The 56,285-nt window shown below is 59.6% G+C and carries 54 protein-coding genes and 3 pseudogenes (1 of these 57 running past the window's edge); 35 read left to right on the top strand and 22 right to left on the bottom strand.

Annotated elements, in window-relative coordinates; translation table 11 throughout:
- Positions 1-195: the 3' portion of a MarR family winged helix-turn-helix transcriptional regulator gene (locus HMPREF2604_RS09550; RefSeq protein ID WP_070530955.1), read on the top strand. It extends 252 nt beyond the left edge of the window; 195 of the gene's 447 nt are visible here — the last part of the coding sequence; its start codon lies off the left edge, out of view; the stop codon is at positions 193-195.
- Here the strand turns inward: HMPREF2604_RS09550 and HMPREF2604_RS09545 are convergent.
- Both HMPREF2604_RS09545 and HMPREF2604_RS09540 read right to left on the bottom strand, forming a co-directional pair.
- Positions 192-1,427 (bottom strand): M20 family metallo-hydrolase, encoded by a 1,236-nt coding sequence (locus tag HMPREF2604_RS09545; RefSeq protein WP_070565188.1) that lies wholly within the window; start codon positions 1,425-1,427, stop codon positions 192-194. The two genes, HMPREF2604_RS09550 and HMPREF2604_RS09545, sit on opposite strands and share 4 nt — an antisense overlap.
- Positions 1,428-1,436: 9 nt before the next feature.
- Positions 1,437-3,029: an amidohydrolase gene (locus HMPREF2604_RS09540; RefSeq protein WP_070565185.1), complete on the bottom strand. Its 1,593-nt coding sequence runs from the start codon at positions 3,027-3,029 to the stop codon at positions 1,437-1,439.
- A 141-nt stretch (positions 3,030-3,170) separates the two neighbouring features.
- On the opposite strand from HMPREF2604_RS09540, the gene HMPREF2604_RS09535 reads away from it, so the two are divergent.
- The 5 genes from HMPREF2604_RS09535 to HMPREF2604_RS09515 all read left to right on the top strand — a co-directional run bounded on the left by HMPREF2604_RS09535 (position 3,171) and on the right by HMPREF2604_RS09515 (position 9,584).
- A complete protein-coding gene (locus tag HMPREF2604_RS09535; protein WP_070565255.1) occupies positions 3,171-4,310 on the top strand; it encodes a helix-turn-helix domain-containing protein in 1,140 nt (379 codons plus the stop codon).
- Between the two features lie 55 nt (positions 4,311-4,365).
- Entirely contained in the window at positions 4,366-4,974 is a 609-nt protein-coding gene (locus tag HMPREF2604_RS09530; RefSeq protein WP_070565182.1) for a cation efflux transmembrane domain-containing protein, read from the top strand.
- 408 nt (positions 4,975-5,382) lie between these two features.
- Complete coding sequence (locus tag HMPREF2604_RS09525) at positions 5,383-6,765, top strand: hypothetical protein (RefSeq protein WP_070565179.1); 1,383 nt, start codon at positions 5,383-5,385, stop codon at positions 6,763-6,765.
- A gap of 219 nt (positions 6,766-6,984) precedes the next feature.
- Positions 6,985-8,139: an alpha/beta hydrolase gene (locus tag HMPREF2604_RS09520; RefSeq protein WP_070565176.1), complete on the top strand. Its 1,155-nt coding sequence runs from the start codon at positions 6,985-6,987 to the stop codon at positions 8,137-8,139.
- A gap of 50 nt (positions 8,140-8,189) precedes the next feature.
- Positions 8,190-9,584, top strand: coding sequence for a GntP family permease (locus HMPREF2604_RS09515; protein ID WP_070565253.1), 1,395 nt, complete (start codon positions 8,190-8,192; stop codon positions 9,582-9,584).
- Here HMPREF2604_RS09515 and HMPREF2604_RS09510 read toward each other — a convergent pair.
- The 3 genes from HMPREF2604_RS09510 to mmuM form a co-directional block, all read right to left on the bottom strand.
- Positions 9,581-10,072: a gluconokinase gene (locus HMPREF2604_RS09510; protein ID WP_070523424.1), complete on the bottom strand. Its 492-nt coding sequence runs from the start codon at positions 10,070-10,072 to the stop codon at positions 9,581-9,583. The two genes, HMPREF2604_RS09515 and HMPREF2604_RS09510, sit on opposite strands and share 4 nt — an antisense overlap.
- Positions 10,073-10,140: 68 nt before the next feature.
- Positions 10,141-10,527, bottom strand: coding sequence for a hypothetical protein (locus HMPREF2604_RS09505; RefSeq protein WP_070523427.1), 387 nt, complete (start codon positions 10,525-10,527; stop codon positions 10,141-10,143).
- 43 nt (positions 10,528-10,570) lie between these two features.
- Positions 10,571-11,461: a homocysteine S-methyltransferase gene (gene mmuM / locus HMPREF2604_RS09500; protein WP_070565172.1), complete on the bottom strand. Its 891-nt coding sequence runs from the start codon at positions 11,459-11,461 to the stop codon at positions 10,571-10,573.
- A gap of 555 nt (positions 11,462-12,016) precedes the next feature.
- Here mmuM and HMPREF2604_RS09495 point away from each other — a divergent pair.
- From HMPREF2604_RS09495 to HMPREF2604_RS09485, 3 genes are all read left to right on the top strand, one after another.
- On the top strand, positions 12,017-12,571 hold the full coding sequence (locus tag HMPREF2604_RS09495) for a CAP domain-containing protein (RefSeq protein WP_070565169.1): 555 nt from the start codon (positions 12,017-12,019) through the stop codon (positions 12,569-12,571).
- A gap of 92 nt (positions 12,572-12,663) precedes the next feature.
- Positions 12,664-13,233 carry an AAA family ATPase gene (locus tag HMPREF2604_RS09490; protein WP_070565166.1) on the top strand — a complete coding sequence of 190 codons (570 nt, stop codon included), beginning with the start codon at positions 12,664-12,666 and terminating at the stop codon, positions 13,231-13,233.
- A 134-nt stretch (positions 13,234-13,367) separates the two neighbouring features.
- Positions 13,368-14,003, top strand: a complete 636-nt coding sequence (locus HMPREF2604_RS09485) for an AAA family ATPase (protein ID WP_168162999.1) — start codon at positions 13,368-13,370, stop codon at positions 14,001-14,003.
- A gap of 158 nt (positions 14,004-14,161) precedes the next feature.
- On the opposite strand, the gene HMPREF2604_RS09480 is transcribed toward HMPREF2604_RS09485, so the two are convergent.
- On the bottom strand, positions 14,162-15,676 hold the full coding sequence (locus HMPREF2604_RS09480; protein WP_070565160.1) for a sodium:solute symporter family protein: 1,515 nt from the start codon (positions 15,674-15,676) through the stop codon (positions 14,162-14,164).
- Between the two features lie 240 nt (positions 15,677-15,916).
- On the opposite strand from HMPREF2604_RS09480, the gene HMPREF2604_RS09475 reads away from it, so the two are divergent.
- A complete protein-coding gene (locus HMPREF2604_RS09475; RefSeq protein ID WP_070565157.1) occupies positions 15,917-16,633 on the top strand; it encodes a FadR/GntR family transcriptional regulator in 717 nt (238 codons plus the stop codon).
- A 9-nt stretch (positions 16,634-16,642) separates the two neighbouring features.
- Here the strand turns inward: HMPREF2604_RS09475 and HMPREF2604_RS09470 are convergent, their stop codons facing one another.
- From HMPREF2604_RS09470 to HMPREF2604_RS09455, 4 genes are all read right to left on the bottom strand, one after another.
- Positions 16,643-17,353 (bottom strand): N-acetylmannosamine-6-phosphate 2-epimerase, encoded by a 711-nt coding sequence (locus HMPREF2604_RS09470; RefSeq protein ID WP_070565154.1) that lies wholly within the window; start codon positions 17,351-17,353, stop codon positions 16,643-16,645.
- Positions 17,354-17,394: 41 nt separating this feature from the next.
- Complete coding sequence (locus tag HMPREF2604_RS09465; RefSeq protein WP_246818407.1) at positions 17,395-18,282, bottom strand: ROK family protein; 888 nt, start codon at positions 18,280-18,282, stop codon at positions 17,395-17,397.
- Between the two features lie 85 nt (positions 18,283-18,367).
- A complete protein-coding gene (locus HMPREF2604_RS09460) occupies positions 18,368-19,312 on the bottom strand; it encodes a dihydrodipicolinate synthase family protein (protein ID WP_070565148.1) in 945 nt (314 codons plus the stop codon).
- Between the two features lie 115 nt (positions 19,313-19,427).
- Positions 19,428-20,048, bottom strand: coding sequence for a 3'-5' exonuclease (locus HMPREF2604_RS09455; protein WP_083299232.1), 621 nt, complete (start codon positions 20,046-20,048; stop codon positions 19,428-19,430).
- A 297-nt stretch (positions 20,049-20,345) separates the two neighbouring features.
- On the opposite strand from HMPREF2604_RS09455, the gene HMPREF2604_RS09450 reads away from it, so the two are divergent.
- Positions 20,346-22,208, top strand: coding sequence for a GmrSD restriction endonuclease domain-containing protein (locus HMPREF2604_RS09450; RefSeq protein WP_070565142.1), 1,863 nt, complete (start codon positions 20,346-20,348; stop codon positions 22,206-22,208).
- A gap of 120 nt (positions 22,209-22,328) precedes the next feature.
- The gene (locus HMPREF2604_RS09445; RefSeq protein WP_070530979.1) at positions 22,329-22,835 is read left to right on the top strand and encodes a GNAT family N-acetyltransferase; all 507 of its coding nucleotides are present in this window, start codon (positions 22,329-22,331) and stop codon (positions 22,833-22,835) included.
- Positions 22,836-22,912: 77 nt separating this feature from the next.
- On the opposite strand, the gene HMPREF2604_RS09440 is transcribed toward HMPREF2604_RS09445, so the two are convergent.
- Positions 22,913-24,625: a bifunctional metallophosphatase/5'-nucleotidase gene (locus tag HMPREF2604_RS09440; protein WP_070565139.1), complete on the bottom strand. Its 1,713-nt coding sequence runs from the start codon at positions 24,623-24,625 to the stop codon at positions 22,913-22,915.
- Between the two features lie 128 nt (positions 24,626-24,753).
- Positions 24,754-25,215, bottom strand: coding sequence for an ASCH domain-containing protein (locus HMPREF2604_RS09435; RefSeq protein WP_070565136.1), 462 nt, complete (start codon positions 25,213-25,215; stop codon positions 24,754-24,756).
- A gap of 319 nt (positions 25,216-25,534) precedes the next feature.
- Between HMPREF2604_RS09435 and HMPREF2604_RS09430 the strand changes: the two are divergent.
- Positions 25,535-26,729: pseudogene (locus HMPREF2604_RS09430) on the top strand (ATP-binding protein).
- Between the two features lie 92 nt (positions 26,730-26,821).
- On the opposite strand, the gene HMPREF2604_RS14125 reads toward HMPREF2604_RS09430, so the two are convergent.
- Positions 26,822-26,968: a hypothetical protein gene (locus HMPREF2604_RS14125; protein ID WP_158011579.1), complete on the bottom strand. Its 147-nt coding sequence runs from the start codon at positions 26,966-26,968 to the stop codon at positions 26,822-26,824.
- A gap of 170 nt (positions 26,969-27,138) precedes the next feature.
- Here HMPREF2604_RS14125 and HMPREF2604_RS09425 point away from each other — a divergent pair, with 170 nt between their 5' ends.
- The 5 genes from HMPREF2604_RS09425 to HMPREF2604_RS09405 all read left to right on the top strand — a co-directional run bounded on the left by HMPREF2604_RS09425 (position 27,139) and on the right by HMPREF2604_RS09405 (position 31,656).
- Positions 27,139-28,386, top strand: coding sequence for an arginine deiminase (locus HMPREF2604_RS09425; protein ID WP_070565133.1), 1,248 nt, complete (start codon positions 27,139-27,141; stop codon positions 28,384-28,386).
- A 269-nt stretch (positions 28,387-28,655) separates the two neighbouring features.
- Complete coding sequence (locus HMPREF2604_RS09420) at positions 28,656-29,930, top strand: hypothetical protein (RefSeq protein WP_070523479.1); 1,275 nt, start codon at positions 28,656-28,658, stop codon at positions 29,928-29,930.
- A gap of 30 nt (positions 29,931-29,960) precedes the next feature.
- On the top strand, positions 29,961-30,533 hold the full coding sequence (locus HMPREF2604_RS09415) for a hypothetical protein (protein WP_070523482.1): 573 nt from the start codon (positions 29,961-29,963) through the stop codon (positions 30,531-30,533).
- A 3-nt stretch (positions 30,534-30,536) separates the two neighbouring features.
- Positions 30,537-31,118 (top strand): hypothetical protein, encoded by a 582-nt coding sequence (locus tag HMPREF2604_RS09410; protein ID WP_070565130.1) that lies wholly within the window; start codon positions 30,537-30,539, stop codon positions 31,116-31,118.
- A 190-nt stretch (positions 31,119-31,308) separates the two neighbouring features.
- A complete protein-coding gene (locus HMPREF2604_RS09405) occupies positions 31,309-31,656 on the top strand; it encodes a DUF2200 domain-containing protein (protein WP_070565127.1) in 348 nt (115 codons plus the stop codon).
- Between the two features lie 34 nt (positions 31,657-31,690).
- Here HMPREF2604_RS09405 and HMPREF2604_RS09400 read toward each other — a convergent pair whose 3' ends face one another.
- Together HMPREF2604_RS09400 and HMPREF2604_RS09395 are read right to left on the bottom strand one after the other, a co-directional pair.
- Positions 31,691-31,873, bottom strand: coding sequence for a hypothetical protein (locus HMPREF2604_RS09400; protein ID WP_246818406.1), 183 nt, complete (start codon positions 31,871-31,873; stop codon positions 31,691-31,693).
- A 52-nt stretch (positions 31,874-31,925) separates the two neighbouring features.
- Positions 31,926-32,765, bottom strand: coding sequence for a nucleotidyltransferase family protein (locus tag HMPREF2604_RS09395; protein ID WP_070565124.1), 840 nt, complete (start codon positions 32,763-32,765; stop codon positions 31,926-31,928).
- Between the two features lie 201 nt (positions 32,766-32,966).
- On the opposite strand from HMPREF2604_RS09395, the gene HMPREF2604_RS09390 reads away from it, so the two are divergent.
- The 8 genes from HMPREF2604_RS09390 (at position 32,967) to HMPREF2604_RS09350 (ending at position 41,872) form a co-directional block, all read left to right on the top strand.
- Complete coding sequence (locus HMPREF2604_RS09390) at positions 32,967-33,929, top strand: DUF2891 family protein (protein WP_070565122.1); 963 nt, start codon at positions 32,967-32,969, stop codon at positions 33,927-33,929.
- Positions 33,930-34,079: 150 nt separating this feature from the next.
- Complete coding sequence (locus HMPREF2604_RS14360; protein WP_246818405.1) at positions 34,080-35,093, top strand: sortase family protein; 1,014 nt, start codon at positions 34,080-34,082, stop codon at positions 35,091-35,093.
- A gap of 296 nt (positions 35,094-35,389) precedes the next feature.
- A complete protein-coding gene (locus HMPREF2604_RS09375; protein ID WP_070565116.1) occupies positions 35,390-36,133 on the top strand; it encodes a hypothetical protein in 744 nt (247 codons plus the stop codon).
- Between the two features lie 419 nt (positions 36,134-36,552).
- Positions 36,553-36,918, top strand: a complete 366-nt coding sequence (locus HMPREF2604_RS09370) for a hypothetical protein (RefSeq protein ID WP_070565112.1) — start codon at positions 36,553-36,555, stop codon at positions 36,916-36,918.
- Between the two features lie 223 nt (positions 36,919-37,141).
- Positions 37,142-37,903 carry a LamB/YcsF family protein gene (locus tag HMPREF2604_RS09365; protein ID WP_070565109.1) on the top strand — a complete coding sequence of 254 codons (762 nt, stop codon included), beginning with the start codon at positions 37,142-37,144 and terminating at the stop codon, positions 37,901-37,903.
- Positions 37,903-39,450, top strand: a complete 1,548-nt coding sequence (locus HMPREF2604_RS09360) for a 5-oxoprolinase subunit B/C family protein (RefSeq protein WP_070565106.1) — start codon at positions 37,903-37,905, stop codon at positions 39,448-39,450. The genes HMPREF2604_RS09365 and HMPREF2604_RS09360 overlap by 1 nt, the downstream gene beginning before the upstream one ends.
- A gap of 24 nt (positions 39,451-39,474) precedes the next feature.
- Positions 39,475-41,250 carry an acetyl/propionyl/methylcrotonyl-CoA carboxylase subunit alpha gene (locus tag HMPREF2604_RS09355; RefSeq protein ID WP_070565103.1) on the top strand — a complete coding sequence of 592 codons (1,776 nt, stop codon included), beginning with the start codon at positions 39,475-39,477 and terminating at the stop codon, positions 41,248-41,250.
- 22 nt (positions 41,251-41,272) lie between these two features.
- Positions 41,273-41,872, top strand: coding sequence for a GntR family transcriptional regulator (locus tag HMPREF2604_RS09350; protein ID WP_070523521.1), 600 nt, complete (start codon positions 41,273-41,275; stop codon positions 41,870-41,872).
- Between the two features lie 254 nt (positions 41,873-42,126).
- Here the strand turns inward: HMPREF2604_RS09350 and HMPREF2604_RS09345 are convergent.
- Positions 42,127-42,907, bottom strand: a pseudogene (locus HMPREF2604_RS09345) (putative hydro-lyase).
- Positions 42,898-44,061 (bottom strand): NRAMP family divalent metal transporter, encoded by a 1,164-nt coding sequence (locus tag HMPREF2604_RS09340; RefSeq protein WP_185963349.1) that lies wholly within the window; start codon positions 44,059-44,061, stop codon positions 42,898-42,900. Before HMPREF2604_RS09340 ends, HMPREF2604_RS09345 begins: the two are co-directional and overlap by 10 nt.
- Before the next feature lie 324 nt (positions 44,062-44,385).
- On the opposite strand from HMPREF2604_RS09340, the gene HMPREF2604_RS09335 reads away from it, so the two are divergent.
- On the top strand, positions 44,386-45,546 hold the full coding sequence (locus HMPREF2604_RS09335; protein ID WP_070523527.1) for an acetyl-CoA C-acyltransferase: 1,161 nt from the start codon (positions 44,386-44,388) through the stop codon (positions 45,544-45,546).
- Positions 45,547-47,733, top strand: coding sequence for a 3-hydroxyacyl-CoA dehydrogenase/enoyl-CoA hydratase family protein (locus HMPREF2604_RS14445; protein ID WP_070523530.1), 2,187 nt, complete (start codon positions 45,547-45,549; stop codon positions 47,731-47,733). It begins immediately after the preceding gene.
- 175 nt (positions 47,734-47,908) lie between these two features.
- On the opposite strand, the gene HMPREF2604_RS14225 is transcribed toward HMPREF2604_RS14445, so the two are convergent.
- Positions 47,909-48,106 (bottom strand): hypothetical protein, encoded by a 198-nt coding sequence (locus HMPREF2604_RS14225; protein ID WP_158014578.1) that lies wholly within the window; start codon positions 48,104-48,106, stop codon positions 47,909-47,911.
- A gap of 518 nt (positions 48,107-48,624) precedes the next feature.
- On the opposite strand from HMPREF2604_RS14225, the gene HMPREF2604_RS14540 reads away from it, so the two are divergent.
- The 3 genes and pseudogenes from HMPREF2604_RS14540 to HMPREF2604_RS14535 all read left to right on the top strand — a co-directional run.
- A complete protein-coding gene (locus HMPREF2604_RS14540; protein WP_311523059.1) occupies positions 48,625-48,924 on the top strand; it encodes an IS3 family transposase in 300 nt (99 codons plus the stop codon).
- Positions 48,921-49,160 (top strand): DDE-type integrase/transposase/recombinase, encoded by a 240-nt coding sequence (locus HMPREF2604_RS13985; RefSeq protein ID WP_166684816.1) that lies wholly within the window; start codon positions 48,921-48,923, stop codon positions 49,158-49,160. Before HMPREF2604_RS14540 ends, HMPREF2604_RS13985 begins: the two co-directional genes overlap by 4 nt.
- A 90-nt stretch (positions 49,161-49,250) precedes the next feature.
- Positions 49,251-49,469 (top strand): annotated as a pseudogene (locus HMPREF2604_RS14535) (integrase core domain-containing protein); the annotation flags it as partial.
- Between the two features lie 28 nt (positions 49,470-49,497).
- Here the strand turns inward: HMPREF2604_RS14535 and HMPREF2604_RS09320 are convergent.
- From HMPREF2604_RS09320 to HMPREF2604_RS09305, 4 genes are all read right to left on the bottom strand, one after another.
- On the bottom strand, positions 49,498-50,313 hold the full coding sequence (locus HMPREF2604_RS09320) for an ABC transporter ATP-binding protein (RefSeq protein WP_070565100.1): 816 nt from the start codon (positions 50,311-50,313) through the stop codon (positions 49,498-49,500).
- Positions 50,313-51,437 carry a FecCD family ABC transporter permease gene (locus tag HMPREF2604_RS09315; RefSeq protein WP_080975109.1) on the bottom strand — a complete coding sequence of 375 codons (1,125 nt, stop codon included), beginning with the start codon at positions 51,435-51,437 and terminating at the stop codon, positions 50,313-50,315. Before HMPREF2604_RS09315 ends, HMPREF2604_RS09320 begins: the two co-directional genes overlap by 1 nt.
- Positions 51,434-52,591, bottom strand: a complete 1,158-nt coding sequence (locus HMPREF2604_RS09310) for an ABC transporter substrate-binding protein (protein WP_049156259.1) — start codon at positions 52,589-52,591, stop codon at positions 51,434-51,436. The genes HMPREF2604_RS09315 and HMPREF2604_RS09310 overlap by 4 nt, the downstream gene beginning before the upstream one ends.
- Positions 52,592-52,742: 151 nt before the next feature.
- A complete protein-coding gene (locus HMPREF2604_RS09305; RefSeq protein ID WP_231732355.1) occupies positions 52,743-54,104 on the bottom strand; it encodes an MATE family efflux transporter in 1,362 nt (453 codons plus the stop codon).
- Positions 54,105-54,594: 490 nt separating this feature from the next.
- On the opposite strand from HMPREF2604_RS09305, the gene HMPREF2604_RS14345 reads away from it, so the two are divergent.
- The 4 genes from HMPREF2604_RS14345 to HMPREF2604_RS09290 all read left to right on the top strand — a co-directional run.
- Positions 54,595-54,789: a transposase gene (locus HMPREF2604_RS14345; protein WP_070565251.1), complete on the top strand. Its 195-nt coding sequence runs from the start codon at positions 54,595-54,597 to the stop codon at positions 54,787-54,789.
- 120 nt (positions 54,790-54,909) lie between these two features.
- Positions 54,910-55,830: an IS3 family transposase gene (locus HMPREF2604_RS09295; protein WP_011117481.1), complete on the top strand. Its 921-nt coding sequence runs from the start codon at positions 54,910-54,912 to the stop codon at positions 55,828-55,830.
- A 37-nt stretch (positions 55,831-55,867) separates the two neighbouring features.
- Positions 55,868-55,933 (top strand): erythromycin resistance leader peptide, encoded by a 66-nt coding sequence (locus tag HMPREF2604_RS14530; RefSeq protein WP_071569110.1) that lies wholly within the window; start codon positions 55,868-55,870, stop codon positions 55,931-55,933.
- A gap of 99 nt (positions 55,934-56,032) precedes the next feature.
- On the top strand, positions 56,033-56,285 hold a 253-nt coding region (locus HMPREF2604_RS09290), incomplete at its 3' end, for an rRNA adenine N-6-methyltransferase family protein (protein ID WP_305764410.1).

Genomic DNA, 56,285 nt, shown 5'->3' with positions numbered 1-56,285 from the left:
GATCCGGAAGATCTTCGCCGCCGCCTGTGCAGCATCACCGAGGAAGGCCAGCACTTCTTGCTCCACGTCCCCCTCACCGGCCCGGTGCGCCTGCGCACCTACGAGCACAGCGAGGAAGAACTAAAAGCAATGAAGCGCGGATTCGAAATCGCGATGAAGGCCTTCGGGTATGAACCGTGGAGCGATAACGACTAGCGCTCGCCGCACCCGGATTCCACGAGGCGCTGCGCCACGTGCGTCAACACGTCCACACCGGCCACGCAGTCTTCCTCCGTGGTGAACTCCTTTTCGTTGTGTGAGATGCCGTCGACGGATGGGATGAAGAGCATGACCGTCGGCACCACTTCTTTCAGGTTGGTCGAGTCATGCCCGGCCACCGTGTAAATCTCTTGGTGCGGGTACCCCAGCTCCTGCACGACCTCACGGGCTAATTCCACGCCGGTGGCCGGGTAGGGGTTAAGCGCCCACTCGTGCGTCGGGGTGAGCTCAACTGAGGTGCGTGATTCCTCTTCCGCCGCAGAAATGATCTCCTGCAGGCGCGCTTGGGCCTTGTCCAGTACCTCAGTGGACGGCGAGCGCACATCGACATTGAAGCGCACCTCGCGGGCGATGGTTACCGGCGAATTCGGCTCCAGCGTTAACTGCGAAACCGAGGCCTGCAGCTGGCCTTCATCGAATTCATGGGTCAAGCGCTCCACTGAAGCAATGATGAGGGAGGCACCGAAAAGCGCGTCCTTCCTATCGGCCATCAGTGTGGAACCGGTATGGCCCTGCTCACCGGAGACCACCGCCTGGAATTTCTTCGCGCCCCACGTGGCGGTGACCAGGCCAATCGTGTTGCCGGCGGCCTCGAGCTCCTTACCTTGTTCGACGTGAATCTCCGCATAGGCCGCGAGCTTCGGGGCCTCGCTACGCGGGGACCAACCCGCTTCCTCCTGGGCTTGCGCGACGGTGACGCCGGCAAGGTCGGTGGCGGAGAGGGCGTCGTCAAGCGCCAGCATGCCTGCGAACACGGAGCTGCCCATCATAGACGGCGCAAAGCGTGAGCCCTCCTCGTTAAACCAGTTGATAACCGCCAGGTTATAGCGCGCCTTGGCACCCGACTGCGCCACGCGCCCGGCCGCATGGGCTGCGGCCAGCACACCATAGGCACCGTCAAAACGGCCAGCCAAGGGCTGCGAATCCAGGTGCGAGCCCAGCCCCACGTACTCGGCGCCGGGGGCAAGCTCGAAAAGTCCGTACTGGTTGCCAATCTCGTCGTAGATAACGCGCGCCCCGAGGGACTCCAGGACCTCATGGAACCAGGCGCGGTTGAGGTTATCGCCTTCACTGGCCGCCTGCCGCTCCACGCCGCCGCCCACAGTGGCGCCGTTGGCGGACATGGCCTGGAAATCGGCCAGAAATTGTTCGTTAGTGGTTGCTCGCATGTCTACTCCTTAAAAGCTTCCGTAGCGCAGCTCGCCGCCCACGATGGTGGCGGCCACGTCGATGGTGGAAAGGTCATCAGTGTGCAGCGGGTCCTGGGAAAGCAGCACGAAATCCGCCAGCTGCCCAGGCATCACCTGCCCCTTGCGCCCGGCCCAACCAGTTGCTGCGGCCGAGCCGGCGGTGTAGGCGTAGAGAGCCTCGGCAGGGGTCAGACGATCCTCAGGCCCATAATCCCGGCCCGAGGCAGTGCGCCGCTCCACGAATGCCTGCATGACCTCCAGCGGCACACCGGGCGCCACGGGTTGATCGGAGCTGCCGGGGAGGATGAGGGAGGCGTCGAGAAGCCGCTTGCCCGGGTAGCTCCACGCGGTGCGCTCCGGGCCAAGGGAGTCCGCCATCGCATCACCGAAAGCCGGGATGAACAGCGGCTGCGGCACCACCACGATGGGCTGGCCGCGCAGGCGCTCGATCTGGTCGGGGCGCACCACGCCGCCGTGCTCGATGCGGTGCGGCATCGCAGGCGCGCCATGCTTGTCGACGGCCTCCTCCAGCGTCTCAATCGCAAAATCCACTGCCGCATCGCCGATGGCGTGAATGGCCAAGGACCAGCCGGAATTCGCCGCCTGCAGCGCACGTGTGCGCATCTGCTCAGGATCCCCCTGGAAGTATCCGTGATGAGAGCAGCAGGCGTAATTCTTGCTCAGCGCGGCGGTGGTGCCGAGCAGGGAGCCATCGCTGAAGATCTTGACGGGGCCGACCTGCAGCCACTCGTCGCCGAAACCCGTGCGCAGGCCGCCGTCGAGGCCCCAACCGGGACCGTCGGCGGCGTGGCCAGGAATCTCGTGGAGCACATCCATGGTCACCATCACCTGCATGCGCGTGTGCAGGGTGGCGTTTTGATAGGCGGCGATCTCGCGCGGGCTGTGCCCGATCCAGCCGCCGGCCACCCCGGCATCCGTGACGGAGGTCAGCCCGCGCTCGAGGTAACGGCGTGTGGCCAGTTCCAAGGCGCGGCCGATTTCCTCGCCGGATTCCGGCAGCGTCACCTCTTGAATGGCGCGCATGGCGTTTTCATCGAGCAGCCCCGTGCAGTGCCCATCGGCATCGCGAACGAACTCACCGCCTTCCACCTCGGGCGGGTTGGCGGGGTCAACGCCCGTCGCGCGCAGGGCCGCCGTGTTGACCGTGTAGGCGTGGCCCGAGTTGTGCTTGATCAGCAGCGGAGCACCACGTGTGGCGCGGTCGAGCTGTTCTATCTCTACCGGGGCATCCAGCGCGGAGGGACGGAATCCGGATGCCACCACCCAACCGTCGGGGTTCGACTCGGCGGCGCGCACGGCGGCGTAGACCTCCTCGGGAGTTGTGACCTCGGAAAGATCCACCTCGAGCAGCGTCTGGCCAAACCACACGGTGTGGGAATGCACATCGTTAAAGCCAGGGGTGAGCGTGCGCCCGCCGGCATCCCACGTCTCGTCGGCGGGCAGGGCGTGGGCGGCCTCCCCCACCGCGAGGATGCGCCCGTTGGCAAAAGCCACCGAATCCGCAACCGGCCGCGCGGGATCCTGGGTCAGGATGTGGGCGTTGTCGATGCGCGTGATCATGCGTCCTCCTGAGTTCTCCTGTTTCTCCGGCAAACTGCACGCGGCGCGTGCTGTGCTAGTCCCCACATGCTAAACGCAGCAGTGATACACCTCTCCACATAGAGGGCAATTCACCAGCGCCCAACGTGTAGCGTTGTGCACATGCACGAGAAGCGCTGGCACGATATCGTCGCGGAGGTCCACGGCACCATCCCCCGCTTGGTTGAGGATTTCCTCGCCGCCTTTTCCCGCTCGGGGCGCTACGGCGATTCCTTGGTGAGCGAGGACGAGCTACGCCTGACCGCCTTCGAGGTTTTCGCACGCATCACGGACGTGCTAGTTGGGGCGATGGATGAGGAGGAACTGCGCACCCACGCCCAAAGTTTGGGCCGGCGGCGCGCACACCAGGGTGTGGCGCTAGCCACGCTGATCGACGCCATCCAGCTCGACTTCACCGTCCTCTGGGAGCACCTGCGCCGGGCCGCCGGCGCGGATCAGGAGGCGCTCATCGACCACGTGGCGCAGGTGCATTCCGTTGTGACGATGTACAACCTGGTGGTGCGCGATGCCTACCGCCTTGAAGAAGCACGCGGTCAGCACGACGTGCACCGCGCCCACGCCCGGCACTTGGAGAGGCTCTTCGCCGCCGAATCCCTGGGCGCGCTCGGCATCGCGGAAATCACCCGCGCGCTCAACCTGGATGATGACTGCCACTTCGACGTCGCGGTGGCCCACCCCACCGCTGCGGTGGAGATGCGCGCGCTTCTCGACGCCCCCATCTCCTCCGGCGAAGCCTTCGGCCATGGCGCGCGCGGGATGTTCGTTGCCTTTTGGCCTAGAGACCAAAGGAACAGCGGGCAGTCCGCAAAGGACAGCGGCGCAGAGCTCACGGAGATCTCGGGCATATTTTTCCGCGACGTCATCGGCTTAGCTGGTGTTCGCGCCGCAGCGCAGCAAGTGCCGCGCATCTTCGATGCCACCGGCCCGCTGGACAATTTAACCGAAGCGCCCGACGCCCTCTGGGCCGTCGCCGGCGATGCCATCGCGGACTTCCCGGCCAGCGGCATCACGGAGCTCACGCAAGCCATCACCGAGTTACGCCTTACCAACGCGCCGCTCTACCAAACCATCACCACCTACCTGGATTGCGGCTCCATCAAGGACTCCGCCGAGGCGCTGCATTGCCACCGCAACACGGTGCTCAACCGCCTGCGCCAGGTCACGGAACTCACGGCACTCGACATCACGCGGCCGAAAGACGCCGCGCGAGCATTGCTGGCGTTGCACCGGACAAAGCGATAAATACAAAGGAAAACAAGTTGGGACACGGCGCTCAAGCCCATTAAGCTCAGGTACCGTGTCTCACGATCTCTCCTCCTCCACCCTGAACGCACGCGCCCGGCGGGTTGTCGCCTGGGTGGCCGCGCTGAATCTCGCCGGTTTCTTCGTCGAATTCGTCATCGCCTGCATCATCGGCTCGGCCTCACTCTTCGCTGACGCCGCCGACTTCCTCGAGGACTTTCTCATCAACGCGCTCGTGCTCTTAGCGCTGCGCTGGTCGGTGGAGGGGCGTCGCAAAGCAAGCTATGGCCTAGCCGGGCTCATCCTGATCCCCGCGGTGGCGTCCTATGGCATGGCGATATGGAAGATCATCAACGGCGCCGTTCCCGAGCCACTCACGCTTTCCGGCACGGCCATTTTCGCCATGCTCATCAACTTGCTCTGCGCAGTATTGCTACTGCAATTGCGACACGGAGGTGCGCTCACGCGTGGGGCGTGGTTGGCCGCGCGCAATGACGTCGCCGCCAACATTCTTATCCTCGGCGCTGGTCTTGTGATGCTGGCGTGGGCGAGCCCCTGGCCAGACATCGTGGTCGGCCTCATCATCGGCACCATTAACCTGCGCGCGGCGGCCGAGGTCTTCGAACAGGCACGCGCGGAAGACCCAGAGATCGAAGAAGACTAACGCGCCGTTTTTAAGAATTACTTAAGCATACGAGGGCCGGTTGGGTTCTACCCCTTAGACCACAGAGGCTGAAATTGCGCGTGACACGACCCCACAAACACCCTTTCACTCCCCCTAATGGGGTCATTCTTTAGTTTGTGAACGAACGGTCAAAGAGACGTTTTCCCAGAATACGGTCTAGTTAGACAAAACCAAGGTCGGCGCAAATTTCTTAGTCAATTGTTCACCCGGGGGCCACCCGATCGAAATGTATTTCTGCATTTAAAAATATAAACAATTCAAGGGGTGCGCGATCCTGAAAAGGGCCTTATTGTTGCAACACGTCACGCACTGGGCACTACAGCGCAAACACAGTGTCACCACAGTGCGTCACCGCATTGCCCCAAACTTTCATCCAGGAGAACAACAATGACCCAGCGTCGTCGTACCGCCGGCCTCATCGCCGGCCTTGCGATCGCAGGCACCGCCCTCATCGCGCCGGCTGCTTCCGCAGCCACCCAGACCGAGTCCTACCCGGAGACCCCGGCCGTGAACGCAAAGCTGCCTATCGTTCACACCACCCACGGCTCCGACCACATGAAGGCCAACGTGCTCAACCCGCGCCCGGTGTGCAACCCGTGGGAGGATCACCGCACCGTGGTTTACAAGGTGACCGATAACTTCATGCCGGCAGGCACCATCTCCACCACCAACCAGACCAAGAAGGACATCCCGCTGCAGCAGGACCTGTCCAAGTCCCAGTCCATCACCCTGTCCGTCAACGGTGACCGCACTGAGACCACCTCCATGAATGCTGGCGGCAAGGGCTCCGGCAAGGGTGCTGAAGGTTCCTTCGGCATCTCCCACCAGATTGCCACCAAGCTCGGTGCTTCCGCTTCCTACTCCCTGTCTTGGGAAGCTGGCCAGTCCATCGGACCGTACGATGTTCCGCCGAACCACACCGGTGAGGCTACCTACGGCTTCCGCGTTCTGAACATGACCGGTACCCAGCAGTACTGCAAGCCGAACGGCACCTGGTCCACCCCGACCTTCTGGTCTGCAATGCAGCCGATGAAGAACGAGGTTCGCGTCAAGCTGTACGACGACATCGCTGATTCCTACGCTCCGAACAAGGACGCTCAGAACACCACCGACGTCAACGACCCGAAGGTTGTTGAGGAGGAGAAGTCCCCGGAGGCTGACGCTGAGGTCATCAAGGACAACGAGGTCGCTCCGGAGGAGAAGGCCGTGTCCGAGGCTGAGGGCAAGAAGGAAGAGGAAGCCGACAAGAAGGTCCAGGAGGACGTCGAGAACGGCAAGACCGACGAGGCTAAGCAGAAGCTGGACCTGAAGCCGGTTCTGACCACCTCCGGCGCTAAGCACGCTGGTTACGCTGGCACCGTTGCTCTCCGCCTGGAGAACGTCGGTTCCGAGCGCTACTACGGCGACTTCCCGGCTGTTCAGTACCGCGTTGACGTTAAGACCGCTGAGGGCCCGAAGGGCGTTGACCGCCTCATCACCCCGCGTTCCTCCAACGGCGCTCACATCCGTGACCTGGGCTTCGACGAGAAGTCCTCGACCCGCTCCTTCGAGGTCACCCTGGCCAACCCGATTAACGCTGGCGAGTCCGCTCGCGTTGCCAACCTGGACTTCGGCGACGGCAACACCAAGGAAGGCCGCCTGAAGAACTACATCGAGGTCACCCAGATTTCCCGCCTGAAGGGCGACAACTCCACCGACAACGACCAGAACGTTGACTCCCGCGAGATCACCGTGAAGGACACCGGCAAGAAGGCTGAGGGCCTGTTCTAAGGAACACCCCTCGCCCACTGCAGAGAGTGTGCACAGCCCGCCGGCGCTTAGTCCGGCAGTGAGAGAGTGAGAGGACCCCGACCGCTTGATGAAAGCGGTCGGGGTTTCTTTATGCCCTTAATCCGCTTCCACCAACTGTCCCGCAGCTCTCCCGCTGCCCCGCCTTCGTTAACGCCGGGGAAGTTCTGCGCTGCAGGGTTAGTTGGCTATTGTGAACTAATGAAATTCTTTCGCTCCGCACTTGCGGGCATTCTCTCGGCGGGGTTGATCATCTCCCCCGCCCTCGCTCAGCCGGCACACGCACAAGCACTGGATACGATGAGCAGCGATGCCGCCAACATCGATCAGCACTCCAGCGCCCTCGATCCCATCGCCCTGGGACCGCTGGCACCTCTACTCTTCGCCGACAACATTTTCGCCGCCTGGTCACAGGTGCTTCAACAATTGAAAGTCCCGGTGTTGGCACCAGACGCTACGCGCCCACCGGTGACAGCAGCCCCGGCACAACTGCGCGAACTGCGTCACGTCCAGGACAACGTGTGGGAGCTCAAGGCCTATTCACCGGCCATGGACCGTGTCATCACCAACGACATCATTCTTCCTCCAGGAGGATTGGAGAACACGCAGCCCCGCCCGAGCTACTACCTACTGGGTGGTGCCGGCGGTGGCGAGGACGCACTGTGGTGGGACGGCGGCGGGGCCTCCGAGTTCTTCCGGGACAAGCAGGTCAATGTCATTTCCCCGCGTGGCGCATATGGATCGATGATGTCCGACTGGGCGCAGCCTCATGACACCCACGGAAAATACAAGTGGGCCACCTATCTGACCAAGGAACTCCCGCAGCTTATCGACGCCGAGTTCCACGGCAACGGCCGCGACGGAATCGCGGGTCTAAGCAACTCCGGTGGCCCCGCATTGGAGCTGGCTACGTTCGATCCGCGCTTCAAGGTGTCTGGTTCCTTCTCCGGTTGTCCCTCGACCACAGGTGTTCTCGCGCAGTCCTTTGCGTGGGCAAGTGCTGCGTTCTACGGCACTGACCCGGCTCGCTCCTTCGGCGCGCCGTGGGATCCGGCGTGGGCGCAGCATTCGCCGGTTCTCAACCTCGATCAGCAACGCGGGCGTAAAACCTTCGTCATCGTCTCCCGCGGCGGCCCGGCCGATTTTGACGTCGACATCGAGGACTCACCACTTCCCGCGCTGGGCCTCAACGAGCGTTTGGATTATTGGTGCAGCTCTTATTACGCCAAGCAGGCCACCGCAGCTGGCGTAGACCTTGACTATTACGAGCTTCCCGCGGGGCGCCACACATGGGGGCTGTTCCGGCGCGAGCTGGCCATCAGCTGGGCCACGGTGGGCCCAGCGCTCGGGGTGTAACCCCTAGATCACCGCAGGCTGCAGAAGTAAAATCAACATTCATGAATGTCATGGATACTTGGGAGCCCACGCTGGGCACCGGACCACTGTTAGGGATTGCGGTTGCGGCCATCGCCGTCATCCTCGTCCTCGTCATCTACTTCAAGGTGCACGCTTTCGTCACACTCGTCACGGTCTCCGCGCTTACCGCCCTGGCCGCTGGCATCCCGCTGGATGGTGTGGTTCCCACCATGACGAGCGGCTTCGGCTCAACCTTGGGATCCGTGGCTTTGCTGGTGGGGTTGGGCGCCATGATCGGGCGTCTGGTGGAAACTTCCGGCGGTGCTAAAACGCTTGCCGACGCCCTCGTGAAACTCTTCGGCGAAGACAAAGCGCCCCTAGCACTCGGCGTGGCCTCCCTCATCATGGGCTTCCCCATCTTCTTCGACGCGGGTCTCATGGTTATGCTGCCGGTCATCTTTGCCGTCGCCAGGCGCCTGGACGGCCCAGTTCTGGCCTACGGCATCCCCGCCGCCGGCGCTTTCTCCGTCATGCATGTCTTCGTGCCGCCGCACCCGGGCCCTGTTGCCGCCGGTGAGTTCTTCAGCGCGGACATCGGTCTGATCCTCATTTTTGGCCTCCTCGTTGCGCTGCCCACGTGGTATCTCTCCAGCTACCGCTTCGGTCTCCACCTGGGAAAGAAGTATCCCTACCGCCTCGAGGAAGCCATCACCGGCGCGTTGGTCAGCGATGCCGAACTCCCGGATCGCCCGGCCTCCCCGGCCTCAGTAATTGGCATCCTGATCATCCCCATGATCCTCATCTTCGGTAATACCGGGTTGACCACGCTGGGCACCGCTGGTGTTGTTGATCCTTCCGCCACGTGGGTTCGCTTCTTCGTTTTCTTGGGCCAGACGCCCATCGCGCTGTTGATTACCACTCTGGCGGCGATGGCCGTGCTGGGCCTGCGCCGCGGGGAGGGCAAGAGCGCAATTGAGAAGACCGTGGAGTCTTCGCTCGGACCGATTTGCTCCGTCGTCCTCATCACCGGCGCGGGCGGCATGTTCGGCGGGGTGCTGCGCACCAGCGGTATCGGTGATGCGCTGGCGGACTCCATGTCTAACCTCGGCGTGCCTGTCATCCTGGCCTGCTACCTCATCGCGGTAGCCCTGCGCCTGGCGCAAGGCTCGGCCACCGTTGCGCTGACGACGGCCGCCGCGCTCATGGTGCCCGCCGTGGAGGCCGGCGGCTTCAGCGAAATCCAGCTGGTCCTCATCACGCTCGCCACCGCAGCCGGCTCCGTCTTTGGCAGCCACGTCAATGACTCGGGCTTCTGGCTCGTTGGCCGTCTCATGGGCATGGACGTGTCCACCACCCTGAGGACGTGGACCGTCAATCAGGCGCTGATTTCCTCGATTGGCTTCGGCATCGTCCTTATCTTCTACGGCGCCGCCGCGCTGTTCTAGGCCTGCAGGTACTCGGCCGCCGCGGCGGCCAGCTCCTCCGGGGTGGCGCTGACATCCAGCACGATGCCTGCCTCCTCCGGCCGAAGTTCCTCTAGAGTCTCGAACTGCGAATCAAGCAGGGACACCGGCATGAAGTGTCCGGTTCGCCGGCTCATGCGCTCCTTGAGCAATTCATAGGAGCCGTGCAGGTGGATGAAGACCGTATCGGGTGCTGCGGCGCGGATGATGTCGCGGTAGGAATGCTTGAGCGCGGAACAGCCCACGATGGCCCCGGACTCTTGTTCGGCGAGAAAGCGGCCGATGGATTCGAGCCAGGGTTTCCGGTCATCGTCGTCAAGCGCCTGCCCCGAGGCCATCTTCTCGATGTTCGCCGCCGGGTGCATATCGTCCCCATCCCGGAAGGGAAGGCCGGTGCGCTGCGCCAGCAACTCCCCGACCGTCGATTTGCCGCAGCTCGAGACTCCCATGATCACCACGTGCTTGCGCATCAATCCTCCTTAAGACAGCATCTGATCCTACGCGCTACGGGGCGTCGCGCGGCTGACCACAGCGCGGCTTAGCCCAGTGGCCCGTAGCCAAAGTCGCCGCGCTGCACCTCGCCGCGGGCATTCGGATCAAAGGTGGCACACAAAGCCGCCGCCACGTAGCGCACGCCGCCCTCCGGCGCGGAGGAGCCGACGCGCTCTGCGCAATTCTCAAGAGCAGGCATGCCGATGCTCTGCCCCGGCATAGTCATGGAAAAGAAGGACGCGGCCATCATGGTGTTGCCATCGGCGCGCACGTACTCCGAGGAGCCCTTGATGGCCTGCCAGGCAACTGCCCCGACGGGATCGGTGCGGAACTGATCCCGCTCAGTCTGGGTCAGCTCGGCATTGGCGGCGGGCACGGACAGCGTTGTGATGAGAAGTGCAGCGGATGCGGCGAGTAGAGAAAACTTTTTCATAGGAACACTCTATCCTCTCGCCTGAGGATTGTCGCGGCGTTTTCTATTTGCCTTCGAAGCGGATCGATCGACGCAGCTGCTGAATCCCAGCGGGCCCCACGCGGCAGCAGCCGCCCAGAAGGCTAACCCCAGCCGCGCGCATGTGTGCTGCCGCCTCAATCAATCCCACCGCGCCGGCGGGAGCAGGACGCCAGTCGCGGACGCCGTCATCCCAGATCTCCCCGCTGTTGGGACATGCTAAAAGCGGCTTATCCGTTCCAGCACGCAATGCCTTCACCACCGCCCATACCTGCGGTGGGCGCACACAATTCACACCCACGGCCCCCAGCCGCGGTGTCTGGTTGGCCAGCGTGATCACCTGCGAGAGCTTCGTCGGGTCGGCCGCGATGGCGCCGGTGATGCTCAACGCAAAGGGCTTGGGCTGGGCCGAGAGCAGCTCCAGAAGCACCGCGGCCTCATCGACATTCGGGATGGTTTCTGCAAGGAGGAAGTCGGCCTCCGTGTCCGCGAGCACCTCTACCCTGCGGGTATGCCAGCGGCGCAATTCGTGCGCCGAAAGACCATAGGCACCGTCGTACTCGTTGCCCCGGCCCGGACCTGCTCCATAGGGGCCAACGGATGCGGCAACCAATTGATCACCGTGGGCAGCATGTCTGTCGCCGGCCTTGCGGGCGGCGTCACGCGCTACCGTGACGCTGCGGTGCAAAAGAGACTCCGCCTCCCCGCCCAGCACATCGAAGGTGATTTGATAGGAGGCCGTGGTGGCAATCTGGGCGCCGGCGGCAAAGAAATCCGCATGGGCAGATTCGATGAGGGCGGGGTTCTCACGCAGCACGCGCGCCGACCACAGCGGACCCGAGATGTCGTACCCCAGGGCCTCGAGGTGGGTTCCAAGGCCGCCGTCGAAAAGCAGCGGCGCGTCAAAGAGGGCCATGGCGCACGAGCCTAGCAATGCGTGGGCAGCCGACCCCCACCATGCCAATAGGTTTCATTAATAGTTGCATTACTTTTCTTAATCTTTTACCTTCTGACACTGAGCCTCAACAGCCCTTCTTCCTGCTCATTGCCATGCTTTTCGACGTTCCCCTCTCACTCAGGTTCCTCACCGGAGGATAAACGCAAACTATACTTTCCCAGCCTTAATCCAGGGATTTTTGAAGAAATTCCTGAGTTTTTGAGAATAGTTGACACATCACCAGCACTTTCTTGGGAAAGCTTTCCATCAACCTAAGAAGCCACCCCCAAGTGCCACCCCCGCCGCCCGTCATTTCTAAAGAAAACTATGCGATTTCAAGCCTTCAGGGCGGCAAACCCAAAAGAAACTTAAACCCGCCGCGCGAAGACACATAAACTCACAGGCAAACCTTAAAACTGCTGGTCAGATGGATTTTGAGCACCCAAAAGAGCTTTAATTTTAAGTGAAAGTACCGCTCGGTACGAGGTCGAAAAAGCCTCCACTTAACACCTGAAGCAGAAAGAGGTGCCCGCCATGTTCCGCCTCCCATTCGGACATAAAGCCACAAAGATCGTCGCCCCGGTTGCTGCCGTTGCAGCACTCTTCGCCGGTTCCATCAACGCCCCTGCTCAGGCTGGTAGTTCCTTCGGTGCATTCAACCCGGCTGACTTCGGCTTCACCATGCCGTCCGTTGCCGGCCCGGCAGCCCCGGCTCCGCACGCTGCAGCCAGCGTTCAAGGCCTCATTAATCAAACCAATGCGCAACGTGTGGCCAATGGCCTCGCACCGCTGCGCGTTGACCCGAACCTGACCAACCTGGCACAGGATTGGGCCAACACCTTGAGCCGCGATGGCAGGACTCGCCACCGTCCGAACTACTGGACCTTCTACCCCGCCGGCCTACCCGCTGGTGGTGAGAACGTCCTCCAGGCATGGAGCGACTACTCCGATGCCAGCCTGGTGAAGCTGTGGATGGATTCCCCCGGCCACCGCAAGAACTTGCTCGACCCCCGCGCTAAGTCCGTGGGAATCGGCCTGACCGTCGCCCCCGACGGCCGGTTGTACGCCGTGCAGAACTTTGGACGGTAGTGGTCGCTAGATCCAAAACCCGAAAGGGGCGCAGTTAGGCGGCTCATCCTGCGCCCCTGGGTGTCGACTCGCTGCACACTATAGTGGACTCCATGCTCACGCGACTCGAAGTTGATGGTTTCAAGAACCTCAAGAATTTCAGCGTCGATCTCGGCCCTTACACCTGCATCGTGGGCCGCAATGCTGTCGGCAAGTCAAATATCTTCGACGCAATTTCCTTCTTCGGCTCAACAGCTAATGCCTCTCTCAACGATGCCGCCGCCAATCTCCGCGGTCTGCGTGGCGATATCAGCGAAATCTTTGGCAACGACACGAACTCGATCACGTTTGCCGCCGAGATGATCGTCCCCGCAACTTTTCGAGATGACTTCGGACAAGAAGTAGAAATCACCACGACTTTCCTGCGGTACGAGCTTGAGTTCCAACTCGTGGAGCAAGAATTCACTGCGGATCAAGTCGTGCGAACCATCGAACTTGTCCGTGAGGATCTCACGGCACTCACCCAAAAAGATGCCCGTGAGAGGCACCCCTGGGCTGCAGAAGCGTTTCGCAAGACTGCTATTAAAAGCACCGGTGGCCGCCCCGCGTTCATTAAGACGACGGCCGAAGACTCCATCGAAGTTAAGTCGGGCAGACGGGGCGCAATCCGCACCTTCCCCTGAAGGAAGTTCGCTCCACGGTTCTATCCGTCTACGGGCGCAGCGCGGATTACCCAGCAATTGCTGCAGTACGCAGAGAACTCTCCACATGGAAGCTACTGGGCCTTGAGCCGAGTGCGATGCGTGCTCCGAGCGCGATGAGCGATCCGTCAAGCGTCGATGCCCGCGGCGCCAACCTCCCGGCGACCCTCGCCCGCCTCACCCAGGAAATCGGCGATCAAGCAACTGTTCAATTAGAAGACACACTCCTCGATCTCGTTGATGTTCGCTCGATTGACCTCGACATCGACAGCTCGCGTCAATCGATCACGCTTCAAGCAGAAATTGGCAATGCACCGCTGCTTCCCGCGCGTGCGCTCTCGGATGGAACACTGCGTTTTATCGTTCTGGGTCTCCTTGCCATCGACCCCAGCACGAACGACGTTTTATGCTTCGAAGAACCAGAAAACGGCATTTATCCTGACAAGCTTCGCGCTATGTATACGCTCCTGCATGAGCTGGCTGTCGATTCACGCCACCAAGTGGGCCCGGACAATCCCCTGCAGCAAATGATTGTGAACTCCCACTCCCCTGCCTATTTATCCCTACACCAAGAGGATTGGGGCGAACTACTTGTCGCCGATAGCCACCCCATTGACAACTCCTTAAGGCTCCTTCCAGTCCTTGGCAGCGAGAATTGGCGGACCATAAATCCAGGAACACCGGGCGTTATTGCAACGGTCATCGAAGAAATCCTCCACGTTTCGTTGAAGCATCAGGATGAAGCTGCTTGATGCACAACTACTGGGACACCGGTCCAGAAGCGGCAAACCCACCGACCACAGCAACAGCGTCGAAGCCCCTCCACACTCGTTACGAGCACGCCGCGGCCATGCGAGATGTACCCCACGGAGAGCAACAACTCACGCTGCGTGGACTCAACTTACTTGTTCTAAGCAACAGGCGTTTGCATGGCGCTACGCCGCGTGTACTCAAGGTCCTTTCCGTAAATAGTCAAGCCCGTGATGTCGTGCTGGTCCGATTTCCGGAAGATGAAGGATGCCAGATAGCCGATAACGAGAGTTCCTACGAACGCGACAATCGAGACCAAGAATGGGCCTTGGTCCAGCTTTCCAGCGAAGTACGCAGCAATCGCTCCGCAAAGGAGCCCGATGAGAACGCCATTGGAATTTGCGGACTTCGTAAAGATACCCAAGACAAATACCGCAGTGAGCGGAACTCCAAAAAGACCGGTGATCGCGAGGAACAGGTCCCACAGGTCCGACTGGTTGGTAATGATGAGATACAGCGCAACGGCCAATCCGAAGGTTCCGGCAACGATGATGACCAGGCGAGAGAAAGCAACCGACGCTTCCTTCGGGGAGAAGCGGTTATAGATATCCACGACAACGCACGCGGAAATCGAGTTGAGCGAAGAAGAAATCGTCGATTGCGCAGCCGCCAAGATGGCAGCAATCAAAAGTCCGGCAATGCCTGCAGGCAGCTCCGAAAGAATGAAATACGGCACTACAGCAGAAGTGTTGACTCCCTCAGGCAGACCACCCTTCGCTTCGTAGAAGTTATACAAAGCCGTTCCCATCCCGTAGAACAGCGGAATAGTTATCAGCGCCAGAATTCCGTTGACGATGAGAGACTTCTTCGTCGCTTGAATCGTAGGAGTCGTTTGGTAGCGCTGAACGACGTCCTGAGAAGAGGTGTACTGGTGCAAGCTGTTCAGTACATTTCCGATAAAGATGAATGGTATCGAGGAGAAGACTGCATTCGTGGTGAAGTTGTCCGCTGAGTAGAACTTTCCTTCTTCAGCGGCGTTAACCACCGCACCGCTAAATCCGTCGGGAGTCATGGCCATGGCCGTCAGCACTACCGCTGCAGCGCCAGCCAGCAGCAGGATACCCTGAATCACATCGGACCAAATCACGCCTTCCATGCCTCCCAGGAAGGTGTACACAATACAAAGAGCGCCTACAAACGCGGCGACGACCAACGGGTTGATATCTGCCACCGACGTGATCGCCAATGTTGGCAAATAGATAACGATGGCGATACGCCCGACGTGATAAAGAACGAAGAGGAGCGAGCCGAGGACTCGGAGGGCTACGGAGAATCTCTCCTCGAGGTATTCGTAGGCCGTCGTGACATCCAGCTTCCTGAAGAACGGAACATAGTAACCGATCAAAATTGGAACAATGGCAAAAATAGCGAGGTTACCAGCCGAGTAGGCCCAGTCAGTCAGATATGCCTTTTCCGGCGTAGACATAAATGTGATGGCAGACAGCGTCGTGGCATAGATTGAGAATCCTGCCGCCCAGCCAGGAATCCTGCCACCCGCTTTGAAGAATTCGTCCTGATCACTGCCGGCCCTACGCGCAAAATAAGCGCCGACAAGAAGCATTCCCAGGAGATAGAGGAGCAGAACTATCCAGTTGAGCGTTCCGAATGATTGCATTTGACCTTCCCTTCAGGGCTTTCGATATAGAGAGCTAAATCACTCTCTAATTTGTCTGTGCAACAAAGCATGTTAGAAGATACAATACATCAGACGTCTGATGTTTGAAGGGATTTAAGATATAGGCGTCTACCCCTGATCGTCAGAGCGGAGTGCTCCTCCCCCGCAGCGCTCATCCTTTAAGTACCCCGCCAACGTGGAAGGCTTAAGATAGATCGAAAAGAAAAGAGGGATTAACCAGTGCACACCGGAACGTGGGGATTCAGTGAAGCCACGCATCGCCCTGCCTCAACCACCCAGCAGACTGTAGAAGGTATCAAACAATACATTCGGGACAACGCCCTCAAGCCCGGGGACACTTTGCCAACCGAATCAGAGCTCTGCGAAGAGCTTGGCTTCTCTCGCTCCTCTGTCCGAGAGGCCATCAGAATCCTAACGACGCTAGATATCGTCGACGTCAGGCACGGAACAGGAACGTTTGTCTCCAGCACGTCCCTCAAAGCTCTAGTTCAAGGACTCATTTTTCGAGCGACTCTCGACGCTGATGACAACCTTGAAACACTTCGTGATGTAGTGGAAATCCGGCAGGCGATTGATCTTGCTATCGGGCAAGAAATCACAGCCAAACTCGACCCCTCGAAGCTAGAGCAGTTGAGCATCATCGTGGAAAAGATGTCAGCCAAGCGGAAGCAGGGCCTAAACTTTGCCGAAGAGGATCGGGAGTTCCATCAGGTGCTGCTTTCCGAAATTGATAACCCGATCATCCGTGAGCTCAATGATGCCTTTTGGCAAGTGCACATGAACGTCATTCCGCTTCGCAAGTTGGAAGAACCACAGGACTTCAGCAGGACGGTTCGCGCGCACCAAGACATCGTCGATGCTCTACAGAACAATGACCTGAAGAAGTATCAAGAGTCTGTACTCAGGCATTACGAGCCTCTGCTGACTTCGCTGTGACAATCCGCGTCAGCTATTGAAGCTCCGCGTAATCCAGGAAGGATCTGTGATGGCAGTGCCAATGATGATTGCATCGGCGCCAGCGCGCTTTCCTGCAGCCACATCATCGCGCGAGGCAAACCTGCCTTCGCCTATCAAAAAAGCATCTTCACCACAGAGCCGTCGCCCCTCTGCCAAGCATTCAAGATCCGGGCCTTCGGTCTTGCTCCGGAATTCCGTGTAGCCGGCCAGCGTCGTTGAGATGATATCCGCCCCCGCTTGGTGCGCCCGCTGCATTTCTTCCGGGGTAGAACAGTCAGCCATCGACAGAACATTAAGTCGGTGGCACTCGGCGACAAGATCGGAAAAGCTTGAGCCATCAGGCCTAGGGCGATCCGTAGCATCCGCACAGATAACCGCAGCCCCTGCCTCGGCTAATTGGCGTACGGACTCAACGGTCGGGGTTATGTAGACCCCCTCACTCCCCTCTTTTGTCAGGCCGAAAACTGGTACATCTACTGCGGCTGCGATTGCCTCGACATCCTTGATGCCGCCATATCCGCCGCACCGGATTGCGCGGCTTCCGCCCTCAACACACGCACGGGCGACATGCATCAAGGTGTGGGTATCGCGCATTGGGTGACCATCTGGCGCTTGCACCGAGACAATCACCGAGTTCCGAATCATGTCGTGAACTTCTTCTCGGCGTTCCGCCAGTTCACTACTCTTAAACCTAAACATATACCTGAGCCTTCTTCTGGATATATCGCAGATAAACGGTGCTAAAAAGCGTTATCTCGAGCAAAAGCCGCTGCACCCACTAACGGTGCTGTCGCCGGAGATTCAGTAACCCGAATTGCAACGGAGCGATTCGGCTTCAATGCGAAATCCTCTATGGCCTGACGGAATGGTTCTTCCACAGCGGCACCAATCTGGCACACACCGCCGCCCAAGACAACGGCATCAAGATCAAGAGCCGAAACAAGACCAGCCACCGCACGGCCAAGGCCATAAGAATTCCCTCGAATAATCCGGGAAGCGAGTTCATCTCCCTGGTTCATTCTTTCCACGACCTTTTCGAGGGGAAGCGCTAACTGGGCCCGTTCCTTCCATTGCACCCGCTCGCTCGCCGGGTTCGTAGAAAATTCTTCATAATACGCAGCCAAGCTATTGCCGCTCATAATGTTTTCGGCGCGGTCCGCAAAGCCCCGGAAATCAGCGCACAAGAGCTCCGAAAACTCTCCGGCCGATCCGGTAGGTCCGCTGAGCAGACTCCCGTTATCGCTTACCGCACCACCGACACCAGTTCCCAACGAAAGGTACAGGACTCTGCCGGACTGGAACTCCCTCGCGGCTCCGAGCATCAGTTCTCCGTACGCCCAGACTCTCACATCATTGTGAACAGCACACGGAAGGTCAACAACCTCTTTCGCGACCTCACGAAGATTGGTACCAGACCAGTTCTTAATGGTGTCCCCGTTGTAGGTGACGAGTCCCTCAGGTGCCTGAATCACTCCTGGCGAACCAATGCCGATTCGCGCCGGGGCAATGCCCGATTCCTCCAACGCCAGCTGAACGGCTTTCTTAATCTGCTCCTGTGGCGAAGCCCCGGCCGGCTGGGTAGGAATCTTTCCCAACGCAACTGCCTGCGTTGGGTCTTCATCAGACACGAAGCCCCAACCAATCTTTGTTGCACCGACATCAAGCGCAAGGGTACTAGTCACTCTTCACTCGTTTCGTCGTAGTTCAGCGAAATTAGGGCTCGATCACCTGAGCGGCATCGACGATCTCATGAATCTTAGCCAGCTCCTCATCATTCAGAGCGACGTGCGGACGGGACATCAGCCCCGACGGAAAGACGCCCAAGTGGTGAAGCGCTGCCTTGAAGCTGCCGAGGCCTTGCGAGCTTCCGCCCATGCGGGTCCCATCGCCCACACCAACGATGGTGAAAAGGTCACAAATCTTAGACTGCAATTCCGCGGCCTCGGCATACGCCCCGTCCACCAGTAGCTCATGCAACTTCACGTAGGAAACCGGGTCCACGTTGCCCAGACCAGGTACCACGCCATCGGCACCTGCCAGGTAAGCAAAGTCGACCGTAGTTTCCGAGCCAGTTAAAACCACAAAGTTTTTCACCCCAGCCTTGTCGCGGGCGCTAATCAGAGCACGCGTGTATCCATCATTGCCGCCAGAATCTTTAACGCCAGCGAGCACACCTTCGTTGGCGAGAGAAATAAGGGTAGAAATATCCAGTACCGAGTGAACACTGACCGGAATGTTGTACGCGTAGATGGGAGTCTCTGGCGCGGCCTCGTGAAGAAGTCGGAAGTGCTCAGCAATTTCTACATCGTGAGTACGAACATAAAAAGGGGCAGTGGCAACTAGACCCTGGACCCCGAGCGCGACGGCATCTTCAATATGCTCAATGACTCGCGGAGTCGTCATGTCAATCACGCCTGCAACTACCGGAACTCGCCCGCGAGCCTGTTCCACCACCGTTGCAATGACTTCCTTACGCTGCTCTCGTGTAAGGAAAGCCACCTCACCTGAAGAACCGAGAACGAACAGACCATGAACACCAACCTTAATCAGCCGTTCGGCCTGACGCTTGAGGGTATCGATGTCGACGGAGTAGTCCTCGTTAAACGGAGTCAGAAGCGGCGGTACAACGCCGTGCAGGAGCTGTGTGCTTGCAGTCATGTCTTGAACCCTTCCTATTCACCTTTTCACTTGAGTCGTAAGACATCATACGTCTCCTGTGATTGTGATGCAGCTCCTTCCAGCGAAAGGAAGCAAAGGAAGAGAACTGACTAACCTATCCCGGCAACAGCTCAGAGGCCTCCCCCACCACGCTCACCACGAGCACATCGCGGGCGCGCGAGGCCGCCACGTAGAGCAAAGCCCGCTCGCGCTGCAGCGCCTCGTCGGCCTCGGCCGGCGCCAGCCCCTTCATCAAGTAGCGCTGCGGCAGCGCCTCGCGGCTTACATCAAGCAAGATGACGTGCGTGAACTCTAAGCCCTTGGCGTTGTGCATCGTCATCACCGCCACCGGGCGCTCCCGGGAGGTACGCCGCCCAGTGCTCACGGCCACGCCCAGCTCGCCCAACTGCGTGGCGATCTCATCCTTGCGGGCATTAGTCCGGGTGAGCACGCCGATGGAAACATCGTCGTCCCCGGAGGTCCAGTCCCGGATGCGCGCAGCCAAGGACTCAGCTTCCTCCGCCTTGCTCGCAGAATTCAAGACAACCGGCGCAGGACCCTGGCGCACAGAACGGTAACCATGCAGATCGTCGATATTCTCTTCCGAATCCACCCACTCGGCACCGTCGAGAATCGCCGTGGCATAGCCCAGGTTCTGCCGAGTCGTGCGGTAATTCACGCGCAGCTTCGTCGTGGCACGGCCTCGCGTTTCAATCCCGTAATCACGCAGAACCAACCGCTGGCCATAGATGCGCTGGTGCGCGCGACGTTGCTGACCAGCCAGTGCTCATCACAGCAGGAGATGGGTACATCGAGGGCGAGCTGGGAGTAGTCGGAAAGGCTCATGGAGTCCAAGGCATCAGCGGGGCTGGACCTTTTGGGAGGATTGCGGCTCAGGAGTTCGAGAACATTTCACCTGGCTAAGCCCAACACCAAACGCAGCCTTTTGCTGAAATAAATCTCCAGAGTTCTCCTCCCCTTTGACCCTTTTAAGGCATGCTGGAGAAGACTATTCGCTACAGAGGAGGCTCCGGTGGGTTTCAACACCAACATGCACCAACTATCGGCGCTGATGCGCAATACCGAGAACGGAGAGATTCAGCTCCCCGATTTTCAGCGAAAGTACAAGTGGGAGGACGAGCGCGTCCGCCAGCTCCTCATAACCATCTTCCGTGGGCATCCGTTGGGCATCATCATGTTGCTGGAAACCGGCAATTCTTCTGTCAGGTTCAAGCCACGGCCCATCGAAAGCACCGAGGCGACTGCTACTTCCGAGCCCAAGTTCTTGCTTCTCGACGGCCAGCAACGACTGACATCGCTTACCCAAGCCCTCAAGAGTGATGGTGTTGTTCACACCAAAGACTCACGCGGCAAGCGCCTCGACCGCAGGTACTTCATCAATATCCAGAAGTCTATTGAGGATCCCTTCGAGCTGGATGAAGCAGTGATCTCGGTACCGGCTGATGGGGTAATTCGAACCAACTTCAACCGCGATATCGTTCTCGATCTCAGCAGTATGGAAAAGCAACACGAAGCGGGATACATCCCTGTTTCGTTGCTTCTCGATCAAATGGGGCTCTTCGAATGGTTTGGCAAGCTGGGTGATACCGAGCTCATGACCGCATTCAGCGATGGGATCATCCGTCAGGTCAACGAATACAAGATTCCTGCAATTGAGCTCGACAAGCAGACGGACAAGGCAGCGGTGGCCACTGTCTTCGAAAAGGTCAATGTTGGTGGACTCCCACTCAACGTTTTTGAGCTCCTCACGGCGGTGTTTGCCGGCGATGCAGAGTACTACGACAAGTACCAGCGCGATTTCCGCCTCAACGATGACTGGGTGGAGACCAAGGAGCTGTGGAAAGAACATGACGTCCTCCACAAGGTGGAGAACACTGACTTCCTCCAAGCAATCACGATGCTGACAACTCTTGAGCGAAGCAAGCACTCCTCGGTAAGCCGCAAAGTCGGCCTGTCTGCCAAGAGGGAAGACGTTCTAAAGCTTGAGTTGAACGACTACCTCACTTGGCGCGACGCCCTGCGTCAAGGATTCATCTGGGCGGCAGGCTTCCTCGCAGATCTGCACATCTATCGGTTCAGGGATGTCCCCTACCCGAAGCAATTAGTTCCGCTTGCTGCCATTGCTGTTGTTCTTGGCAAGGAAGCAGACAAACACCACGTGAAAGAAAGGATCACGCAGTGGTTCTGGAGCGGAGTCTTGGGCGAGCTCTATGGCGCTGCTATTGAGACGCGCTTCGTACGTGACCTCGAAGGGGTACCTGCTTGGGCGATGGGTGAAGAAACTTCCGCCCCACGAACCGTGCAGGACGCTACCTTCGCTGAATCCCGCCTTCATTCTTTGCGCACCCGCAATGCCGCTGCCTACAAGGGCATCGCAGCACTCATCATGGCACAGGGCTCAACAGACTGGGTCGAGGGAAAACAATTCGGAGCATTCCAGTACAGGGACATGGCCGTGGATATTCACCATATTTTCCCTCAAGACTGGTGCAAGAAAAACGGAATTGATAACGAGCGCCGCGAATCCATCGTCAACAAGACGACGCTCAGCGCACGCACGAACCGCGTCATCGGTGGCGTCGCACCGTCACAATACCTATCCAAGGTTGAAAGCGAATCTGGCTTCGATGCCGACGGCGTGGACGACGTTCTCCGCGGACACCTCATTTCGCCCGAAGCACTGCGCAGCGATAACTTTGATGCTTTCTTCGAGCGTCGAAGGGAATCACTCTGCGCACTCATTGAGGGCGCTCTGAAGAAGACGGTTCAGCGCGATGTCAGCGAAGGAAACGCTGTGGAAGACTCGTCATTCTTCGAGGAAGAAGCGCTTGAGGAGCCTGTCCAAACGGGAGTCGACCCCCTATCGGAGGCCTAAGGCAAAGTTGTTTCCTCTCTGACCGGCGCAGCCGGGCAACTTTCGACCAAGAGTGACGGCACTACGTGTGTGCAGATTAGGCAACCTGGCCGAACGCCGCTCTCAACCTCAGGACTCACAATGAATGATATTCATACTCTTCGCACTTCCCGACTCAATCTTTCGGCACCGACAAATGTCGACGTTGACGCCATCTTTGCCATCCACTCGGACGCCCGCACTTACGAGCACCGCCCTGAACTGGTCATGAAGACCAGGGAGGAAGCCACGGACCTGGCACGCGCATGGCAGGCCAACTGGCGCGAGAATCATCTGGGATACTACGTGGTATCCACGCTCGATGGCACTACCATAGGATTTACTGGCGTGCGCCATAGCGAGGAGGCCAGTGAAGAAGTACTCAACCTCTACTACCGCTTCGCACCTGAATCGCAGGGCAAAGGCTATGCCAAGGAGGCCGCAGCCGCTGCAATTGCCAGCGCACGTGAGCGTTTCCCGCAGCTCCCCGTCGTCGCCATCATCGACCCCACCAACGAGGCGTCGATTGCCCTAGCCTTGAAGCTCGGACTTCAGCACGTCCCCGGCGCAGGTGTGCCGGATGACTATGAGGTCTACCGACTGGGCTGATAAAAATATCTCGACACTCGCAGCTCAGCCACTTTTTTGATACGTGGGAATGACTCCGTAGAACTGAAATACCCTGGTTATTGATGCAGTCCCTGCAAGGGGAAGTGATCCGAAGGAAGATTTAGTTGCCACGAGTCCGGCAAGAAGGTCTTCAGGTAGCGAACAAGCCCGTCCAGTACAGACTTGGGAGTGAACGCAATGAAAGCACCCGCCAGTGCAGCAATCACCCCGATGGCAACGGCCGCTCCACGCGAAGAGCCAATCGATGATTCTTCTGCCTTCTCACCGTTTGCTGGACCGTTTGGATTATCTGAAGCCTTCAAAGGTGAGAGCTCACGATGCCGCTTGATGTACTCGGAGAAGACATCGACGTCGATTGCCGTGCCTGTAGAAGTAACACGCGCATCGCTGAATGAATCGATCTTGTCGCCACCATTTACCACGTAGTTGCTAACGGCTAGTGAATAGGTGGCATTCATGCCCATTGACGTGCCATCATCGAGCTTTATCGCCGTGACACGCTCGCCAAATGGCGCAGATGCGTCGAAATCAAACGTGAATCCGGCAGTTCGTGGGAAGCCGTTTCCACCGTCCGGGTTGGATTCAATACCCTTTTCCAGCGCATCTTTAATCTGTGCGCCTGTCGCTTGAATCGCGATTGGTGAGTTTCCAAAAGGAAGCACCGATTGCGCATCGCGACGGGTCAAGGTCCCTTCTTTCATGTCGGCACGCTGACCGCCACCGTTCTGCCATCCGAGCTGGGTATCGAAATGTTCGCGGTATGCGTCCGCGACCAACGGACCTAGCTCTGCTTTTGATAAGTGCTGACTCGCAATACCGAGTTCCTCACCCAGTTGGCGGTCGAGCTCACCATAAAGCTTCTGGGAGCGAGCATTCCACTCTTCGTTAGCGGTGAGCGATGGATTGACCGGCTGATTCACAACCTTCACTGTGCGTTTCTGCGTGGGGCGGTCGACAGTAATATCAAGGTGAACCAGCGTCCCGTAATCAGCGCGCGGTGCGACAATCGGCCGACTATCTGCGGTGTAGGTTACTTCTTCCGGTGATTGCGCCTCATTTTCTTCACGCAATGCTGCTGCAAGCTCGGGATTCTCTTCCATTACCCGAGTGGTGTCTTCTTTTGAGATCTGGCTCAGCAAAACGATTGCATCGACGCCTTCTTCTTCGAGCTTGTGTACCCCGGCGCGTGCAGATGCAATGAAGTCCCCCATTACGACATCCTTAGCGGCTACCGTTCGATCAAGGTCGGCAGTAAGAGAAACAAACCCGACGGTGAGGTCGCCAGACTTAGCGGTGAACGTGGTTCCGTCCTCGCTGATCGGCTCGCCATTCTGGGTAGTCAGATTGCTGGAAATCCATGGAAACTCGGCCTTTTCGATAAGGCTTTGAGTATGGTCCACACCGTAATCAAAGTCGTGGTTGCCAAAGTTGCCGACGTCCACACCGAGTTCGTTAAAAGCCTCTACGAATGGCTCACCGCGAAAGACTGAGCCGAATAGGCTGCCGGCAGCGAGTTCTCCACCAAAGGCGACAATAGGGTCGCCTTCTTCTTGGCGGGTTTTCTCGAGGGCAGTTGCTAAGTAGGCGATGCCACCTTGGTGGCTACCGTCATCCCAGGCTCGGGGCTCAAATTCCTTCATGTCCTGGAAGTAGACAACGTCTCCGGTCGCTACTGCCGCCTGACCTGGGTCCGATTCAGCAGCGACAGCGTTAGATGCGTTGAGAGAAAGAAGAGCAGTCCAAGCAAGAATAGTGTGACGATTGCGCATAGAGGAATCTTGCCTAACGCTGTTGGAGGGGTCCCAACCTTGAAGCAAAATTTAGATGAACATTCATCGTCCACATGTTTACCGCTGGGCCCAAGCTACGAATACGCCTAGCTCGCGGGCATGCCCCTTCAGGAATCCCACGGCTCCAATGCCTTAACCGGGTACCGTCCTTCAACAGCAAAGCGCTGGCACACCACCTGGGTATCGTCGTCGATTTCTAGCTCTCCGATGTACTCAACGAATTCGGGTGAGCGCCAGAATTCTTCATGTCCGGCGCGCCATTCGCTGGCATCGGCGTAGCCTTCGCCCTCGGCGATGGCGTGCTCGTCGCTGACGTCGGCGAGTCTGCAGACCTGGACCTCGATGGTGCGGATGGCGCACACCACGTTGTCGTGTGAGTCGAGGACGGCCTCAAGAGTGCCCACGTCCTCGCGCGGGTCGTGGTCGCGCGGGTGCTCGGCCAACAAGGACGTCGTAGTGGTTTTGGTTCCGTCCAGGATGGCGGTGACGAGGGCGTCGCGAAGCGGGCCAGGGAAGGCGAACTCACCGCGCGGCAGTGCCGATATGGGTTCCAAAGCGTCCTGAGTCATACGTTCACAGTACGTGGCCAGTTAAATGTTGCTGAGTGAGTACGCACTCGCTTTCTGTTCCGACCGGCCGGATGCTCGCTCCCCCAAACTCGCTTCATCCACGACGATGTCCGGGCGCATCCCTTGCGCCAAAGATGCTCCTTACAAAGAACTTGTAAACCAACTTCTTTCCCAATCGCTCCATGCCGCGCCACTGCCTCCTATTAATAGCGACGCAGGCCCTTCTTCAAACTTCAAAGCTCTTCATAAACTTCAAAGAATTCACAGCATTCATAAACTTCACAAGACTTCAAAAGCGCCGTGGGTTAACGTGAGTTCCATGAAGCCGAAGAACACCAATCCTTTTAGGGCTACCTTCGGCGCCGCTCCCCCACTGTTGGTTGGCCGCAGCGATGCCATTCGTGATTTCGGTTTTGCACTCGATGAAGGCCCTGGTGCCCATGAGAGGATCTCACTCATCATCGGACCACGCGGCATCGGAAAGACAGTCCTTCTAAACGCCTTCGAAGACGAAGCGCTCGAGCGCGGATGGCTCACGCTCAGTGACACTGCAACGACCGGTTTTGTTGAACGCTTGCGCAGCAGCATTATTCAGCTTCTGGCTAAGGAGAGGAAACAGCTCAAAGGCCTCAACGTCTCTATCCTCGGCATTGGAGGCGGGCTCAATTGGGATACCCGAGCTATCGCAGAGTCCACGTACTCGCTCCGCAATGCACTCAAGGATTTACTGGCCTATAAACGTGAGCTCGACCGGAAATCCCGCCAGGAGCCCGGTGGGGTTCTTGTAACACTGGATGAAATGCACCACCAACGCAGCCAGGAGCTCATAGAGTTCGGTGCCACGATTCAACATCTGGTCCGCGAGGGTGAAGACATTTCCGTTGTCATGGCAGGTATCCCGTCCTCAATTAGACCTCTGCTTTCCGGGAAGCTGAACAGTCGCGGCGACACCAATCCCGTGACCTTTCTTCGCCGCGCAAACCGCATTGAGCTGGGCAGGGTCTCCGATTCGGATGTACGTGAAGCACTGGAGGAACCTCTTCGCAGCGCCGCCACCTCATGGTCACAGGACGCTTTGGAAACCGCGGTTGAGGCGTGCCATGGATATCCATTCATGATCCAGCTCGTCGGCCAGTGCTCCTTTCGGGAAAAGGCGCGTACCGCTGACGGAGGTACCGAGATTTCTATCGACGCTGCCCGGCGCGGAGTCGCGACAGCACAGCGCAAGCTCGGCCAACTTGTTCATGAGCCCGCACTCTCGGACCTCTCCCCCGTCGACCGAAGCTTTTTTGGTTTACATGGCCCAAAGCGATGGCCCTTCCAAGATGGCGGATATCAAGGCACGCTTCAATAAGACTGATTCTTATGTAGGCAACTATCGCCGCCGGCTTCTCGACGCCGAAATGATCACCACCACGGGCCACGGCGAAGTCGATTTCGCCTTGCCGTACTTACGCGACTACCTCCGCGAACACGCGGCAAGCCTCATAGCCGAGGACTTCGACGCCCAGTAGCGAGGCCTCCCTCGCCCTCGGACTGCACGCCACACCTACCCCCGCGCGTTTACATCTCTACTATTCGCGCAGAGTTTCCACTCTTTTCGAAGTTATTCATCAAGCTCGCCGGGCAATGCCGCCCCTGCCAGCGTCGGTGTTGCCGCAGTGACGGAAGGCGGGGCGTCGGCAAGCGCGGCGTGGAACCTCACTATGTACGCGCCGGAGCCGTGTGAATAAACGCGGATAATAGTATGCACGCAGCCGCAAAACCTGCACCTACGTGGGCTTTCTTCGGCTCGCGGGAGCTTGAAAAAGCTCGAACTTTTCTTAGAATTGTCGTCTAGTTCACATATCACCACCCCGGGTGTCGCTGCTCACCACGCAACTGGATGGCACAGCACACCCGCGCCGAGAAAGGTTCACACACATGACAACTCCCCCGCTGGGCGTTTGGTCCGAGGTTGGCAAGCTCCACCAGGTCATGGTGTGCGCGCCAGGGCTCGCGCACGAGCGGCTGACCCCCAGCAATTGCGGGGAGCTGCTTTTCGACGACGTCCTCTGGGTCGACGAAGCCAAGAAGCATCACGCGGAGTTCGTCGCCAAGCTGCGCAGCTACGGCGTCGAGGTGCTGGAGATGCACACGCTCCTGGAGGAAACCCTGGCCACCCCAGGCGGGCGTGATTTCATCCTGGACTTCAAGCTGCTGGATAAGAACGTTGGTGTCGGCATCGGTGGCGAGCTGCGCCACTGGTTCGAGGACATGTCTAATAAACGCCTGGCGGAGCTCCTCATCGGCGGGCTACCCTTCGCCGAAATCCCGGAAGGCCTGGGCCACGGCACCATCGACGCCATGCGTGAGGTCTACGGGCCTTCCGCTTTTGCGCTGCGCCCGCTGCCCAACACTCAGTACTCGCGGGATAACTCGGCGTGGATTTATGGCGGGGTCTCACTCAACCCCATGCGGATGCCGGCGCGCCACCAGGAAACGCTGCTGACCAGAGCGATTTATAACTACCACCCGCGGTTTGCGCAGGCGGATTTTCAGTTCTGGTACGGCAACACCGATGAGGAGCCAGGCCTGGCTTCCCTGGAGGGCGGGGACATCATGCCGATTGGCAAGGGCATCGTCCTCGTCGGCATGGGTGAGCGCACCACCTGGCAGGGAGTGAGCCAGCTGGCCATGCGCCTGTTTCAGGAAGGAGCGGCCGAGAAGATCATCATCGCCGCCATGGCCGCCGACCGCGCCTCGATGCACCTCGACACCGTCCTGACCTTCCTGGATGCGGATAAAGTCACCGCCTACCCCAAGGTCGTGGACACTATCCGGCCCATCGTCTTGCACCCTTCGACGAACACGGCGCCTTTCGACGTCGAACTGCCCACCCAGTCTTTCCTCGAGGTCGTCGCCAAGGCGCTTGGCGTCGGGAGTCTGCAGGTGGTGGAAACCGGTGGGGACACCTATGCCGCCGCCCGCGAGCAGTGGGATGACGCCAATAACGTCGTGGCCATTGAACCGGGCGTGGTGGTGGCTTATGACCGCAACAAGTACACCAATAAGAAGCTGCGCGCCGCCGGCATTGAGGTGGTCGAGATCGGCTCGGCGGAGTTGGGCCGCGGGCGCGGGGGCGGGCACTGCATGACCTGCCCTATTGTGCGTGATGCGGTGGACTATTAGAAGGTTTTCCGGCTTCCAACCACCGGTGCGCGTATCCCATAAAGTCAAGAGACCGGGTCTGCATTGACCCACCCATACAGGGTTATACATAAGTTTGTGTACGAAAGATCAATAGGCTGGCCAGCAAATACTTAACGCCACTAACTTTCTTCATGGGCTAGAAGCCGTTTTCTATATCCATTGTCTACCCCCTGCATGCCTTCTAAAATAAGTGCGGATTCTACAAATCTCTCACTTTTCGCTTAATAAAATATAAGGACGGTACACAGGTGCTCTCTAAGGGACTGCGCGCGCTTGCACCACTGGTGGCAACCGCGGCATTAGTTACCCCCTCGGCACAGGCGGCCAACATTCCGCCCATGCCACAGGCCTACCCCATCACCAACCTCTACAAGAGCTGCAGCGCAGCAGGTGAAGACAACGCCACTCCCGAGTGGCACTTCGCAGAGACCGGCCGCCGCTACTTGAGCGACGGCACCCTGCAGTTTAAGAACACCACGAACCAGGAGGTGCCGTACACCGCCTCCGTGGAAACGGGCACCAACCACAAGATTGAGGCCAACTCCAAGGCCGCTATGCCTTCCGGCTGGGACACCACCGCCAAGTCCGACATCGGACTGAAGCTGAGCAACGGCTGGCAGGAGAAGGAAACCTTCGGCCCCGTCACCCTGAAGCCGGGCGAATCCTTCCGCGTGGAATACGGCGTGGTGGAAAAGGACTTCATCTCCATGTTCGTCGGCTGCAACGATGACCGCCTAGAGAACATGCCCGGCGCCAACGTCATCCGCGGCAAGGGCCCGGCTGAGCGCTATGCCTTTGCCTACATCATCAAGGCGGATGGTTCGATTTCGGACCTCGCCATGGAGATTCCTTCCCGCTCCCCGGGCGCGAACTCCAAGCCCATCGAGGGCAACTACACCTCCGTGTCCGGCCCCAGCCTGGAGAAGATTGCGGACCCGAAGAAGGATGAAATCATGCAGCCTTCCGAGGACCTGCAGCGCGACCCATCCTGGCCCAAGGAAGGCGAGACCTGCGAAGGCCGCGATAGCTCCTGGTACCCGCTGGACATCACTGCGGTGAAGCCGACCTTCCGCAAGCCGGGTTACTCCACAGACTTCCTCAACTGGTCCAAGGGTGACTATGAGTACGCGCCGGTCACCGATTTCGTCGTCGGCGCCGAGCACGCACCGTACACCAACTGGCAGGGCAACCGCGGCGATATCCCGAAGGGCTGGCTGGAGTCCGTTGGCGCGGTCAAGCGCGCCTACATGCCGGTGGGAACCGAGCTGCAGCACATCGACCTGGCCCCTGGTGAGCGCGTCCGCGTGGAGTACGGCACCACCATGACCCGTATCAACTACCGCGAAATCCACTGCGGTAAGGACGGAAAGTACAGCCTGACCTCCAACTACAAGCAGACCACCGCTCCCAGCGGTTTCTGGGCGGAGGCCACCATCACGGGCAAGGACGGCTCCACTCGCACCGAGGACGTCACCCCGGACGAGTACCGCGAACTCCCAGTCCCGACCCAGACCATCTACTAATCCCCCTTTACTTCCCAAGGAGAAATCACCATGTTCAAGACCAAGATTGCTTCCACCACCGCCGCCGTGGCCATCGCTTGCGGCCTGATCGCTACCCCGGCTGCTAACGCCCTCCCGGCACGTGACCTGGGCCCGGCCAACCCGACCACCATCGGTGAGCACTGCACCAACCCGGGTGACACCGGCCAGACCGTTAAGATCAAGCGCACCTACTTCGACGGCTCCGCCGGCTCCTGGACCGTGTCCAACTACAACGACGAGCCGCTGCCGGTCACCCGCTCCATCAAGGAAACCAAGACCAAGACCTGGAACGTTTCCGCCGGCGTTGACTTCAAGCTTCTGGATCTGATCAACTTCACCTTCTCCTCCAGCTACACCGACTCCCAGTCCTACGAGGTGGGCGAGCAGGTCGGCCCGTACAACATCGCCCCGGGCAAGACCGCCGTCATGCGCGCCGGCTGGGTTGTCTCCGACTTCGAGGGTCAGAAGACCATCTGCGGTTCCGATAACACCTGGCAGGCCAACGGTGGCACCTTCACCGCTACCCTGCCGAAGGAGCGCCACGTGGAGGTCTCCACCCGCGACAACAACGATTGGGGCTAAGACGTGCTGAAGAAGTCCATCGCGAGCGCCTTCGCCGCGCTCAGCCTCTTGGCGGCCGCTCCGGTGGCCCACGCCGCTGACTTCGGCGGGGACTTCGAGCTGCCGCAGCGCTGGAATGATGATTTCAAGCCGGGCACGCACTGCTCGACGCCCGGTGAGAACGGCACCTACGTCACCGCCACCCGCCGGTGGTTCAAGCAGACCGATGCCGCTAGTGTGGCCAACCGCAACGATGAGCCCGTGCCGATCAGCCACACCGTGACCCAGGCCCGCACGCAGACCATCGAGGTCTCCGGTTCCATCAAGGGCGAGGGCGAGCTGGCCAAGGTTCTGACCCAGACCTACGGTTTCAACTACGTGCACGAGCAGCACTGGAAGCTAAACCAGGAGGTTGGCCCGTACACGCTGCCGGCAAACTCCCAGGGCAAGCTGGTGTGGGGCTTTACCATGCTCGACACCGACGGCCAGGACGTGCGTTGCAATGCCGACCAGGAATGGGAGGCCGTGGGCAAGCCCTACTCCGCCACCGTTCCGGAGGCGCGCTACTCTGAGCTGCAGCTTGGCGACGCCCCCGTCTGGGACTAGCCCTCCTCCTCAGGCCTCACAGAAGAGGGCACCCCAAGCCGTTTCACGACGGCTGCGGGTGCCCTCTTTTTGACGTTCCACAGCGTGATCAAACGGCAGCGAGAGCATTGCAGAATCGCAATGAGACCCTTGCAGAATGGCAACGAACGACCTTCTCGCACCATGAGGCCCACCGATATACTGCCCCCCCATGTCTCACCGCATTTTTTCGGTTCCCTTCGCCGATATCTATCCGCACTACGTTAAGAAGGTAGAACGCAAAGGCAGGACTGTCAGCGAGCTCTACGAAGTCATCACTTGGCTTACCGGCTACTCGGTTGAAGGGCTGGAACGGGTCCGGAAGCAAGAGGTCCCCCTCGAGGATTTCTTCGAGCAGGCCCCACACCTGAACCCATCCCGCTCCCTCATAACCGGCAGCATCTGCGGGCACCGTGTCCAGGACATCGAGGACCCACTGATGCAAAATATTCGGTACATGGACAAACTCGTCGACGAGCTAGCCAAAGGAAAGGCCATGGAGAAAATCCTTCGCGGCTAGCTTTCATCAACTGTGCTATTCAAAGCTTCGCGCTTTAAGCCACAAAGGGATACGGCGGCGCGGTCTTTTCACGGAAGAAGTAGCGCGCGTGCGTGTGCCGAACGGACTCTAAGTTCTTAGCACCAATCGCCACAATCTCGACATCAGGATCCTTATTTACTTGATCCAGTCTATGACGAGCGCGGGTTCCCTCCATCAGGGAATCATACTCAGTCACTTCCAGTGCACCTGTCGGCCGATGGTATTTAATCAGATAGGCTGGCATCGATTTATTCTCCCTCCATGTCACGTTGAACTCGACGTTCTTCGAATTCATGGATTAATTTATCTAGCATCTTATACATGTTCCGTCGCAATTGACGCGCTTCTTTTTGGGTTGCGCCAACAGGCCGGCTTCCTTCGAAAGGCTCGGTAAGAATATCTACGAGCTTTTCCACCCTGTTTACGACTTCGGATACCTCATGTAAAGCACGGATCTCAATCTCAAATTCTGCCGGAATTCTTCCTCCGAATTCGAGGTATCGGATTTCCCTTCCATACAAGTCTCCTGCCATTTCATAAAGGTTTGCCCACTGCGACTGAAGCGCGGTTCGTAGCTGAAATTCTGCACGTCCGGCCTCTGACATCACATGTAAGTGCACCGCGCGATACCCCGAGTGTGGTTCCTCTCGCATATCCCGAAGAATCACTTTCCTCGCGCCAGCCTTCACAAGCTCTCGCGAAAGAAGCTTCGCAAGTACAGTTTGCTCTTTTAAGGTCACATCGACGTCCATCCGTACGCCAGATACATCCTGAATGTTCTCTAAAGGGAAGCTCGGCATTCGACTCAATTTCTCTCTCAATGTGTCTCTCGTTTTTACGCGAGAACTCAAGAAATACCTGTCTGAATCTGGTTCCACGATGGAGTCTGCAGTCATCGTCAACTGATTATCAAGCTGTGTCATAGTCTGGCTCGCTTCCTGAATTATCGATTCACACAGGGCTGATTGCTGGTCCAAGAACAGCCCGAGCTGTTCCTCATCAACCGATTCCCCATTGCGCAACGCACTACCTATTCGATGTACTTGTCTCTTACTAAATGTCGTCGGCTTGTTTTCCAAGAACTTCACAGTTCCCCCTTCTTCGTTAGTGACAACCCCCAAAGACGAAGAGCATTGCCAGCGATTTCAGACACCCACACATCCCCCGCCCCTTGGATGCCTGCTCCAAAGACTACGAGGGGCCCGGACACCAACGCCACAAATTCGAACAGGCCTTCTATACCTGCGTTTAAACGCGCTCCCCACCTTCAGCTTTGCCATACTTGACGCATGACCACGCTAGAAACTTGTGCCAGCACTTGGGCGGAAGCAATTGTGGCCGCACTCGAGCGCGAATTCCCCGCCGCGATGCACCACACGAGCGCTTCCACAGAAGACTGCGACGTGCGCCCGCGCGAGCTGCACCCCAGTTTTTACGGTTGTTTCGACTGGCACTCCAGCGTCCACATGCAGTACTCAGGCGCGCTACTAAACAAGATTCTCGGGCCCGAGTCTCCGAAAGAACTTGCCGAGCTTCTCGACGATCGCCTCAGCGCAGAAGCCCTCACCACGGAATACAACTACCTACTCGCCCACCCCGGATATGAAATGCCCTATGGGCGCGCCTGGCTGCTGCAGCTCGCCTCCGTTCGGCCTGGCGAAGCGATGGACAAGCTCGTAGAGCTAACCGCACAGCACTGCCACGACTGGCTTGAATCACTCAACCAACCGGTGCGCCACGGCATGCATTCCAATACAGCCTTCAACCTTTTCCTCATCCTCGAGGCCGCGGAGAAACTCGGGCTGGATTCACTGGCGAGCTCGGTGCGCGAGGCTGCTGTCCGCCTTTTCGGCGAAGACCGCGACTACCCGCTCGAATGGGAGCTGTCCGGGCACGATTTCCTGTCCAACGGGCTATCGGAGGCCCTACTCATGTCGCGCGTGCTGCCGGACTTCCCACACTGGTTCGACGGCTTTCTTCCCCACCGCACCGAAGCACTGGAATTTCTCACACAAATCCCAGAGGTGCTTGACCCAACCGATGGCCGCCTGGCCCACCTCTACGGCCTAGCGCTAACCAGAGCATGGATGCTCGTTGAACTCGCCGAGCATTTCGACGCCTCCGTCCTACCACGCGCCCAAGCACTAGCAGCCAGCGCGCAAACGCAGCTTGTCGACGGCCACTTCATGTCCACCCACTGGCTCATCACCTACGCGTTGCACTTTCAGCTCGCTGCCGACGGAAGGCATTAGCCAACGGCTTCCCTCATCGCCAGCCATCCAGGCCGAGAGTTCAGGCGGCATTTTATGCCCGCTCCTGCCGCCATAGTGAGCGCATACGGAATAGTTACTTAGCGAGTAGTACTGTAACTTTCTAATTATCGTTCTCTTCAGGAGCTCACTATGGATTCTCGCTACTCGACACAGCGCGATAGCTATCGCCTGCCAGAAGAAGGAATCCGTATTGATCTGCGCGCCGAGCGTGCTCGCCGGCGAGGCTCTACTCACGACCACGAGAGCACTGCCCCTGAGCGCCCTTCCTACCGCCCGCGACGCCGCCCCAGCCAAGAACGCCTAGCTTCGTCCCCGTCGACAACTTCCCCTTCCCGTCGATCCGCTTCAACGTCGGCGCCTGCCCAACAAACGCCATCCCAACAAGCGCCGACCCAACAAGCGCCGACCCGAACGACGCCGAAGAAGACGACAACCCCTGCGCCACGGCGGAAATCACCGCGCCCTCGCACGCCCATCAGCCGTCGCGGGTTGGGAGTTCTCCTTATTTTGGCGATGGTTCTCGTCGGCATCGTCGCCGCGCTCCAGTTCAATAAGGAGCCAGACGCGCCCGCGCCACAACCAACCGATGTGGTTGCGGAACCCGCCGCCGTCATCGAGCCCTCCCCAGCGGTGGAGATGTACATCCCGACAATTGATGTGCGCGCAGAGTTTGAAGAAGGCTCCTGTCGAATCAAAGACAACAAGATCAACCCCGACTCGATGAATAAGGCTTGTACCTACACCGCGGAGGATAAACCCTATTCGCTCCCTGGCACGGATGCACAGGATGTCGTGGTGGTCGCCGGACATACCGGTGCGGGAGTACCAGCGGTGTTCAATAACCTCTATGACGGTAGCGCCGACGAGCACAAAGCCTCTGTGGGCGACAAGTTGTACCTTCGCACGCAGAACTCCGGCGAGCAATGGCTGGTGTACACCGCAACAGATCTGCACGATCCGTCGAAGGACGGCCTTGAGCAGGATGAGAGCATCTGGGGCACCGATGCCCAGCCCGGTCGCCTTCTCACCATCAGCTGCATCCAGCCGGCCAACCCTTTGGCTGCTGCGGTGCGCAATGCCGTGGTGGGATGGCAGTTTGAGGGCGTAACCGAGGCTCCTGATCCTGCCGCAGAACAGAACTAAGCCCCATGCAGCATCCCCCGTTCAGGGGGATTTCCGCCACTACGCACAGTTATCGAACGTTTTCGCAGCTCAACAGACAAGAACGTTCTTATTCTTGCAGGTTAACAGACCTTGTAGCGCCGCCCTTGAGGGCCGCAACCTACCGAACATGTCACCCGTCTGGCACGAAAAGCATCCGCCATGTTACGGGGCAACATTTCAAAACCCTTGTGACTAATGTGAAAGTTGTGGCTATTGTGGTTCACGTCGGGTTGAATCCCTCTCACATACCTCACAAACCCCGCAAGGAGAAGCTTATGAAGCGCATCAACCGCACCCTGACCGCAGCCGTTCTGGCTGGTTCCCTCGCGCTGGGCGGCACCGCCATTGCCTCTGCCCAGATCCCGGCCCCGGCTGAACTCACGGTCGATGGCGTCACCTACCAGAAGCAGGCCGACGGTAGCTACCAGCACCGCAACGAGAACGGCGAGTTGGACGGAACCACCAAACTGACCGCAGAGCAGGCACAGTGGGCTTGGGAGCAGCAGCAGGCTCAGCAGGATGCCGACGCGCCGACCACCACCAGCGTGATGGCCCCGGACATGGACATGGCAGCCACCGGCGAGGCTACCGCACCGTCTTCCGTTGACTACCCGATCAACGGCGAGTCCGAGTCCGAGGCCGAGCCGACCAGCGCCGAGTTCGACAAGAAGCAGCTGGCTTGGCTGGCCCTGCCGGCCGCCCTCATCATCGGTGGCGTGACCTGGTACCTGGCCAAGGATGGCAAGACCTACGTGAAGTCCGAGGAGGCAGCTCAGAAGGACGCTCCTTCCGCTGAGGAGAAGGCCGCTTCCGAGAAGATGCTGCAGGAGAACAAGGACGAGGTCATCGCCCAGGGCGGCAAGGTTGCTGAAGGCACCGCCGCACAGACCCCAGCACAGTCCCGCGGTATCTCCGCTGAGACCGGTTCCAACACCGTTGCCCGCGGCCTCGCCGCACTGGCAATCGCAGCCATGATCGCTGCCGGCGCTGTCGTTGCTCGCCGCAAGCTCTTCATCTAAGAGGTTTAAGGCCTAGGGCCAACAGGCAACTCATCCGCATCTCTCCCTTCCCCTACCGGGGGTGGAGAGACGCGGCTTTTGCGGTTTTATACGCCCGTTGGTCCACCACTTTTCTGGCCGCACCCCTTGGAGGAAGTTAAAAGATTCAACAGATGAACTACCGCACAAGCAGGCCCCAAAACCCGAACCACGCAGGAAGTTTCATCTCACCACAGCAAGGCCCGGCGCCATCCGACGCGCCAGCGCACCCTGACGCGTTCATGAAAATTTGCGTGGAGTAGCTTAAAAAGTGGAAATAGTTTGACCTATCTCACTATTTCTCGGTTAGTATGTGGGAAGTCGACATCAGTTAACGGTGACAACATCGTCTGATACGGCGTTGACCAAACTTTCCCGATCTAACCCCAGGAGTAAGAAACATGAAGCGCATTTCCCGCAACCTCACCGCCGCAGCCCTGACCGGCGCCCTCGCACTCGCAGGCGTCACCGCCGCCAACGCTGAAGACACCACCGGCCAGAGCACCAACGCCACCTCCAGCACCGGCACCGAAGGCGATAACGGCAGCAGCAACCAGGGTGGCGACGCCGGCAGCAGCGACGAAGGCAAGGGCGACCAGAGCAGCGAGAATCAGAGCTCTTCCGACGACATCAAGGGCAAGCTCTCCTCCGAGGACGGCAAGCCTTCTGGGCTGGGCATCGCCGTCATCGTCCTCGGCGTCGTAGGCGCGCTGGCCGCAGCCGCACCGGCCGCAGCACAGGCACTGGGAGTCAACCTCCCGTTCTAATCTGATTCCTGCACCATCGAGCTTCAAACGCGAAGCTCTTAGCAGCGCCGGCCCACCGGCGCGAGGCAGCCGCACCCCCATCACCGTCGTGATGGGGGTGTTTTCACGTCCCACCCATCCACAGATACGGGACACACTTCACAAACCTACGTGATGCGGGCTACACTAGGCACCCATAGATTGTTCAACAATTTGGGAACTACAGAAGAGGTGTCCTCCTGTTATGAGCGCGCTGCACATAGACCTCAACGCTGACCTCGGCGAAACCACCGCCGGCAACCCCGTTGCCGATGACGCCGCGATGCTCCAGCTCGTCTCCTCCGCCAACGTCGCCACCGGCTTCCACGCCGGCGACCCGCACTCCATCGCGGGCACCCTCAAGGCGGCCGCAGAAGCAGGCGTCACCGTCGGCGCACACGTGGGCTATAACGACCCGGCAGCCTTCGGGCGCCGCTTCATTGATTACGCTCCTGCCGAGCTTGCCGACGAAGTCACTTACCAAATCGGTGCCCTCCAAGCCCTGGCCCAGGCCAACGGAACCCGCGTGGCCTATGTCAAGCCGCACGGCGCGATGTACAACACCATCGTCCACCACGAGGCCCAGGCCCACGCCGTCATCGACGGCATCAAAGCCTTCGGCGATCTACCCGTCATGCTGCTGCCCGGCGGTGTCGCCGTCGACATTGCGGAGAAGAAGGGGCTCACCGTCATCCGCGAGGCCTTCGCCGACCGCAACTACAACCCCGATGGCACACTCGTCTCGCGACGCGAAGCGAATGCGGTGATGGGTGATGAGGGGGACGTCGTCAAGCGCGTGCTCGAGGTCGCCGAAACCGGATCCATCACGGCCATCGACGGCTCCGTGCTCAACGTGGATGCCCAGTCGGTGTGCACGCACGGTGATTCGCCCGGCGCGGTGCAACTGCTGCGCGGTGTGGTCGCCGAGCTGCAGGAGCGCGGAATCGAGATTCGGAGCGCCATCTGATGCAGATTCACCCCGTAGGAACGCGCGCGCTGCTCGTGGAACTGGAGGACTTATCCCAGGTCATGGCGTGGCACGCGGCCCTCGACGCCAATCCGCTCAAGGACCAAGTCGACGCCATTGCTGCAGCCACCACCTTGTTGCTGACCTTCGCCACCCCGAACTCCGCGGCCGCAGCCGCCGAGAAGCTGCAGGACTTCCACCCCACCGCGCAGGCGGGCGAGGATCCGCGCTTTGTGGAGATCGACGTTCTCTATGACGGCGAGGACCTCGATGAGGCCGCCGAGTTGATGGGCATGTCGCGCGAAGGCCTCATTGATTGGCACACGTCCACCGAGTGGCTCGCCGCTTTTGGCGGCTTCGCGCCCGGTTTTACTTATTGCACCCCGGCGGACTCGGCGCAGAATTTCAACATCGAGCGCCGCGCCACCCCGCGCACCGCGGTGCCGGCGGGCGCCGTCGGTATTGCCGGCGGTTTCTCCGCTGTCTACCCGCGCGTCTCCCCGGGCGGCTGGCAGCTGTTGGGCACTACTTCAACTCCGATGTGGGAATCTGATGCCCACCCGCCGGCACTGGTCCAGCCCGGTGACCGCGTACGCTACCGCGCGGTGAGCTCGCTGCCGGACGTGGTGTCGACCACGCCTTTTGGCCGCCGCACCCCGGCGCGCCTGCCGCGCATGGAGGTCCTCGATGCCGGCCTGCTCACACTCTTCCAAGACCAGGGGCGCCCCGGCCGCGGCAACTTGGGTGTCACGCCCTCGGGTGCGGCGGACCTGGCGGCGGCTGCCACGGCCAACGTCGCGGTGGGTAACCCGCGCGGGGCAACCGTGCTGGAGAACATCGGTGGCATCCGTCTGCGCGCGCTGACCGACGCCGTCATGTGCGTCACCGGCGCCCAATCCCGAGTCCTGCTGGACGATATGCCGGTGCACCTCGCGCGCCCGGTGCTCGTCACCGCTGGTTCCACGGTGACTGTGGATCCCGCGACGGTGGGCCTGCGCAACTACATCGCCATCCGCGGCGGCATCGTGGCGGATGCGGAGCTGGGCTCTGCCTCGACGGACGTGCTCTCTGGGTTGGGGCCGCAGCCGGTGCGGCTGGGCGACGTCATCGGTGTCCTCCCCCGCTCCACCGCGATGACCGATGCACAGCTGAGCAACCCGATGCGCGTTAGGGAAGGCGCGCACGGACAGACCGAGGGCGTGCTGCGTTGCGTGCTCGGTCCGCGCGATGACTGGTTTACTCCCGAAAGCCTAGAGGCCTTCCTCGCCACAGAGTGGACCGTTACTGCACAGTCCAACCGCGTGGGCGTGCGTCTGGTCGGCCCGGAAGGTTCCGTGACCCTGAGCCGTGCACGAAAGGGCGAGCTACCCTCGGAGGGAATGGTCGCAGGTTCAGTCCAGGTTCCGCCAAGTGGCGAACCCGTGATTTTCCTTCGCGATCACGCCGTGACCGGCGGCTACCCGGTCATCGCCACCGTCCTTGAAGAAGATATTGATATCGCCGCACAGCTCCCGCCGGGGGCGACGGTCCGCTTTGAACTCGCTTAAACACTAGTAAAGGAACACCCACCCATGATCTCTGCAGTCCTTATTGCTAACCGCGGCGAGATCGCCGTCCGTATTGCCCGCACCGCGCGTGACCTGGGCATCCGCTCCATCGCCATTTACTCCGAAGCCGATGCTGGCGCCCTGCACACCCAGGTGGCTGACGAAGCTTATGCGCTTCCCGGCAACTCCGCGGCGGATACCTATATGAATGTCCCCGCGCTCCTCGATATCGCCGTGCGCGCCGGCGCGGATGCCATCCACCCCGGCTACGGCTTCCTCTCGGAGAACGCCGACTTTGCCCGCGCCGTGGCCGAGGCCGGCCTGACGTGGATTGGCCCGTCGCCGGAGTCCATCGAGCTGCTCGGTGACAAGATTGCCGCGCGCCGCGTGGCCGAGGAGGTTGGCGCCCCGCTGGCACCGGGTACCTCCGATCCCATCGATGACTGGCAGGAGGCCCGCGCCTTCGCCGAGAAACACGGCCTGCCCATCGCCATCAAGGCCGCTTATGGCGGCGGCGGACGCGGCCTCAAGGTGGTGGAGAACCTCGAGGACATCGAGGCCGCCTTCAACTCCGCCGGCCGCGAAGCCAAGGAGGCCTTCGGCCGCGCGGAGTGCTACGTGGAGAAGTTCCTGACCCACCCGCGCCACGTGGAGGCGCAGATTCTGGCTGATACGCACGGCAACGTCGCCGTGCTGGGCACCCGCGATTGCTCCACGCAGCGCCGCTTCCAAAAACTCATCGAGGAGGCTCCGGCGCCTGCGCTTTCCGACGAACAGCGCACCGGCATCCACGAAGGTGCCCGCGCCATCTGCGCGAAGGTGGGTTACACCGGTGCCGGCACGGTGGAGTACATCGTCTCCGAGGATGGCACGATTTCCTTCCTCGAGGTCAACACCCGTGTGCAGGTGGAGCACCCGGTGACCGAGATGGTCACGGGCGTGGACATCATTGCGGAGCAGTTCCGCATTGCCTCCGGGGAGCCCCTCTCCTTCGCGTCTGATTCCTCTTCCTCGTCTGAAGCGCAAGCTTCAGACCCTGTGTCCGATGGCCACGCCTTCGAGTTCCGCATCAACGCCGAAGACATCCTCAACGGCTTCGCCCCCTGCCCGGGCACCATCGTGCGCTTCGAGCCGCCGACGGGCCCTGGCATCCGCGTGGACTCCGGCGTGCGCTCCGGCTCCATCGTGCCGCCCTACTATGACTCGCTCGTGGCTAAGCTTCTGGTCTGGGGGCCGACCCGCGAGATCGCCCTGAAGCGTGCACAGCAGGCCCTCCAGGAATTCGACATCGAAGGTGTTCGCACCGTGCTGCCCTTCCACCGCGATATGGTCTCCTCCCAGGTCCTCGTGGATCACGGCGACGCCGATGCCGCAGCCGGTATCTACACCGACTGGCTCGACCACAACTACCGCCCCTCCGCGGAGGCCACGAGCGCCACCGTCCCCGTCGAGGCCATCTACGCGCAGCGCACCCGCGTTGCGCTGGAGATCGACGGCAAGCTGGTCAGCGTGGGCTTCCCCACCGATATGTTGGCGCAGGGGCAGGCGAAGGGGGCGTCGGCAAGCGCGGCCTCCGGTGCCAGCGCCAGCGGCAACGAGGTGACCAGCCCCTACGAGGCCAACCTCGTGGCGTGGAACGTCGAGGACGGCGAGACGGTCGAGGAAGGCCAGGCCATCGCCACGATTGAGGCCATGAAGATGGAATCCGCGGTCAAGGCTCCGGCCGCGGGCACGCTGAGCCGTGTGGCAAAGGAGGGTTCCAGGCTGGAACCGGGCGCGGTAATCGCCACGATTTCCTAAGCGGCGGGCTACTGTAAGTCGCATGCTTGCTGATTCCGTCGCGTCCGCGCTCCGCGCCGCCATCTCCGAGGGCGAGTACATGCCCGGACACCAGCTCAGCGAGGTCCGCGCGGCCGAGCGCTTCGAATGCTCCCGCAACACGCTGCGGGAGTCCTTCGCCATGCTCGCCTCCGAGCGCATCGTGGAGCGCATCCCGCACAGGGGTGTGTTCATCGCCACCCCTGACGGCGATTTCGTGCGCGATCTCTACTTGGCGCGCGCAGCCATCGAGCCGGCCGCGGCGCGCTATGCCACCTTCGAGGACCCAGGCGAGCTGGTGCGGCTGACCGAATCCGCAGTGCTTAACGACGCTCCCCGCCCCCTCATCAACCAGCGCTTCCACAAGCAGCTGGTCGCCGGTTTGGGCTCGCCGACGCTGGACCGCTCCATGTCGCACCTGCTGGCGCGCATGCGCTTGACCTTCTTGTTGACGCTGGAGCGCTACCCGCAGATTCACGATAACCACGTGCAAGCCAACATCGACTTGGCTCACCTCATTGCGCAAGGCGAGCGCGAGGCGGCCGCCGATGCCTGCCGCGCGGACTTGATGCGCGCGATGGAATCGATTCTCCGGGTCCTTTAGCTTCCTTTAGTTTCCGAGTCCCCCACTATGGCCTTCGCTCCTGTTAGCCGGTTCCACCCGCGCAAAACTAACCGGCACCACATGGTTCGAGTGAGATGGTTCGGGTCAAAAGGTTCGTTTACCCCCAAGTGAACCATCTATGCACTCAAAGAAGGTTTGTTTGCCCCCAAACAAACCTTCTGACCAGAACCATCTGAGTAGAACCATGTATCGGCGCACTGAGGGCTTGGGGTGGTAGCACCACCGCACAGAAATTAAGGGATGAGGAAGTCGCGATCCGGGATGTCGGTGACGAGCATCTTGCCCGGGGCATGTGTGATGGCCAGGCTGGGACGCGAGTTCATCACGATGGCCTGCGGGGTCACGCCGCACGCCCAGAAGACCGGGATGGTGCCCTCAGGGATGTCGACGGCTTCGCCGAAATCGGGCTGCGACAAGTCCTCGATGCCGATGGCAGCAGGGTCGCCCACGTGAACCGGGGCACCATGGACGCCCGGGTAGCGGGAGGTGATGCGGACGGCATCGGCAACCTGGCTCGCGGGGATGGGGCGCATGGAGACAACCATCGGCCCAGAGAAGACTCCAGCCGGCGCGCAGGGAATCGAGGTGCGATACATCGGCACGTTGCGGCCCTGATCAATGTGGGCGATGGAAATGCCGTTCTCCACGAGCGCATTCTCAAAGGTGAAGGAACAACCGATGAGGAAGGAGACGATGTCGGCGGAGTAGAAGGGGGGAAGCGTCGTCAAGCGTCTGCGTAAGCTGGCCATCCTCATAGATGTTGTAGGCCGGGATGTCCGTGCGAATATCCCCGCCCGGGATGAGCTCAGAGGTGAACTGCCCGGCCTCCAGCACACCGACGATGGGGCACGGCTTGGGGTTGCGCTGTGCAAAGAGGAGGAAGTCGAAGGCGTACTCGCGCGGCAGCGCGATGAGGTTAGCCTGCATGAAGCCGCGGGCGTGGCCGGCGGTGGTGGTCATGTCGTGCGCGCGGGCGAAGGCGCGCACATCTGCGGGAGTCTGCATTATGCCCATAGTTCAACGATTCCCGAGATGGATTTAACGCCAATGAAGATTTCCAGCGCGAGCGCCAAGACGCCGGCGATGAGCAGCCACATCGGCTGCTTGACGCCGTGGGTGAGGTCATGGCGCTTGAACGCGACCCACATCACCATGGCGAAGGCGATGGGCAGGATGATGCCGTTGAAAGCACCCGCGAAGATGAGAAGTTTTTGCGGTGCGGAATTAAGAATGCCGAAGAGAATGGCGCAGACCACAATGAAGCCGACGGTGAGGAAGTTGCGGGTCCGCGGGCTGACCTTCTGGGTGGTCACGAAGGTAATGGAGGTGTAGGACGCGCCGATGACGGAGGACAGGCCGGCCGCGAAAAGGACGACACCGAAGGCGCGAAGGCCAAACTCGCCGGCGGCCTGGCGGAAGGCGTCGGCGGCCGTGTTGTCCTCGGAGAGCGCAACACCCGTGGCGACGACGCCCAGGACCGCGAGGAAGAGCAGCACGCGCATGATGCCGGTGACGATGATGCCGAGCACGGAGGTCTTCGTAATCGCGCCGACGTTCTCCGGGCCGGACAGGCCCGAGTCGATGAGGCGATGTGCGCCGGCAAACGTAATGTAGCCGCCCACCGTGCCACCGATGAGGGTGGTGATGACGAAGAAGTCAATGCTTTCCGGCATGACGGTATTCTTCAGGGCCTCACCCACCGGCGGCTGGGAGACAATCGCCACGTAAAGCATGAGCAGAATCATGATGGCGCCCAGCGCGGCGACGATGCGGTCAAGCGCGACGCCCGCCCGCTTGGACAGGAAGATGAAGATGGCGATGGCCGAGGCGATGAGGCCACCGATGCGTGCATCGATGCCGATCATGGCGTTTAGGCCCAAGCCGGAGCCGGCGATATTGCCGATGTTGAAGACAACGCCGCCGATGAAAACTAGGACAGCGAGGAACCAACCCAGGCCCGGCAGCACAGTGTTACCCAGCTCGTTGGCGCGCATGCCGGAGACAGCGAGGATGCGCCAGACGTTGAGCTGGATGGCGATGTCCACAATGATCGACAGCGCAATAGCGAAGGCGAAGGCCGCGCCCATCTGCACGGTGAAGACGGAGGTTTGGGTCAAGAAGCCCGGGCCGATGGCAGAGGTGGCCATAAGGAACATGGCGCCGGCCATGGCGCCGATGCCCTTGGGGGCTTGCGCTTCTTTCGGCGCGTCCTGTGTAGTTCCCTGGGCTGCTTCCTGGGAAGCTGCGGAGGAATTGGTTGATTCCAAGCTCATTGTTGGGCACCTTTCGTGACGAAGGTCGCATTTAACGATGGTGAAAGCATAAGGGTTGTTGAACAATCTGTAAACAACGCGGGGGTGGCGCACGTTACACCCACGCCATAACTACAGCCCCTCACACACCTTCCAGTGAAGCTCCGTTGCACGCGGCGAAAAAGTGACCTAGGATACCTAGTTAACTAATGATGATTCGTTAAACCTACGGAGGAGCTCATGCCCCAAGACATCTACATCGCGGGCGCCGCGCGCCTGCCCGTCGGAAAATTTGGTGGTAGCCTGGCCCGACTTTCCCTCACCGAGCTCGGTTCGCTTGCCGCCGAAGTGGCTATTGATCGTTCGGGGCTAACTGGTGCAGACCTCGATACCGCCGTAGCCTCCAACGTCATGCCCGTCGTGCCGAAGGACCTCTACCTCTCACGCGCCATTGCCAAGAACGTCGGCATGCCGGACTCCTCCACTGCGATGGGCGTCAACCGCCTGTGCGGCTCCGGAGTCCAGGCCGTCATCAGTGCGGCCCAACTTCTGCAGTCTGGCGACGGCGCCCTGGCGCTGGCCGTCGGCGCGGAATCTATGAGCAACGCGCCCTACTCCGTCGAAGGCGCACGCTTTGGCAAGCGCATGGGTGACGGCAAACTCTATGACTGGCTCACCGGCGCGCTCTCCTGTCCCTTCGGCACCGGCCATATGGGCGTAACCGCGGAGAACGTCGCTGCAGATAACACCATCACCCGCGAGCGCCAGGACGAGTTCGCCGCCGAGTCCCAGGCGCGCGCCGCCCAGGCCCGCGCGGAGGGCGTCCACGCGGAAGAAATCGTCCCCGTCGGCGAGCTGGACTTTGATGAAGCGGTGCGAGAGACGGACGTCGAGAAGCTGGCGAAGCTCAAGCCGGTCTTTGTTAAGGACGGAACCGTCACCGCCGGCAACGCCTCCGGCATCAACGATGGTGCGGCAGCCGCCGTGCTGGCCACCGCGGAAGAGGTGGCCAAGCGTGGCTTGGACCCGCTGGCGAAGATTGTGTCCTGGTCCATCGCGGGCGTGGACCCGACGCGTATGGGCATCGGCCCTATCGCTGCCGTCCCGAAGGCGCTGGATAAGGCCGAGCTGAGCTTGGAGGATATCGACCTCATCGAATCCAACGAGGCTTTCGCCGCCCAGGCCATCGCCGTGCAGGACCAGCTGGGCTTCGCCCCGGCGAAGACGAATATCTATGGCGGCGCCGTTGCGCACGGCCACCCGGTCGGTGCCACGGGCGTCATCCTGCTGACCAAACTGGCGTATGCACTACGCCGCGAGGGCAAGCGCTATGGCCTGGTCACCATGTGCATCGGCGGCGGTCAGGGAATCGCCATGACTATTGAGAATGGAGAAAAGTAAATGAGCATCACCAAGGTAGCCGTCATCGGCGCAGGTTCTATGGGTTCGGGCATCGCCGCGCTGTGTGCGTCGGCGGGCATGGACGTCGTGCTGCTGGACCAGAACGCGGAAGGCGCGCAGCGCGGCGTCGACATCCAGCTCAAGCGCAAAGGCTTCCACCTGCCAGAGTTCGCCGAGCGCGTGCGCGCCAGCGATGACTACGCGCTGTTGGAGGACCGCGAGTGGGTCATCGAGGCCATCTTCGAGGACCTCGGCGCCAAGCACTCGCTCTACGAGGCCATCGAGCCTTATTTGTCTGCGGATGCTCTGTTGAGCTCGAACACCTCGACCCTGCCGCTGGCCTCCCTCCTGGAGGGCGTGCCGGAGGCCCGCCGCGAGAAGTTCGCTATCACGCACTTCTTCAACCCGCCGAAGGTCATGCGGCTGGTGGAGCTCATCGCTTCTGGAGAGACCGAGGACACGCTGCGCACGACCATCGAGCAAACCCTGGGCAAGATTGCTCTCGAGTGCCGCGACACCCCGGGTTTCATTGCCAACCGCGTGGGCTGCTACTGGATGGCCGCCGGTGTGGCACGCGCCCGCGAGTTCGACGTGAGCTACGAGCTTGCCGACGCCTCCTTCGGCCGTGCCTTCGGCATTCCGCGCACCGGTATTTTCGGGCTGCTCGATTACATCGGCCTCCAGCTGGTCAAGCCGATTTGGAAGTCTTTGGAGACGGCCCTGCCGGCGGGCGATCCGCTTCTTGACGTCCCCCTCGGCGATGACTCCTTTATCGAAGGTCTCGTTTCTCGAGGGCTCACCGGCCGCACCGGTGACGGCGGCTTTTACCGCGGCCGTGACGAGGTCATCAACGCCTCCTACGAATACGTACCCCGCACTCAGCCCACCGATCCTGTCGTGGGACTCAAAGATCCGCGCGAGGTCATGGAGACCGATTCGCCGGGCGGCCGTTTTGCCCGCGCCGTCTTCCTCGGCACGCTGGCGTACTGCTGCGAGGTCGCACCTGACATTGCGGACCACGTGGGCCTCATCGACGAGGGCCTTACTCTTGGTTTCGGCTGGAAGAAGGGCATCTTCGCGCTTGCCGACGCCATCGGCATCGACTGGGTCGCCTCCGCCTACGGCTCCAACGTCCCGGCCTTGGTCTCCGCCGCGGCTTCGGCGGGCGGTTTTTACGGCAAGGGCTCGGTGCTCTCTTCTCAGGGAGAACGTCAGGAACTCGCGCCGCGCGAGGGTGTTGTCACCCTGGCTTCTCTGGATGCGGAGACCATCGTGTCTCAGGAGGCGGGCGCTGTCCACGCGGTCTCCACCCCGGCTGGCCGCATCGGCATCATCGACCTACACACCCCGATGAACTCCCTGCCAACGCCCGCCCTCGAAGTCATCCGTGCCGCTCTGGGCGCCGTGACCTCGGAGAACCTCGTCGCGCTGGTTATTGGTAATGACAAGCCGGTTTTCTGCGCGGGCGCAGACCTCGCTTCCATCGCTTCCGCTGGTGAGTCCGGCGATGCCTCGCTCGTCGAATCCCTCCTTTCGGACGGCTCGACCACCCTACGCGCCCTTAAGTTCGCCCCGGTTCCGGTCGTGGCCGCTGTGCGTGGCGTCGCTCTGGGCGGCGGCTTCGAAACCGCTCTGGCCTGCGACCGCATCGTGGCCCACGCCGATACCCGCCTTGGCTTCCCGGAGCGCACCGTGGGCCTCTACCCCGGCTGGACCGGCACCATCTCCTCGCTGGAGCGCCTCAAGGCGGCCGGTGTCGAAGACTATCACCAGAAGGCCTTCGATTTCATCGCGTCCGCCCGCAACTTCTCGTCTGCTTTCGAGGCACAGAAGGCTGGCTTTTTGTCCTCGGATGATGTCGTGCTCATGTCCTACGACCACGTCCTCGCCCGCGCTATGGAGGAGGCCGCCACCCTGGCCGGCTCCTACACCCCGCCGGCCGATGAGGAGATTGAGATGTACTCCGGCTCCCCCGCCCTCGACCGCGATTGGCCTATCGAGGGCACCACCGAGAATGACCACGTCATCGTGGCCAAGCTCGCCGAGATGTACACCGGCTCCGGCTCGCTGAGCTTCACCGAGTTCTGCGACCGCGAGGTGGAGTACGACGTACCGCTGGTCCTCCTGCCCGCCAACGTGGAGCGCGCCAAGCACATGGCCGCGACCCGCAAGCCGCTCAACAACTAGCCTGCGCCACCCTCATCGCAAATGGTCCCCTTACTCTGGTCCCCTTTACTCAGCAAAGGGACCATTTGTATGGGGTTTTGGTGTGGAGATGGTCCCTTATCAGCACTAAGAAACCAAAGTAGAAGGACCATCTAAACTCGGCGGTGCTTGATGAGGCTCGCTTTCCACCCCACCACTATGCGCTACGGTGCGACCTCACAGCCTTGAGCGCTGCCCGCACCTCACTGACCACTCGTGGTCTTTCATAAAGCAATTCGCTCGGGGAATACGGCAAGACAACAAAGCCTAGATTCTGGATGTGCTTTTCACGCTGCCGCTCCGCCCGGATGACCTCATCCACCGGTTTGCCGTAGGTGATTCCGTCATATTTCACATGCCCATCAATAACGAGTTGGACGCGATTTTCGTAGATAAGCGCAGTAGCGGGCAAGGCACGTTCGTCCCGATTGACTTTGACGCGGTCGTCAAAGCACGCACAAGACGTGTGAAGCTAACATTGTAAGTATTGTGGGCTCGCTACACCACAACGCTGGCCCAGCCGGGCCAGCGTCACTACAGCTACGACCGGTTCCGCCAATTGGTTGCCTGCCATGTCGACGCGGCCGGGCTTACCGCCCGGATCACCCATGCACCAGGGCATACGATGCAGGTGGATTGGGCAGGTACGAAAATGCGCCTGTACGACCCTTCAAGCACACCGGGGTGAAAGTCACCATTTTCGTTGCTTTGTTGCCGTATTCAGGGATGCTCTTTGCATGTGCGTGTGCTGACCAGCTTTTTCGCCTCACGACCAGGCCCCAAACGTTAAGAAATGATCCGGTTCATCGATAAATACCGGAATCATTTCTCTGTCGAGTTCATCTGCACCGGAGTTGAAGATTAACCGGGCTGGTGGGTTTATCACCTCGCGTGGTTATCGCCAGTCCAAAGCCCGTGGGCTTAAGTGCTCGTCGCCTTCGTGACGCTGTGCTGATTGAACGCATTGGTGCCATTCATCGGGATAATTACGGTGTCTACGGCGTGCGGACAATGTGGCATGCGCTTGACCGTGACGGAATCGACATCGGTCGTGAGCAAACCGCCCGGCTGATGCGCCTAGCTGGTGTTTCTGGCACAGGCACAGGCGGATCACCAATCACAACCCGTACACCTCAACAGGCCGGATCTGCGCCCGGATTTGGTCGAGCGTGAGTTCAAAGCCCAAGGCCTTAAACAAGCTGTGGGTGGCCGACATTACCTACGTGCGTACGAAGAAGGGTTTTGTGTACACCGCGTTTGTCACTGACGTTTACTCCCGGCGGATCGTCGGATGGGCATTATCGGACTCGATGCGCACCGAGGTATTACCGCTGCAAGCACTCAACCAAGCGATTGTGAGCGCGAAGGAAACAACAGGCCTTATTCACCATTCGGATCACGGCTTATAGTACGTCAGCGTTGTCTACAACCAGCGTCTCGCCCAGCACGGGATTGCCGCTTCCACTGGGACCGTCGGTGACTGAAATGACAATGCTCTAGCTGAAAACGTTAACGGCTCTTACAAGAATGAGCTCATCCATACTCGCAGGTGGAATGATGTTGTCGAGGTAGAAATCGCGACGTTCGAGTGGGTGTCATGGTGGAACGAGGTAAGGCTCCACCAAAGCCTGGGATATCGAACCCCAGCCGAGGTGGAAACCGAATTGTGGAAGAAGAACCCGCAACAGGGAATAATAGAAATCAAGGAACATGCCTAGGAACAAAACTCGGGGCACTTCAAGCCCCTTATATGGCTCTGGATGTGGTGATTGCTGCAGAACCGTCATCAGTAAGGGTGACTTTTCCATCTACGCGGTAGACTTCACGCAACATTTTTGCGGTTAACACGTCCTTAGCTGCTCCGTGTGCGTATACAGTGCCCGCGTGGAGTACCGCAATGCGGTGAGCGAAGCGCGCTGCTTGTGAAAGATCGTGCATCGAAACCACGACCGCCGCGGGTGCTTCAGCTGCATAGGTGCGAATATGCTCCATGAGGATGAGCTGATTTCTTAGGTCAAGAGCGCTGGTTGGCTCGTCCAGTAGTAATGCCTGCGGCCGGCATACGATGGCCTGGGCGAAGCTTACTAATTGACGCTGGCCGCCGGAGAGCTGGGACATTGTTCGGGATTCTAGGTCTTCTAGCCCCAGCCGCGTGAGGACCGAGCTGACTCGGTCCTGTGTGGATGTGGCTACCCGTAGTCCGCTGAATCCCGTCCGGGAATGCTGGAGTGCCAGAAGTACCGATTCGAATACGGTAAGGGTGCTTTCCGGCGGGGGATCCTGTGGCAAATATACTGCCTCGGGCCCAGTGACGTCGCCGCTGAATCGGCATAGGTTAGCCATGCAGCGCAGCAAAGTCGACTTACCAGCGCCATTAGGGCCGACGAGGGCGGTGACGGTTCCAGCTTCGATCTTTGGGAGACATACGTCATTCAGTATCTGTTCGTCTCCATGGGAAAAGCACAGGTTATCTACCCGGAGTGTGGGTTCTGGCGGAACCGTGGGCGGTTGTTCCACGAGGGGGTCCTTTCTGGGGCAGGAAGTACTGGGAGAGGCGATCATTAGGTTGAGGAGACAGTTCGGGGGCGGCGTCGCAAAACAATGAGGACGACGAACACGGGAACGCCCACAATCGCGGTGATGATGCCGACAGGCAGAATCGCCCCAGGCTGGATCAGCTTGGATACCACTGAGGCTGAGGTCAGCAAAAGCGCACCTGAGATGATGGACGTGGTGAGGAAGAAGCGTTGGTCCTCACCAACGAGCATCCTGGCGATATGTGGGCCGACGAGTCCGATGAAACCAATTGTCCCGGCCATCGAAACGGCAGTTGCCGCCATAAGGGAGACTCCCACCAGCGTGTACGTGCGCAGCTTTGGGATATTGATACCCATGGACCTAGCGCGGTCGTCGCCCATTCGAAACGCGGTCAGCGTCCACGCATTGCGGTAGAAGTAAGCAATTCCGATTAGTGAGATGACCGCGAGAAGGCCGATCTGAGGCCACGTAGCGCGCGTAAGGCTGCCCAAGGTCCAGAAAACCACCTGCTCTAATTGGGTCTGCGAGGCGAGGTACTGCATTAGCGCTAGTAGAGCATCGAAGAGGAACACGATGGCTATGCCCAGCAGAATCATTCCCTCGGTACCAGAGCTCTTTGACCGAGAGAATAGGACGATCACCGCACAGGCCGCGAGGGCGAAGACCCAAGCACTGCCCGCCATTCCCAGCGCTGCCCCGATTCCCGCCGCGGTGAATCCTGAGACGGTGGCAAAGGCTGCGCCAAAGCTCGCAGCGGCGGAAATGCCCAGCGTATAGGGCTCTGCCAAGGGGTTATCCAAGATGGTTTGCATCTCTGCGCCGGCAGCAGCGAGGGTGCCACCGATGAGCACCGCTGTGACGGTCATAGGCAGACGTATATCAAAGATGATCTGCCAGTCAATTGGGCGGGAATCGCTGGGGTGAAAGAGCACGTAGAGCGCCTCATTTGCGTTCAAACTGCTGCCGATGAGGAAATCTATGGCAATGGTGACGCATAGCAGGGCCGTAAGCCCTGCGATGATCGCTACCTTTCGCCTGCTAGCTGTTCGGTACCAGTTTGACCGGGGGCGTTGCCGTTGCGGGGTAGAGTTTTGGTCGTCCACCTCGCTTCCGGTGGCAATTGATTGCGCTCGTGCTCCGTGGCTCATGGCAAACCAGTCCAGAAGGTGCCGCTAGCCTCCACAGGGAGGAATTTTTCATGTAGTTCTTCCAAATCGGCCTGCGGGTCGACATCGGAAAACAGGTCGGGGTGCATGGCTTTGGCAAACCACTCGATGGCTAGGTAGTTGTATGGGGAGTCGTAGAAGTGATGCCACGCAGCGTAGGCCCGCTTGTTCTTGACCGCCCGCATTTCCTTAAGGACAGGTTGCCCGTCAACAACGCGTTGGAAGTCTTTGGCTGCCTGTTCGGTGGACTCGTCGTAGCCCAGGGGTACAAAGCCATTCTTCTTTGGCTGCTGCTTGGCGCCGGTCCAGTCTGCGCCGGTGGCGATGATGACGTCTGGGTCTTTTTCAGCTAGCGCCTCGGGAGAGACTTGCCCCTGCTTGGCGTCGATCATATCGTCGCCCACGTTTTCGCCACCCGCTGCGTTAACAATTTGGGCTAGGTTGGACTTAGCGAAGGTAGAGCAGCAGTCGAAGTAGCCGGGAGCTCGCCAGAGGAAGGTCGGTGTGGGGGTGGCCTTGGCTTTTTCTAGGCGCTCCTGAACCATGTTCACCTTGGACTCATAGAACTCGGCATACTCTTCCGCTTCCTTCTCGTGGCCGAGTACCTTGCCGAGCAAGCGCACGCTCGGTGCGGTGTTCTTCACCGGGTCGGTAAAGTAATCGACGGTAACCGTGGGGATTCCGGCCTTTTCTAGACCGTCTACGATGCCAGCATCCTGGGCGGCTTCGAAGCTGCTTGCGGAGACAATGAAGACATCTGGACGGGAATTCAAAGCTTGCTCAACGGACATCGAGCCGTCGTAAACTTCACCAGTTTGCTCAATATCTTCGATCTCTGAGAATTTCTGTTCGTACTTCTTGTACGTGCCAGGGTCGTTCTGCTCCAGGTCATCTGGCCAGGCAACGATGCCCTGGAGCGGGTTTTCTTTGTTGAGGATGGATGTCGTGTAAAGCATCCGTTGCCCGCCCATGAGGACCCGATCGACGTTCTTCGGGACCTCGACTTCGCGCCCGAGAATGTCGGTGATCTGTTGCTTTTCTCCGTCATCTGCGGTCTGTTGTTCATCGTTAGTGCTGCAGGCAGCGGTCATAAGGAGGGCAGTGGCGGTGACGGCTGAGGCGACTACGCGGGCCATTCGGTGGTGAGGGGCGCGTGGGGTTTTAAAACCGCGAGCCCTAGTTGTCGTGAGGGACAAGGCAATCCTTTCTTCCAAGTGGATCTATTAGGTTAGCCATACCTTTGTTTATCTACAATGGGTGATGAAACTTTTACCCCCAACATTCCCGTTAAGTCAGTTCATTCAGTCGGCGGGAATATGTGCGTAGCAGCAGTACCGCCGTGGTTGCGAAACCCATGATGAGTCCTAACCAGACGCCATATCCTTCCCATCCGAGGAGCTTTCCAAATATCAGAATCCCGGGGACGCCAACCAGCCAGTACCCGACGAGGGTGCAGCGTAGCCCTGAGGTGGTGTCTTTCAGGCCTCTCAGTAGGCCCACTGCCACGTTTTGGATTCCTTTGGCGAACTGTTGCAGTACCGCGAGACATAGGAGCAGGACGGCAATGTGAAAGGTGGTGGGATCTGCCTCTTTTAAGAAAGGATGCAGTACCCACCTGCCCAACAGAAGCCACAGCGCGCCCATTATTCCCAGATACGTGACCACGACGAACAATATGCGTCGGGTAATCTCGCGCACTGAGTCGGCACTCTCGGCCCGAGCCCTTGTGATCAGCACCGAGCCGCCGTGAGAAAAGCCGATGCACACTTGGTAAACGATGTACGCCAGTTGGTTCACAATATTGTGCGCCGCTAGCATCTGTGGGCTAAAGGTCCCCATCACTAAACCGGCGATGGTTGTTATTGCAGCCTCCGAGCCATAGGTCAGACTGACTGGTACCCCGAGGCGGACGAGGCGGCAGATAGTCTCCCCATCTCCTTTACACGGAAGGATGTGGAAATAGGGCTGTAGCTCGGGAATGCGCAGTACCACAATCCGGAAGGCCAGGAAGGTAAGCAGTTGGATGACAGTTGTAGAAAGCCCGATGCCCGCTACCTTCCAGTGATCCGAGGCTGCCCATGTCATAAATAACCAGTTCAATGCGATATTTATAAATATCGATATCAGCGTGATGGTTAACAGGGAGCCGGGTTTTCGCATGCCCACGGCGAATTGGCGCAGGACGTTGAGCCACATCATCGGGACTAACCCGGGTGCGAGCGCAAGGGTCATGGCGAAGGTGAGTTGGGCAACGTGCTTGTCGATGGGCAGAACAAGGACCAATCCGCCTAGGGCGATGACCAGTAACGCGCCGAGAATTGCAGTGCCAGTGGCCACCGCGAAGGAGGAGCGCACAGCCCGCCGGATCTGTTCTGCTCCCGCCTCGCAATTTTGACAAGAGGTTTTCTCTTTTTCCATTTTTGCTGCTGCTTCAGCCACAAGATTTGCCCCGGCCGTCACCATGCCCACGCACATCGTGCGGATCTGGTTGTAAAGCTGCATCGCTAGGCCGCCGCCGGCTATCGCCAGTACGCCCACGGACTGCAGCATCAATACGTCCGTGGTGGTCAATGCAACTCCGGCGAGTTGTACTCCAGCGATGGGAAGGGAAATTCCCAGAACTTCGCGATATTTCCGGATGGATTTCAACCTCGCAGCCACCTTCAACTTCGGACTAACATTCGTCTCGGCCCTCGCTTCTCATCTTCTAAACCTCGCCCATTTTGGCGGCTGGTCTCCAATGTGCTGCGGTTTCTAGCGGTAGATACGCAGCACATCCGATTCATTTGCGGCCTCCAGGCCGTTGAAGCGAATGGCGCTGCGATACATCTGCACCAAAGTTGCAATCGGACGCTGCCGTCTGCACCATGGAAATTAGTGGTTCGCCCCTGCGGATTCAGCTGGTGCTGGCCGATGCCCCAGCGGTACCACCGTTGGTTGAGACCGAATCCCGTTCAGGGCTGGTGTTTGCAGCGGCAGAGACTCCCTTCGGAAAGTATAAAGATTATACCTAGTTTAGGTAAGGCTACCATAATTGAAGATTTCCACTTCAAACACTTCAGGTGGAAGGAGTGTGAAGATGGATAGGAGTGAAGTGTCCCAGGTTTTGTTCCGTCTGAGTAGATGGGAAATCTGGAATATGCCAAGAAAATTTGACCAGGATGCAAAGGACCGTGTGGTCCGTCTTGTAGAGGACCGCATCTTGGCGGAAAATATGTCGATGCAAGCCGCGTGCCAGGCAGTAGCCCCAAAGCTGGGGGTGTCATGGCACACAGCCCGTCAATGGACTTTGGCAGGCCCGCCGTGCGGGAAACATCCCAGAACCCGTGCCTGAAGACTTGGCCGCGGAAAACGCGAGGCTACGCCGTGAAAATCAAGAGCTACGCGACACCAATGAACTTTTAAAGGCTGCCTCAGCTTTTTTCGCGTCGGAACTCGACCCAAAACGTCGGAAATGATCCGGTTCATCGATGAATACCGGAATCGTTTCTCTGTCGAGTTCATCTGTAAGACGTTGAAGAAAAACCGCGCTGGTGGGTTCATCACCTCGCGTGGGTATCGTCAGTCCAAGGCCCGTGGGGTAAGTGCTCGCGGCCTTCGTGATGCTGTGCTGGTTGAACGCATTAGTGCTATCCATCGGGATAATTACGGCATCTACGGTGTGCGGAAAATGTGGCATGCTCTTCATCGTGACGGAATCGATATCGGTCGTGAACAAACCGCGCGGCTGATGCGTCTAGCCGGTGTATCAGGCAAAGGCAAAGGCCGCTCGCCTATGACCACTCGCACACCTCAAAGGCCGGATTTGCGCCCGGACTTGGTGGAGCGAGAATTCAAAGCCGAAGGCCCGAACAAGCTGTGGGTGGCTGATATTACCTACGTGCGCACGAAGAAAGGCTTTGTGTATGCCGCGTTTGTCACCGATGTTTACTCCCGACGGATCGTTGGGTGGGCGTTATCAGATTCCATGCGCACCGAAGCGTTGCCGCTGCAAGCTCTCAACCAGGCGATCGCGTCTGCTGAGGAAACAACAGGTCTCATTCATCATTCGGATCACGGCTCGCAGTATGTCAGCGTTGTCTACAACGAGCGTCTTGCCCAGCACGGGATTGCCGCTTCCACCGGAACTGTTGGCGACTCCTATGACAATGCTCTGGCGGAAAACGTTAATGGTTCCTACAAAAACGAGCTGATCCATACTCGCAGGTGGGATGAGGTTGTCGAGGTGGAAATCGCGACGTTTGAGTGGGTGTCATGGTGGAACGAGACGAGGCTTCACCAAAGCTTGGGCTACCGCACGCCAGCTGAAGTGGAAACCGAATTTTGGGACCAGCACCCGCCGCAAGCAATAATAGAAATCAAGGCAAACGCCTAGGAACAAAACCCGGGGCACTTCACACCCGCGAATTTAAATGGATATAATTAGACCCATGTTGATTTCAGGTACCGCTTTCTTGCGGTTGCGCACCAACCGCTAAGGCGGTTTCCTACCCCGTAGGTTAAAAACCGCTCCGGTCCTTTAGCCGGGCGGCTATTTGTCATGCCCGGCTCCCTTTCAAATCCAAGGAGCACACCTGATGTCTGCATACGGATACGGCCGTCACGAGCATGGCCAAAATTTTCTCACAGACCACAAGATCATCAACTCCATCGTCGATCTTGTGAAACAAACCTCCGGCCCCATCATTGAGATCGGGCCAGGAAGCGGTGCCCTCACTCACCCGATGGCCCACTTGGGGAGGGCGATAACGGCAGTTGAAGTGGACGCAAAACTAGCTGCCAAAATCACACAAGAAACCTCCTCGGCGGCGGTCGAAGTGGTCCATGATG

The organism is Corynebacterium sp. HMSC055A01 (assembly GCF_001809405.1).
GTDB classification, from domain to species: Bacteria; Actinomycetota; Actinomycetes; order Mycobacteriales; family Mycobacteriaceae; genus Corynebacterium; species Corynebacterium hesseae.
The sequence above is the reverse complement of the archived record's forward strand: the minus strand, read 5'-3'. Positions and strand labels throughout refer to the sequence as shown.

What these genes read in the sequence shown, in the direction of transcription:
- HMPREF2604_RS09545 (WP_070565188.1), bottom strand. Translation starts at nt 1,427, where the DNA reads ATGCGAGCAACCACTAACGAACAATTTCTGGCCGATTTCCAGGCCATG.
- HMPREF2604_RS09540 (WP_070565185.1), bottom strand. Translation starts at nt 3,029, where the DNA reads ATGATCACGCGCATCGACAACGCCCACATCCTGACCCAGGATCCCGCG.
- HMPREF2604_RS09535 (WP_070565255.1), top strand. Translation starts at nt 3,171, where the DNA reads ATGCACGAGAAGCGCTGGCACGATATCGTCGCGGAGGTCCACGGCACC.
- HMPREF2604_RS09525 (WP_070565179.1), top strand. Translation starts at nt 5,383, where the DNA reads ATGACCCAGCGTCGTCGTACCGCCGGCCTCATCGCCGGCCTTGCGATC.
- HMPREF2604_RS09520 (WP_070565176.1), top strand. Translation starts at nt 6,985, where the DNA reads ATGAAATTCTTTCGCTCCGCACTTGCGGGCATTCTCTCGGCGGGGTTG.
- HMPREF2604_RS09515 (WP_070565253.1), top strand. Translation starts at nt 8,190, where the DNA reads ATGGATACTTGGGAGCCCACGCTGGGCACCGGACCACTGTTAGGGATT.
- HMPREF2604_RS09510 (WP_070523424.1), bottom strand. Translation starts at nt 10,072, where the DNA reads ATGCGCAAGCACGTGGTGATCATGGGAGTCTCGAGCTGCGGCAAATCG.
- HMPREF2604_RS09505 (WP_070523427.1), bottom strand. Translation starts at nt 10,527, where the DNA reads ATGAAAAAGTTTTCTCTACTCGCCGCATCCGCTGCACTTCTCATCACA.
- mmuM (WP_070565172.1), bottom strand. Translation starts at nt 11,461, where the DNA reads ATGGCCCTCTTTGACGCGCCGCTGCTTTTCGACGGCGGCCTTGGAACC.
- HMPREF2604_RS09495 (WP_070565169.1), top strand. Translation starts at nt 12,017, where the DNA reads ATGTTCCGCCTCCCATTCGGACATAAAGCCACAAAGATCGTCGCCCCG.
- HMPREF2604_RS09490 (WP_070565166.1), top strand. Translation starts at nt 12,664, where the DNA reads ATGCTCACGCGACTCGAAGTTGATGGTTTCAAGAACCTCAAGAATTTC.
- HMPREF2604_RS09485 (WP_168162999.1), top strand. Translation starts at nt 13,368, where the DNA reads ATGAGCGATCCGTCAAGCGTCGATGCCCGCGGCGCCAACCTCCCGGCG.
- HMPREF2604_RS09480 (WP_070565160.1), bottom strand. Translation starts at nt 15,676, where the DNA reads ATGCAATCATTCGGAACGCTCAACTGGATAGTTCTGCTCCTCTATCTC.
- HMPREF2604_RS09470 (WP_070565154.1), bottom strand. Translation starts at nt 17,353, where the DNA reads ATGTTTAGGTTTAAGAGTAGTGAACTGGCGGAACGCCGAGAAGAAGTT.
- HMPREF2604_RS09460 (WP_070565148.1), bottom strand. Translation starts at nt 19,312, where the DNA reads ATGACTGCAAGCACACAGCTCCTGCACGGCGTTGTACCGCCGCTTCTG.
- HMPREF2604_RS09445 (WP_070530979.1), top strand. Translation starts at nt 22,329, where the DNA reads ATGAATGATATTCATACTCTTCGCACTTCCCGACTCAATCTTTCGGCA.
- HMPREF2604_RS09440 (WP_070565139.1), bottom strand. Translation starts at nt 24,625, where the DNA reads ATGCGCAATCGTCACACTATTCTTGCTTGGACTGCTCTTCTTTCTCTC.
- HMPREF2604_RS09435 (WP_070565136.1), bottom strand. Translation starts at nt 25,215, where the DNA reads ATGACTCAGGACGCTTTGGAACCCATATCGGCACTGCCGCGCGGTGAG.
- HMPREF2604_RS09425 (WP_070565133.1), top strand. Translation starts at nt 27,139, where the DNA reads ATGACAACTCCCCCGCTGGGCGTTTGGTCCGAGGTTGGCAAGCTCCAC.
- HMPREF2604_RS09415 (WP_070523482.1), top strand. Translation starts at nt 29,961, where the DNA reads ATGTTCAAGACCAAGATTGCTTCCACCACCGCCGCCGTGGCCATCGCT.
- HMPREF2604_RS09405 (WP_070565127.1), top strand. Translation starts at nt 31,309, where the DNA reads ATGTCTCACCGCATTTTTTCGGTTCCCTTCGCCGATATCTATCCGCAC.
- HMPREF2604_RS09390 (WP_070565122.1), top strand. Translation starts at nt 32,967, where the DNA reads ATGACCACGCTAGAAACTTGTGCCAGCACTTGGGCGGAAGCAATTGTG.
- HMPREF2604_RS14360 (WP_246818405.1), top strand. Translation starts at nt 34,080, where the DNA reads ATGGATTCTCGCTACTCGACACAGCGCGATAGCTATCGCCTGCCAGAA.
- HMPREF2604_RS09375 (WP_070565116.1), top strand. Translation starts at nt 35,390, where the DNA reads ATGAAGCGCATCAACCGCACCCTGACCGCAGCCGTTCTGGCTGGTTCC.
- HMPREF2604_RS09370 (WP_070565112.1), top strand. Translation starts at nt 36,553, where the DNA reads ATGAAGCGCATTTCCCGCAACCTCACCGCCGCAGCCCTGACCGGCGCC.
- HMPREF2604_RS09365 (WP_070565109.1), top strand. Translation starts at nt 37,142, where the DNA reads ATGAGCGCGCTGCACATAGACCTCAACGCTGACCTCGGCGAAACCACC.
- HMPREF2604_RS09360 (WP_070565106.1), top strand. Translation starts at nt 37,903, where the DNA reads ATGCAGATTCACCCCGTAGGAACGCGCGCGCTGCTCGTGGAACTGGAG.
- HMPREF2604_RS09355 (WP_070565103.1), top strand. Translation starts at nt 39,475, where the DNA reads ATGATCTCTGCAGTCCTTATTGCTAACCGCGGCGAGATCGCCGTCCGT.
- HMPREF2604_RS09350 (WP_070523521.1), top strand. Translation starts at nt 41,273, where the DNA reads ATGCTTGCTGATTCCGTCGCGTCCGCGCTCCGCGCCGCCATCTCCGAG.
- HMPREF2604_RS09340 (WP_185963349.1), bottom strand. Translation starts at nt 44,061, where the DNA reads ATGGCCGGCGCCATGTTCCTTATGGCCACCTCTGCCATCGGCCCGGGC.
- HMPREF2604_RS09335 (WP_070523527.1), top strand. Translation starts at nt 44,386, where the DNA reads ATGCCCCAAGACATCTACATCGCGGGCGCCGCGCGCCTGCCCGTCGGA.
- HMPREF2604_RS14445 (WP_070523530.1), top strand. Translation starts at nt 45,547, where the DNA reads ATGAGCATCACCAAGGTAGCCGTCATCGGCGCAGGTTCTATGGGTTCG.
- HMPREF2604_RS09320 (WP_070565100.1), bottom strand. Translation starts at nt 50,313, where the DNA reads ATGATCGCCTCTCCCAGTACTTCCTGCCCCAGAAAGGACCCCCTCGTG.
- HMPREF2604_RS09315 (WP_080975109.1), bottom strand. Translation starts at nt 51,437, where the DNA reads ATGAGCCACGGAGCACGAGCGCAATCAATTGCCACCGGAAGCGAGGTG.
- HMPREF2604_RS09310 (WP_049156259.1), bottom strand. Translation starts at nt 52,591, where the DNA reads ATGGCCCGCGTAGTCGCCTCAGCCGTCACCGCCACTGCCCTCCTTATG.
- HMPREF2604_RS14345 (WP_070565251.1), top strand. Translation starts at nt 54,595, where the DNA reads ATGCCAAGAAAATTTGACCAGGATGCAAAGGACCGTGTGGTCCGTCTT.
- HMPREF2604_RS09295 (WP_011117481.1), top strand. Translation starts at nt 54,910, where the DNA reads ATGATCCGGTTCATCGATGAATACCGGAATCGTTTCTCTGTCGAGTTC.